Annotated in this window: 55 protein-coding genes (1 of these 55 running past the window's edge); 24 read left to right on the plus strand and 31 right to left on the minus strand. The window is 73.2% G+C overall.

Features of this window, described 5'->3' with window-relative positions; genetic code table 11:
* The 7 genes from IE096_RS12830 to IE096_RS12860 form a co-directional block, all read left to right on the plus strand.
* Positions 1-2,073 carry the 3' portion of a lysylphosphatidylglycerol synthase transmembrane domain-containing protein gene (locus IE096_RS12830; RefSeq protein WP_189451549.1) on the plus strand. Its footprint begins 630 nt before the window's first position, so 2,073 of the gene's 2,703 nt are visible here — the last part of the coding sequence; the start codon falls outside the window, past its left edge; its stop codon occupies positions 2,071-2,073.
* Positions 2,074-2,237: 164 nt separating this feature from the next.
* Positions 2,238-2,633, plus strand: coding sequence for a TOBE domain-containing protein (locus IE096_RS12835; RefSeq protein ID WP_189451550.1), 396 nt, complete (start codon positions 2,238-2,240; stop codon positions 2,631-2,633).
* Positions 2,634-2,645: 12 nt separating this feature from the next.
* Positions 2,646-3,410, plus strand: coding sequence for a molybdate ABC transporter substrate-binding protein (modA, locus tag IE096_RS12840; protein WP_189451551.1), 765 nt, complete (start codon positions 2,646-2,648; stop codon positions 3,408-3,410).
* Positions 3,407-5,389, plus strand: a complete 1,983-nt coding sequence (locus tag IE096_RS12845; protein ID WP_189451552.1) for an ABC transporter permease — start codon at positions 3,407-3,409, stop codon at positions 5,387-5,389. Before modA ends, IE096_RS12845 begins: the two co-directional genes overlap by 4 nt.
* A gap of 55 nt (positions 5,390-5,444) precedes the next feature.
* Positions 5,445-7,013, plus strand: a complete 1,569-nt coding sequence (locus IE096_RS12850) for an alpha/beta hydrolase (RefSeq protein WP_189451553.1) — start codon at positions 5,445-5,447, stop codon at positions 7,011-7,013.
* Positions 7,014-7,136: 123 nt separating this feature from the next.
* Positions 7,137-8,207: a hypothetical protein gene (locus IE096_RS12855; protein ID WP_189451554.1), complete on the plus strand. Its 1,071-nt coding sequence runs from the start codon at positions 7,137-7,139 to the stop codon at positions 8,205-8,207.
* A 64-nt stretch (positions 8,208-8,271) separates the two neighbouring features.
* The gene (locus IE096_RS12860) at positions 8,272-9,861 is read left to right on the plus strand and encodes an alpha/beta hydrolase (RefSeq protein ID WP_189451555.1); all 1,590 of its coding nucleotides are present in this window, start codon (positions 8,272-8,274) and stop codon (positions 9,859-9,861) included.
* Positions 9,862-9,944: 83 nt separating this feature from the next.
* Here IE096_RS12860 and moeZ read toward each other — a convergent pair whose 3' ends face one another.
* The 12 genes from moeZ to IE096_RS12915 all read right to left on the minus strand — a co-directional run bounded on the left by moeZ (position 9,945) and on the right by IE096_RS12915 (position 23,787).
* Entirely contained in the window at positions 9,945-11,123 is a 1,179-nt protein-coding gene (gene moeZ / locus IE096_RS12865) for an adenylyltransferase/sulfurtransferase MoeZ (protein ID WP_189451556.1), read from the minus strand.
* An 84-nt stretch (positions 11,124-11,207) separates the two neighbouring features.
* On the minus strand, positions 11,208-11,993 hold the full coding sequence (locus IE096_RS12870) for a spherulation-specific family 4 protein (RefSeq protein ID WP_229820162.1): 786 nt from the start codon (positions 11,991-11,993) through the stop codon (positions 11,208-11,210).
* Complete coding sequence (locus IE096_RS12875) at positions 11,990-12,904, minus strand: NAD-dependent epimerase/dehydratase family protein (protein ID WP_126915910.1); 915 nt, start codon at positions 12,902-12,904, stop codon at positions 11,990-11,992. Before IE096_RS12875 ends, IE096_RS12870 begins: the two co-directional genes overlap by 4 nt.
* Positions 12,905-13,000: 96 nt before the next feature.
* The gene (locus IE096_RS12880) at positions 13,001-13,915 is read right to left on the minus strand and encodes a hypothetical protein (protein WP_229820134.1); all 915 of its coding nucleotides are present in this window, start codon (positions 13,913-13,915) and stop codon (positions 13,001-13,003) included.
* A gap of 146 nt (positions 13,916-14,061) precedes the next feature.
* Positions 14,062-15,594 (minus strand): DUF3492 domain-containing protein, encoded by a 1,533-nt coding sequence (locus tag IE096_RS12885; RefSeq protein WP_373298097.1) that lies wholly within the window; start codon positions 15,592-15,594, stop codon positions 14,062-14,064.
* 161 nt (positions 15,595-15,755) lie between these two features.
* Positions 15,756-17,387, minus strand: coding sequence for an ABC transporter ATP-binding protein (locus IE096_RS12890; protein WP_189451559.1), 1,632 nt, complete (start codon positions 17,385-17,387; stop codon positions 15,756-15,758).
* The gene (locus tag IE096_RS12895; protein WP_189451560.1) at positions 17,384-18,373 is read right to left on the minus strand and encodes an ABC transporter permease; all 990 of its coding nucleotides are present in this window, start codon (positions 18,371-18,373) and stop codon (positions 17,384-17,386) included. Before IE096_RS12895 ends, IE096_RS12890 begins: the two co-directional genes overlap by 4 nt.
* Entirely contained in the window at positions 18,370-19,395 is a 1,026-nt protein-coding gene (locus IE096_RS12900) for an ABC transporter permease (protein ID WP_189451561.1), read from the minus strand. The genes IE096_RS12895 and IE096_RS12900 overlap by 4 nt, the downstream gene beginning before the upstream one ends.
* A complete protein-coding gene (locus tag IE096_RS12905; protein ID WP_189451562.1) occupies positions 19,392-21,116 on the minus strand; it encodes an ABC transporter substrate-binding protein in 1,725 nt (574 codons plus the stop codon). Before IE096_RS12905 ends, IE096_RS12900 begins: the two co-directional genes overlap by 4 nt.
* A 163-nt stretch (positions 21,117-21,279) precedes the next feature.
* The gene (locus IE096_RS32155; RefSeq protein ID WP_346429068.1) at positions 21,280-21,372 is read right to left on the minus strand and encodes an Ms4533A family Cys-rich leader peptide; all 93 of its coding nucleotides are present in this window, start codon (positions 21,370-21,372) and stop codon (positions 21,280-21,282) included.
* A 65-nt stretch (positions 21,373-21,437) separates the two neighbouring features.
* Complete coding sequence (locus IE096_RS12910; RefSeq protein WP_229820135.1) at positions 21,438-22,802, minus strand: DUF3152 domain-containing protein; 1,365 nt, start codon at positions 22,800-22,802, stop codon at positions 21,438-21,440.
* Positions 22,795-23,787 (minus strand): alpha/beta fold hydrolase, encoded by a 993-nt coding sequence (locus tag IE096_RS12915; protein ID WP_189451563.1) that lies wholly within the window; start codon positions 23,785-23,787, stop codon positions 22,795-22,797. The genes IE096_RS12910 and IE096_RS12915 overlap by 8 nt, the downstream gene beginning before the upstream one ends.
* 153 nt (positions 23,788-23,940) lie before the next feature.
* Between IE096_RS12915 and IE096_RS12920 the strand changes: the two genes are divergently transcribed.
* From IE096_RS12920 to IE096_RS12935, 4 genes are all read left to right on the plus strand, one after another.
* Positions 23,941-24,168, plus strand: coding sequence for an Rv3202a family protein (locus IE096_RS12920; RefSeq protein ID WP_126915904.1), 228 nt, complete (start codon positions 23,941-23,943; stop codon positions 24,166-24,168).
* A gap of 182 nt (positions 24,169-24,350) precedes the next feature.
* On the plus strand, positions 24,351-24,983 hold the full coding sequence (locus IE096_RS12925; RefSeq protein WP_189451564.1) for a TetR/AcrR family transcriptional regulator: 633 nt from the start codon (positions 24,351-24,353) through the stop codon (positions 24,981-24,983).
* A 192-nt stretch (positions 24,984-25,175) separates the two neighbouring features.
* Complete coding sequence (locus tag IE096_RS12930) at positions 25,176-25,403, plus strand: DUF3107 domain-containing protein (protein WP_126915902.1); 228 nt, start codon at positions 25,176-25,178, stop codon at positions 25,401-25,403.
* A 215-nt stretch (positions 25,404-25,618) separates the two neighbouring features.
* Entirely contained in the window at positions 25,619-25,897 is a 279-nt protein-coding gene (locus IE096_RS12935) for a hypothetical protein (RefSeq protein WP_189451565.1), read from the plus strand.
* Between the two features lie 64 nt (positions 25,898-25,961).
* Here IE096_RS12935 and IE096_RS12940 read toward each other — a convergent pair whose 3' ends face one another.
* Complete coding sequence (locus IE096_RS12940; RefSeq protein ID WP_126915901.1) at positions 25,962-26,696, minus strand: ferritin-like fold-containing protein; 735 nt, start codon at positions 26,694-26,696, stop codon at positions 25,962-25,964.
* Between the two features lie 517 nt (positions 26,697-27,213).
* Here IE096_RS12940 and IE096_RS12945 point away from each other — a divergent pair.
* On the plus strand, positions 27,214-29,898 hold the full coding sequence (locus IE096_RS12945) for a DEAD/DEAH box helicase (RefSeq protein WP_189451781.1): 2,685 nt from the start codon (positions 27,214-27,216) through the stop codon (positions 29,896-29,898).
* A gap of 166 nt (positions 29,899-30,064) precedes the next feature.
* Entirely contained in the window at positions 30,065-30,940 is an 876-nt protein-coding gene (locus IE096_RS12950) for an alpha/beta fold hydrolase (RefSeq protein ID WP_189451566.1), read from the plus strand.
* On the opposite strand, the gene IE096_RS12955 is transcribed toward IE096_RS12950, so the two are convergent.
* Positions 30,937-31,716, minus strand: coding sequence for a VOC family protein (locus IE096_RS12955; RefSeq protein ID WP_189451567.1), 780 nt, complete (start codon positions 31,714-31,716; stop codon positions 30,937-30,939). The two genes, IE096_RS12950 and IE096_RS12955, sit on opposite strands and share 4 nt — an antisense overlap.
* Before the next feature lie 234 nt (positions 31,717-31,950).
* On the opposite strand from IE096_RS12955, the gene IE096_RS12960 reads away from it, so the two are divergent.
* Entirely contained in the window at positions 31,951-32,103 is a 153-nt protein-coding gene (locus IE096_RS12960; RefSeq protein ID WP_164737832.1) for a DUF8834 family protein, read from the plus strand.
* A 77-nt stretch (positions 32,104-32,180) separates the two neighbouring features.
* Here IE096_RS12960 and IE096_RS12965 read toward each other — a convergent pair whose 3' ends face one another.
* The 4 genes from IE096_RS12965 to IE096_RS12980 form a co-directional block, all read right to left on the minus strand.
* Positions 32,181-32,786 (minus strand): MarC family protein, encoded by a 606-nt coding sequence (locus IE096_RS12965; RefSeq protein ID WP_189451568.1) that lies wholly within the window; start codon positions 32,784-32,786, stop codon positions 32,181-32,183.
* A gap of 205 nt (positions 32,787-32,991) precedes the next feature.
* Positions 32,992-33,855 (minus strand): PHP domain-containing protein, encoded by an 864-nt coding sequence (locus IE096_RS12970; protein ID WP_189451569.1) that lies wholly within the window; start codon positions 33,853-33,855, stop codon positions 32,992-32,994.
* Between the two features lie 81 nt (positions 33,856-33,936).
* Positions 33,937-34,578 carry a DUF6758 family protein gene (locus IE096_RS12975; protein ID WP_126915895.1) on the minus strand — a complete coding sequence of 214 codons (642 nt, stop codon included), beginning with the start codon at positions 34,576-34,578 and terminating at the stop codon, positions 33,937-33,939.
* Positions 34,579-34,686: 108 nt separating this feature from the next.
* Entirely contained in the window at positions 34,687-35,286 is a 600-nt protein-coding gene (locus IE096_RS12980; protein WP_126915894.1) for a suppressor of fused domain protein, read from the minus strand.
* A gap of 497 nt (positions 35,287-35,783) precedes the next feature.
* Between IE096_RS12980 and IE096_RS12985 the strand changes: the two genes are divergently transcribed.
* Positions 35,784-36,899 (plus strand): magnesium and cobalt transport protein CorA, encoded by a 1,116-nt coding sequence (locus IE096_RS12985; RefSeq protein ID WP_189451570.1) that lies wholly within the window; start codon positions 35,784-35,786, stop codon positions 36,897-36,899.
* Positions 36,900-36,902: 3 nt separating this feature from the next.
* On the opposite strand, the gene IE096_RS12990 is transcribed toward IE096_RS12985, so the two are convergent.
* Positions 36,903-37,889 carry a DMT family transporter gene (locus IE096_RS12990; RefSeq protein WP_229820136.1) on the minus strand — a complete coding sequence of 329 codons (987 nt, stop codon included), beginning with the start codon at positions 37,887-37,889 and terminating at the stop codon, positions 36,903-36,905.
* Between the two features lie 35 nt (positions 37,890-37,924).
* Between IE096_RS12990 and IE096_RS12995 the strand changes: the two genes are divergently transcribed.
* Complete coding sequence (locus IE096_RS12995; protein ID WP_189451571.1) at positions 37,925-38,425, plus strand: hypothetical protein; 501 nt, start codon at positions 37,925-37,927, stop codon at positions 38,423-38,425.
* Positions 38,426-38,447: 22 nt separating this feature from the next.
* On the opposite strand, the gene IE096_RS13000 is transcribed toward IE096_RS12995, so the two are convergent.
* Positions 38,448-39,272, minus strand: coding sequence for a hypothetical protein (locus IE096_RS13000; RefSeq protein ID WP_189451572.1), 825 nt, complete (start codon positions 39,270-39,272; stop codon positions 38,448-38,450).
* Between the two features lie 185 nt (positions 39,273-39,457).
* Between IE096_RS13000 and IE096_RS13005 the strand changes: the two genes are divergently transcribed.
* From IE096_RS13005 to IE096_RS13015, 3 genes are all read left to right on the plus strand, one after another.
* Positions 39,458-40,744 (plus strand): magnesium transporter MgtE N-terminal domain-containing protein, encoded by a 1,287-nt coding sequence (locus IE096_RS13005; RefSeq protein WP_189451573.1) that lies wholly within the window; start codon positions 39,458-39,460, stop codon positions 40,742-40,744.
* Between the two features lie 89 nt (positions 40,745-40,833).
* Positions 40,834-41,355, plus strand: a complete 522-nt coding sequence (locus IE096_RS13010; protein WP_229820163.1) for a DUF1003 domain-containing protein — start codon at positions 40,834-40,836, stop codon at positions 41,353-41,355.
* 43 nt (positions 41,356-41,398) lie between these two features.
* Positions 41,399-42,559: an Mrp/NBP35 family ATP-binding protein gene (locus IE096_RS13015; RefSeq protein ID WP_189451574.1), complete on the plus strand. Its 1,161-nt coding sequence runs from the start codon at positions 41,399-41,401 to the stop codon at positions 42,557-42,559.
* A 63-nt stretch (positions 42,560-42,622) separates the two neighbouring features.
* Here the strand turns inward: IE096_RS13015 and IE096_RS13020 are convergent, their stop codons facing one another.
* The 6 genes from IE096_RS13020 to sigE all read right to left on the minus strand — a co-directional run bounded on the left by IE096_RS13020 (position 42,623) and on the right by sigE (position 47,820).
* Positions 42,623-42,814: a YegP family protein gene (locus IE096_RS13020; protein ID WP_189451575.1), complete on the minus strand. Its 192-nt coding sequence runs from the start codon at positions 42,812-42,814 to the stop codon at positions 42,623-42,625.
* Between the two features lie 103 nt (positions 42,815-42,917).
* Positions 42,918-43,610 carry a hypothetical protein gene (locus tag IE096_RS13025; protein WP_189451576.1) on the minus strand — a complete coding sequence of 231 codons (693 nt, stop codon included), beginning with the start codon at positions 43,608-43,610 and terminating at the stop codon, positions 42,918-42,920.
* A 118-nt stretch (positions 43,611-43,728) separates the two neighbouring features.
* Positions 43,729-44,175 carry a sec-independent translocase gene (locus IE096_RS13030; RefSeq protein WP_189451577.1) on the minus strand — a complete coding sequence of 149 codons (447 nt, stop codon included), beginning with the start codon at positions 44,173-44,175 and terminating at the stop codon, positions 43,729-43,731.
* 190 nt (positions 44,176-44,365) lie between these two features.
* Positions 44,366-46,126 (minus strand): S1C family serine protease, encoded by a 1,761-nt coding sequence (locus IE096_RS13035; RefSeq protein ID WP_189451578.1) that lies wholly within the window; start codon positions 46,124-46,126, stop codon positions 44,366-44,368.
* Between the two features lie 132 nt (positions 46,127-46,258).
* Positions 46,259-47,044, minus strand: a complete 786-nt coding sequence (locus tag IE096_RS13040; protein ID WP_189451579.1) for a zf-HC2 domain-containing protein — start codon at positions 47,042-47,044, stop codon at positions 46,259-46,261.
* Positions 47,041-47,820: an RNA polymerase sigma factor SigE gene (gene sigE / locus IE096_RS13045; RefSeq protein ID WP_189451580.1), complete on the minus strand. Its 780-nt coding sequence runs from the start codon at positions 47,818-47,820 to the stop codon at positions 47,041-47,043. The genes IE096_RS13040 and sigE overlap by 4 nt, the downstream gene beginning before the upstream one ends.
* A 188-nt stretch (positions 47,821-48,008) precedes the next feature.
* On the opposite strand from sigE, the gene IE096_RS13050 reads away from it, so the two are divergent.
* A complete protein-coding gene (locus tag IE096_RS13050; RefSeq protein WP_189451581.1) occupies positions 48,009-48,680 on the plus strand; it encodes an O-methyltransferase in 672 nt (223 codons plus the stop codon).
* Positions 48,681-48,882: 202 nt separating this feature from the next.
* On the opposite strand, the gene IE096_RS13055 is transcribed toward IE096_RS13050, so the two are convergent.
* The gene (locus IE096_RS13055) at positions 48,883-49,050 is read right to left on the minus strand and encodes a DUF3117 domain-containing protein (protein WP_126915881.1); all 168 of its coding nucleotides are present in this window, start codon (positions 49,048-49,050) and stop codon (positions 48,883-48,885) included.
* A 314-nt stretch (positions 49,051-49,364) separates the two neighbouring features.
* Here IE096_RS13055 and chcB point away from each other — a divergent pair, with 314 nt between their 5' ends.
* On the plus strand, positions 49,365-50,165 hold the full coding sequence (gene chcB, locus IE096_RS13060; protein ID WP_189451582.1) for a 2-cyclohexenylcarbonyl CoA isomerase: 801 nt from the start codon (positions 49,365-49,367) through the stop codon (positions 50,163-50,165).
* Positions 50,166-50,174: 9 nt separating this feature from the next.
* Here the strand turns inward: chcB and IE096_RS13065 are convergent, their stop codons facing one another.
* Complete coding sequence (locus IE096_RS13065; protein WP_189451583.1) at positions 50,175-50,771, minus strand: DNA-3-methyladenine glycosylase I; 597 nt, start codon at positions 50,769-50,771, stop codon at positions 50,175-50,177.
* Positions 50,768-51,202, minus strand: a complete 435-nt coding sequence (locus IE096_RS13070) for a DivIVA domain-containing protein (RefSeq protein ID WP_189451584.1) — start codon at positions 51,200-51,202, stop codon at positions 50,768-50,770. Before IE096_RS13070 ends, IE096_RS13065 begins: the two co-directional genes overlap by 4 nt.
* A 116-nt stretch (positions 51,203-51,318) precedes the next feature.
* Here IE096_RS13070 and folP point away from each other — a divergent pair, with 116 nt between their 5' ends.
* Positions 51,319-52,179 (plus strand): dihydropteroate synthase, encoded by an 861-nt coding sequence (gene folP / locus IE096_RS13075; protein WP_189451585.1) that lies wholly within the window; start codon positions 51,319-51,321, stop codon positions 52,177-52,179.
* Between the two features lie 10 nt (positions 52,180-52,189).
* Here folP and IE096_RS13080 read toward each other — a convergent pair whose 3' ends face one another.
* Together IE096_RS13080 and dapE are read right to left on the minus strand one after the other, a co-directional pair.
* Positions 52,190-52,939 carry an LOG family protein gene (locus IE096_RS13080; protein ID WP_126915877.1) on the minus strand — a complete coding sequence of 250 codons (750 nt, stop codon included), beginning with the start codon at positions 52,937-52,939 and terminating at the stop codon, positions 52,190-52,192.
* A gap of 102 nt (positions 52,940-53,041) precedes the next feature.
* Positions 53,042-54,145, minus strand: coding sequence for a succinyl-diaminopimelate desuccinylase (gene dapE / locus IE096_RS13085; protein ID WP_189451586.1), 1,104 nt, complete (start codon positions 54,143-54,145; stop codon positions 53,042-53,044).
* A gap of 73 nt (positions 54,146-54,218) precedes the next feature.
* Between dapE and IE096_RS13090 the strand changes: the two genes are divergently transcribed.
* Both IE096_RS13090 and IE096_RS13095 read left to right on the plus strand, forming a co-directional pair.
* The gene (locus tag IE096_RS13090) at positions 54,219-55,130 is read left to right on the plus strand and encodes a VldE C-terminal domain-containing protein (protein ID WP_189451587.1); all 912 of its coding nucleotides are present in this window, start codon (positions 54,219-54,221) and stop codon (positions 55,128-55,130) included.
* Between the two features lie 289 nt (positions 55,131-55,419).
* The gene (locus IE096_RS13095) at positions 55,420-55,818 is read left to right on the plus strand and encodes an ATP-binding protein (protein WP_189451588.1); all 399 of its coding nucleotides are present in this window, start codon (positions 55,420-55,422) and stop codon (positions 55,816-55,818) included.
* Positions 55,819-55,921: the final 103 nt, after the last annotated feature.

Below are 55,921 nucleotides of genomic sequence, written 5' to 3' on the forward strand. Positions count from 1 at the left end.
TGGGCCGTCCTCCTCCTGGACGCCTTCGCGGTGCTGGTCAACGGCTACACCACGCCGTTCTCCATCGCCATCACCGTCCTGATCGGCTGGACCGTCGCCTACGCCACCCTCTACGCCGTCGGCTCCCCCAACGTCCGCCCCACCGGCCAGCACCTCCTCGCGGGCCTGCGGCGCGTCGGCTTCCGCCCGGAGACCGCGCTGCGCGCCGAGGACAACGAGACCGCCGAGCAGCACCCCGACCGGGGCCGCCGCTACATCGTCACCCTGGAGGAGGGCCCGCCCCTCGACGTCACCGTCGTCGACCGCGAACAGCAGGCCCAGGGCTTCTTCTACCGCGTCTGGCAGCGCCTGGCCCTGCGCGGGATCATCCAGCGCCGCAGCCTGCTGTCGCTGCGCCAGGCCCTCGAACAGGAGGCGCTGCTCGCCTACGCGGCCATCGCCGCCGGGGCGAACGCGCCCAAGCTCATCGCCACCTCCGAGCTGGGCCCGGACGCCGTCATGCTCGTCTACGAGCACATCGGCGGCCGCCCGCTGGTCTCCGTCCCCACCGAGGAGATCACCGACGAGCTGATGCGGGGCGCCTGGCACCAGCTCAAGGCCCTCCAGTCGCGCCGCATCGCCCACCGCAGGCTCGACGGCGACGCCCTGCTGGTGGATCGTTCCGGCAATGTGGTCCTCACGGACCTGCGCGGCGGCGAGATCGCGGCCGGCGACCTGGTGCTCCGCATGGACGTCGCCCAGCTCCTCGTCACCCTCGGCCTGCGGGTCGGCGCCGAACGGGCCGTGGCCACCGCCGTCGAGGTCCTCGGCCCCGACGCCGTGGCCGACAGCCTCCCCCTCCTCCAGCCCCTCGCCCTCACCCGCGTCAGCCGCGCGACCCTGCGCCAGCTCGCCCGCGAGCGGTCGGAGCGCGAGCGCGAACGGGTGCTGGAGAACGCCCGCCTGGCCAAGGAGGCCCGCGAGGCCGAACGCGCCGCCGAGGCGGAGCCCGTCGAGGCCGGCCGCAAGGCCCTCAAGGCCGAGCGGCAGGCGGAGAAGAAGGCACTCGGCGAGGCCCTCGAAGAGGCCCGCGAGGAGGACCTCCTCGCCCAGATCCGCCGCCAGGTCCTGCTCATCCGGCCGCAGGCGCCCATAGAGCCGGTGCGCCTGGAGCGGATCAAGCCCCGCACGCTGATCAGCTTCGTCGCGGGCGCGATCGCCGCGTACTTCCTGCTGTCCCAGCTCACCCACATCAAGTTCGGCGATCTCGTCGACAAGGCCAACTGGGCGTGGGTCGCGCTGGCGGCGGCCTTCCAGGCGCTGACCTACGCGGCCGCCGCGATGGGTCTGCTCGGCTTCGTCCCCGAGAAGGTGGCCTTCGGCCGGACGGTCCTGGCGCAGGTCGCGGGCTCGTTCGTGAAGATCGTCGCCCCCGCCGCGGTGGGCGGCGTGGCCCTGAACACCCGTTTCCTCCAGCGGGCGGGCATCCGCCCGGGCCTGGCCGTGGCGAGCGTCGGCGCGTCCCAGCTCTTCGGCCTGGCCTGCCACATCATGCTGCTGCTGTCCTTCGGCTATGTGACGGGCACGGAACGCAGCTCGTCCCTGGGCCCCTCCCGGACGGTGATCGGCGGCCTGCTGACGGCCGCGGTCCTGGTGCTGGTGGTCGCCGCGATCCCGGTGCTGCGGAAGTTCGTCTCGACCCGGGTGCGGTCGCTGTTCGCGGGCGTCGTGCCGCGCATGCTGGACGTGCTGCAGCGGCCGCAGAAGCTCTTCTTCGGCATCGGCGGGATGCTGCTGCTGACGGCGGCGAACGTCATGTGCCTGGACGCGTCGATCCGGGCGTTCGGGGGCGACCTCAGCTACGCGAGCATCGCGGTCGTCTTCCTCACCGCCAACGCGCTGGGGTCGGCGGCGCCGACGCCGGGCGGGGTGGGGGCGGTGGAGTTCGCGCTGACGGGTGCGCTGACGTTCGCGGGGCTGCCCGCGGAGCAGGCGGCTCCCGCCGTGCTGCTGTTCCGGTTGATGACACTGTGGCTGCCGGTGCTGCCGGGGTGGGCATCGTTCACGCATCTGACGCGGAAGGGTGCGATCTAGGGGGCCCTGCGGGGCTGGCCCCAGTCCCGCCCTTTCACCGTTTCCCGGGGGGCTCCGCCCCCCCGGACCCCCCGCTCCTCAAACGCCGGAGGGGCTGGATTTGCCTGGCAGGGCCCGCAAGGCAGCCTTGCAGATGCGAGCTGAATCGACATAACGTGCCGCACATGCGGTCGTACACCATCGGGCAGGCAGCCCGCCTGCTCAGCGTCAGCCCCGACACCGTCCGCCGCTGGGCCGACGCGGGCCGGATACCCACCCGACGCGACGAGGCGGGCAAGCGGCTGATCGAAGGGCCCGATCTGGCGGCCTTCTCCGTGAGCCTCGCCGCCGAGGCGAACGAGAGCGACGACGAGCCGCACACCAGCGCCCGCAACGCCTTCCCGGGGATCATCACCGCCGTGAAGCTCGGCGACGTGGCCGCGCAGGTGGAGATCCAGGCCGGGCCGCACCGCCTCGTCTCCCTCCTCACCCGCGAGGCCGTGGAGGAGCTGGGGCTGGCCGTGGGCATGGAGGCCGTGGCCCGGGTGAAGGCCACCAACGTGCACATCGACCGCGCCTGACCAGGAGAGAGAATGCCCCGCACCCTCGCACGCACGGCCCTGGCGGCAGCGCTCCTCCTGCCCCTCGCCACGGCCTGCGGCAGCGGCGACACGAGCGACGACCCCAAGCAGCGGACCACCCTCACGGTCCTCGCCGCCGCCTCCCTCACGGACGTCTTCAAGCAAGCGGGGGCCCTCTACGAGAAGGACCACCCCGGCACCAAGGTGAACTTCTCCTTCGCGGGCTCCCAGGAGCTGGCCGCCCAGGTGCGCCAGGGCGCGCCCGCCGACGCCCTCGTGACGGCCGACACCAAGACGATGGACGGGCTCGCCCAGCAGACGAACGCCCCCACCACCATCGCGAAGAACCGCCTGACGATCGCCACGGCCCCCGGCAACCCCAAGAAGATCCAGGGACTCTCCGACCTCTCCAACCCCACCCTCAAGGTGGTCCTGGCGGCACCCGAAGTACCCGCGGGCCGCTACAGCAAGAAGGTCCTCGACCAGCAGCACGTCGACGTCAAGCCGGTCTCGCAGGAGCCCAGCGTCCGCGCCGTGCTGAGCAAGGTCACCCTCGGCGAGGCGGACGCGGGCATCGTGTACGTCACCGACGCCACGTCGGCCAAGGACAAGGTCGCGACGGTCACGATCCCCGACGACCGGAACGCGGTGGCGGCCTACCCCGCCGCGACGCTCAAGAGCTCCAAGCACACCAAGGAGTCGGCCGACTTCGTCACGTGGCTGAGCTCGGCCGAGGCCCAGAAGCTCCTGCGCGGGGCGGGCTTCCAGCAGCCGTGAGGGCCCGCAAAGGGACGCCCCTGCCCCTGGCGATCCCCTCCGTCCTCGCCATCGGCTTCCTGTTCCTCCCCCTGGCGGGCGTCCTCACCCGCACGCCGTGGGGCACCCTCCCGTCCCGTCTGACCTCCCACGAGGTCACCCAGGCCCTCACCCTGAGCCTGACCGTCTCGGCGTACTCCCTGGTGCTCTCCCTCGTCCTGGGGGTCCCGCTCGCCTGGCTGCTGGCCCGGGTGGACTTCCCGGGCAAGGCGCTCGTCCGCTCCCTCGTGATGCTCCCGATGGTCCTCCCGCCCACCGTCGCGGGCGTGGCCCTCCTCCAGGGCTACGGCCGCCGGGGCGTCCTGGGCCCCTGGCTCGACGAGTGGTTCGGCCTCACGATCCCCTTCACCACCACAGCGGCAGTCACAGCCTCGACCTTCGTGGCCATGCCCTTCCTGGTCATCAGCCTCGAAGGAGCACTCAACGGACTCCACCCCCGCTATGAGGAGACGGCAACCTCCCTGGGAGCGACCCCACTCCGCACCTTCCGCACGATCACCCTGCCCATGATCGCGCCGGGCCTCTTCGCGGGAGCGGCCCTCTGCTGGGCCCGCGCGCTGGGCGAGTTCGGGGCGACGATCACGTTCGCGGGCAACCTGCCGGGCGTCACGCAGACGCTCCCCCTCCAGGTCTACCTGCTCCTGCAGGACGACCCGGAAGGAGCAACGGCGGTGTCGTTGCTCCTCCTGGCCATGGCGACAGCAGTGCTGCTCACCCTCCGGGGCCACTGGCCGCAGACGCCGACGGCGGGAGGTCGGGGCCGGGGCGGGGCGGGCCCCGGCAGGGACGTAAAGGACTCTTCGTGGCGCGTGCCGGGTACGACGTCACGTGATGCCCGAGGCCACGAAGAGTTCAGTCCCAGAGGGGTCCGCCCCGCACCGGCCCCGACCGCACCCACCCCGCACCCCCTGCGCACCACGGTCACCGGCGCCGTAGAAGCAACGCTCACCGCCCCCGCCGGCACCACCATCGCCGTAGTGGGCCCCAACGGCGCGGGCAAGACGACCCTCCTCCGCGCCCTCCTGGGCCTGACCCACCGCGCCACGGCGGAAACGCTGACACTCGGCGGCCAAGACGTATCGACAGCCCCACCCCACCGCCGCCGAATCGCCTGGGTCCCCCAGGACGGCGCCCTCTTCCCCCACCTCACGGCCCTGGCCAACACCGCCTACGGACCGCGCGCCCAGGGCACCCCGAAGGCCGAGGCCCACGCCACCGCCCAGCAGTGGCTCGACCACCTGGGCATCGGCCACCTGGCCCACCGCAGGCCCGGCCTGCTCAGCGGCGGCCAGGCCCAGCGCGTGGCCCTGGCCAGGGCCCTCGCCGCCGGCCCGAGCCTGCTCCTCCTCGACGAACCCCTCGCCGCCCTGGACCAGTCGACCCGCGCCCAGGTGCGCCACACCCTGCGCACCCACCTCGCCGACTTCCCCGGCGTGTGCCTGATCGTCACCCACGACCCCGTGGAAGCCGTCTCGCTGGCCGACGAGGTGCTCGTCCTGGAGGACAGCCGTACGACCCAGTACGCACCCCCGGCCGAGCTGGCCCGGCACCCCCGTTCCCCCTGGGTGGCCCGCATGCTGGGCCTCAACGCGTGGCCGACGGAGGCGACATCCGACGGCCTCCAGCTGCCCAACGGCGCGACCCTAGTCACGGCGGACCCACCCGCCACCCCCGGCCCGGGCCTCGCCGTGATCGCCCCCGAAGCGGTGTCCCTCCACACCGCCCACCCCACGGCCACCACCAGCAGCCCCCGCAACGTCTGGCAGGGCAAGATCCGCGAGCTCACCGCACAAGGCAGCAGAATCCGCGTCCTCGTGGACGCCGACGTCGAGATCGTCGCTGAGATCACCCCCGCCGCCGCGACGGAGCTCAAGCTCACGGAGGGCACGCCCGTCTGGGCCAGCGCGAAGGCGACGGAGGTCAGGTTCGTCCCGCTGTAACCCATACGGCCCGCCCTGCGCGCGCCCCGCCCCACCCCGCCCAACAGTGGGAGGCGTGTCCACATCCCCACGCACGGCGAGAGCGCGAGCCCTGCTCGCGGCCGTGCTGCTGACGCTCACGGCCACGAGCTGTAGCGGCACGGGCGACGCGCAGGAGAAACAGCCCCCACCCCCGAAGAGCCCGGAAACCGGCACACCGGCCGCGGCCCCCCTCCAGAACCAGAAACTGGACTGGAAACCCTGCCCACCCCCCAGCCGCAGCGAGGACGCGGGCGCCGCCGGCCGGCCCCCCGGCCCGGACTGGGAGTGCGCGACCCTGCGCGCGCCGCTCGACTACGCCCACGCGGACGGCGAGAAGATCGGCATCGCCATGATCCGGGCGAAGGCCACCGACCAGTCGCACCGCATCGGCTCGCTCCTCTTCAACTTCGGCGGCCCCGGCGGGTCGGGAGTAACGACGCTGCCGGCGTTCGCCGACGACTACCGCACCCTGCGCACCCGCTACGACCTGGTCAGCTTCGACCCGCGCGGGGTCGGCCGCAGCAACGGGGTGACGTGTCTGCCGGACAAGGAACTGGACGCGTACTACGCGGCGGACGCCACCCCGGCCACCCCCGCCGAGCAGAACGCCCTCGTGGACCGGGTGAAGAAGTACGCGGAGGGCTGCCAGAAGCGCTCGGGCAAGTTCCTCCCCCACATCGGCACCACGAACGCCGCCCGCGACATGGACCTCATGCGTCAGGTGCTGGGCGACGACAAGCTCCACTACTTCGGCGTCTCGTACGGCACCGAACTGGGCGGCGTCTACGCCCACTTGTTCCCCAAGAACGTCGGCCGGGCGCTGATGGACGGCGTGGTGGACCCGTCGAGCGATCCGCTGCAGAGCGCCCTCGCCCAGGCCGCCGGGTTCCAGCTCGCCCTCGGCGACTACATGGCGGCCTGCACGAAGACCTCGGACAACTGCCCCACGGAGCAGCAGATCAACTCGCTCCTCGAGCGGCTGGAGAAGAAGCCGGTGCCGGGCGGCGGGGGCCGCGACCTCACGCAGTCGCTCGCGACCAGCGGCATCGCGCAGTCGCTCTACTCGAAGGAGTTCTGGGACTACCTCACCGAGGGCGTCGAGGACGCCGAGAACGGCGACGGGAAGATCCTCCTCATGCTGGGCGACTCCATGAACGGCCGTGGCCAGGACGGCACTTACAGCTCCCTCCAGGCGTCGCTCAACGCCATCACGTGCGCCGACTTCTCCCAGCGCTACACGGCGGCGGACATCGAGCGGAGGGCGGCGGAGTTCCACAAGGCGTCACCGGTCTTCGGGGACTTCATGGCGTGGAGCCTGCTGCAGTGCACCGGATGGCCCGTAAAGGGCGAATGGCAGACGCCCGACGTCAGCGCGAAGGGCTCCGCGCCCATCCTCGTCGTCGGCAACACCGGTGATCCGGCGACTCCTTACGAGGGAGCGCGCAAGATGGCCCAGGAGCTCGGCAAGGGCGTCGGAGTCGAGATGACGTACCGGGGAGAGGGCCACGGCGCGTACGACAGCGGCAACGCGTGCGTGAAGAGCGCGGTTGACGCATACCTGCTGGAAGGTACTGTTCCGGCACCCGGGAAGGTGTGCTCATAGCACCCATAGCACATCACACCGGTACTACGAACTCCTGCGGCTCGAATGTCAGTGGCCCGCACTACCATCGCCCGCACAGAGTTTCACTGGGATCGGCAGCACGGGCGACGGAGGGGGACAGAGGTGTTACGCACGGCCGAACACCCGGGCCGCAGGGCCAGACTGCTCACCGGCGCCCTGGCCATAGCGGCGCTACTGGCGGCCCTGATGGCGCTGTGGCAGACGCAGTTCAGGCCGCTGGCCAGGCAGGACTACTGCTGGGGCACCTGGTCGGAGGAGAGCGGCCCGTTCCGCGGGGAGGCCGGGGGCGTACGGCAGCGGGTGTCCCGGGAGAGCGCGCCGGGCCCGGGCCGTCCCCACGGCCAGTGCACACTGAGCTGGCGCGGGAGCGACCCCGGCAACGACCACGACGGCAGAAGCAATGGCAACAGCAACGGCAAAAGCAACAGCAACGGCAACAGCGACAAACGCTGGGCCGAGCGCCGTCTGGAGGTCAGCTACGGCACGGGCCCCGAGGCGGCGGACGAGCGCCGGGCCTGGCTGACGGGCCTGTTCGCCGGGGGCGACTCGCCGCTCCCGGACGCCCTCCCGGGCTTCGTCACGGCCTCGTCGGGCACGCTGGTGCTGCCGGAGTCGTGCGATGTGCGCGGCCGGCCGTCGGTGGTCACGCTGACCGGATCGTTCCCGGACGCCTCCCCGGCGCGCACGGGCAGGCTCCTGCTGGACGTGGCCAACCGGGCCGCGAAGGTGACGGGGTGCGCCCAGGAGGCCCGGCCGCTGGCCTCGCCCCGCGCGCCCGGGGCCTGCGCGATACCGGGCATAGCCGGGCCGGGCGCGGCGAGCCCGGCCGGAACGGGCAGTTCCGAACCCGACTTCGAGACGTGCGCGCTGACGGCCACGGACGCGTTCCGCTGGGCGGCCCGGTTCGCGATGACCGCCCGGCCCAGGATCGTCGCCCTGTTCGACGGGCTCACGGGAGACACCCCACCCGCGCCGGGCTGGCGTGCCCACGGGCGGATCGAGGCGACGGGCGCCCTCATACGGGCCGACTGCGCCGGCCGCCCCACGGTGTTCACCATGCGCACGGGCCCCGGCCGCACCGGCACCCGGGCCGACGATCCGCGCCGGGCCTTCCCCGCGTTCGTCGACGCCGTCGCGGGCCGGATCGGCTGTGCGCCCCTGCGCTCCGCCTGACAACGCCCGTACGCCGGGTCGTCAGGGGGTCGGGAAAGGGCGATTCATCCGTAGAGTCGGTGGAATGAGTCCCACACGGCCCCGGGTCACGGCCCTCGCCTCCCTCGCCGCCACCGCCCTCGTGATCGCCCTCGCCGTCACCGGATGCGGTGACAACGGAGGCGACAGAACGAACGGCCGGAACAGTGGCAGCGGTGCCGACGGCAGCGGAGACACCAACGGGGGCAAGAACGGTTCCCCCGTGGTCAAGCTCAATTGGAAGACGTGCGACGCGCCCACCGCCGCGCAGGGCACGGGCAAGGCCCCCGGCAGGGCCTGGCAGTGCGCGAAGCTCCCGGTGCCGCTCGACCACTCCAAGCCGGACGGCGAGAAGATCGACCTCGCGCTGATCCGCAGCAAGGCCACGGACCCGTCCCACCGCATCGGTTCGCTCGTCTTCAACTTCGGCGGCCCCGGCGCCTCGGGCGTCTCCGCGCTGCCCGCCCTCGCCGACGGCTACGCCACCCTCCACGCCCGCTACGACCTGGTGAGCTTCGACCCGCGCGGCGTCGGCGAGAGCGCCGGCGTGCGCTGCCAGAGCGACAAGGAGCTCGACGCGGCCTATCAGGTGGACGGCACCCCGGACGACGACGCCGAGCTCAAGCAGACCCTCGCGGTCAACAAGGCGTACATCGACGCCTGCGCCAAGAACTCCGGCAAGGTCCTGCCGTACGTGGACACCGTCAGCGCCGCCCGTGACCTCGACCGGATCCGGGCCGCGCTGGGCGAGTCCAAGCTCCACTACTTCGGCATCTCGTACGGCACGGAACTGGGCGGCGTCTACGCCCATCTGTTCCCGAAGAACGTCGGACGCACCGTTCTCGACGCCGTGGTGGACCCGACGCAGGACACCGTGCAGGGCGACCTCGGCCAGACCAAGGGCTTCCAGCTCGCGCTGGACGACTACCTCAAGGACTGCGCCTCGGCGGGTGCCGCCGGCACCGGCGGCCGCTGCCCGACCCTGGACGAGATCACCACGCTCCTCAAGAACCTCGACGCGAAGCCCCTGCCGACGAGCCAGGGGCGCGAGCTCACCCAGGACGAGGCCACCAACGGCATCGCGACGGCGCTGTACTCCAAGGACACCTGGAAGTACCTGACCGCCGGGCTCCAGGAGGCGAGGGTCAAGGGCACGGGCAACACCCTGCTCCTGCTCTTCGACTCCATGGCGGGCCGTGCGCCCGACGGCCGCTACAACAACCTCCAGGCCGCCAACCGGGCCATTTCCTGCGCCGATTCACAGGACCGCTACAGCGTGGACGACGTCCGGCGGATGCTGCCGGAGTTCAAGGCGGCCTCGCCGGTCTTCGGGGAGTCCGCGGCGTGGTCGTTGCTGTCGTGCACGGGCTGGCCGGTGCGGGGCAAGTGGAAGACGCCCGAGGTGAGCGCCGCGGGGGCCGCGCCGATCCTGGTCGTCGGCAACGCGGGCGACCCGGCGACGCCGGTGGCCGGCGCGGCGAACATGGCGGAGCGGCTCGGCAAGGGCGTCGGGGTCCGGCTGACCGTCAAGGGCGAGGGCCACGGCACGTACGGCGTCGACGCGTGCGCCACGAAGACCATGGACGCCGCGTTCCTCGACGGCAGGCTCCCGGCGGACGGCACGACCTGTTCCTGACGGGAACGCTGTGCCTGGCACACGAAGCCGGCCCCGCCCGCCTCTCGGCGAGCGGGGCCGGTCCACACCGGAAGACGACGGGGTCAGTACACCGGCTTCTGCGGCTCCACCTGGTGGACCCAGCCGATCACGCCGCCGCCCACGTGCACCGCGTCCGCGAAGCCCGCGGCCTTCAGGACGGCCAGCACCTCCGCGGAGCGGACACCCGTCTTGCAATGCAGGACGATCTTCTTGTCCTGCGGCAGCCCCTGGAGCGCGCTGCCCATCAGGAACTCGTTCTTGGGGATCAGCCGGGCGCCGGGGATGGAGACGATCTCGTACTCGTTGGGCTCGCGGACATCGATGATGTCGATGTTCTGGCCCTCGTCGATCCACTCCTTCAGCTGGAGCGGGGTGATCGTCGAGCCGGCGGCGGCCTGCTGCGCCTCCTCGGAGACGACGCCGCAGAATGCCTCGTAGTCGATGAGCTCGGTGACCGTCGGGTTCTTGCCGCAGACCGCGCAGTCGGGGTCCTTGCGGACCTTGACCTGCCGGTAGGTCATCTCCAGGGCGTCGTAGATCATCAGCCGGCCGACCAGCGGGTCGCCGATGCCCGCCAGCAGCTTGATGGCCTCGTTGACCTGTATCGAGCCGATCGAGGCGCAGAGCACGCCCAGCACCCCGCCCTCCGCGCAGGAGGGGACCATGCCCGGCGGCGGGGGCTCGGGGTAGAGGCAGCGGTAGCAGGGGCCGTGCTCGCTCCAGAAGACGGACGCCTGGCCGTCGAAGCGGTAGATGGAGCCCCACACGTACGGCTTGCCCAGCAGCACGCACGCGTCGTTGACGAGGTAGCGGGTGGCGAAGTTGTCCGTGCCGTCGACGATCAGGTCGTACTGGGAGAAGATCTCCATCACGTTGTCGGCTTCGAGCCGGGTCTCGTGCAGGACGACGTTCACATAGGGGTTGATCCCCAGCACGGAGTCCCGCGCGGACTCGGCCTTGGAGCGGCCGATGTCGCCCTGGCTGTGGATGATCTGGCGCTGGAGGTTCGACTCGTCGACCTCGTCGAACTCCACGATGCCCAGGGTGCCGACGCCCGCCGCGGCCAGGTACATCAGGGCGGGCGAGCCGAGGCCGCCGGCCCCCACGCAGAGCACCTTGGCGTTCTTCAGGCGCTTCTGTCCGTCCATCCCGACGTCCGGGATGATCAGGTGGCGGGAGTACCGACGGACCTCGTCGACGGTGAGCTCGGATGCCGGCTCGACCAGGGGTGGCAGCGACACGGGGACTCCAGGATCATCCCCACGGCGGTGGGGAAGGTAGAGGCAACAGTGTGTTCTTCCCCCGTAACACTGCCACGCCCTGTCTCATTCCGAGACACCAGGTCCGATGCGCGAGACGAAATCGTCCCAGTAGCCGGGCAGGGACTCCCAGGGGTCCAGGGCGTCGCGGTCGGTGCGGTCCGTGAAGTAGACGGTGCCCGCGCCCTGCCAGCGGGCGACGCGCAGCGCCTCGTCCAGATGCGTGCGCGGCACGCCGTGCACCAGGTGGCAGAAGCGCTCGGGCGGATGGTCGGCCGTCCACTCGGCGGCCCGGGACCAGCGGTAGCCGGACCAGGGGCCCGCGTACGTCACCAACTGGTCGCCCACGTCAGCGTATCCGGGGCTGGGGTGGGTGCCGTGGGACAGCACGAGGTACGCCCCGTCGAGGAGGGTCCGCAGCGCGCCGGCCATCCGCCGGATGCCGGAGAGCCCGGCCTCGTCGTCAGGGCAGCGGGCCAGCGTGAAGCCGTCCACCCGGTACCAGTTGAGGTAGCGCTGCGCGTCGGAGAGCAGCTCGCCGAAGGACCGGGCGCCGTACCGGGCGTCCAGGTGGCCCAGCACCCGGACGCCGGACGTGCGCAGCGGGACGACGGCGGACAGCCAGTACGGGTCCTGCCGGGAGCCGGGGCCGCCGCTCGTGCCGTCGGGCTCCCCCGCCGTGCGCTCCCCCGGTGTCCCGCCGCCGATCACCACCCAGTCCAGCGGGAGGCCCGCCCGCTGGAGGCCGCCCCACTCGGCGGGGGCCACCAGCGGATGCGCGAAGCCCGGCACGGCGAGCCGCAGCGGGGCCTTCCGGGCGGCGAGGGCGCGGCGGTACCCCGGGGAGATCAGATACGACACGCCGCCTCCATCCAGATGTCGGCCAGCGACTCCTCCAGGGCGATGCGCGGCCGCCAGCCCAGGCGGTCCCGGGCGGTGCGCACGTCGGCCTGCTGCCAACCGCCGCAGCCGTCCGGATAGGGGTACGCGGGCGGGCTGCCCAGGTGGGGGTCGTCCAGCTCGTGGAGGGCGCCCCCGAAGCCCGCGACCCGGGCGAGCAGCGTCGCGGCGTCGCGGAGCCGCACGGCACGGCCGGTGCCGATGTTGACGGCGCCCTGGGCGGCGGAGAGGGAGGCGGCGTGGACGGCCCGGGCGATGTCGCGGACGTCGACGAAGTCGCGCTGCACCCCGAGGCCGGTGAGCTTCAGCTCGTTGTCGCCGCTCTGCATCGCCCGTCGCATGGCCTCCGCGAGCCGGCCCAGCGGCGAGCCGGCGGGGGTGCCGGGCCCCACCGGGGAGAAGACCCGCAGCACGATCGCGTCGAGCCCGGAGCCGAGCACCAGCTCGGTGGCGGCGAGCTTGCTCACCCCGTACGGGCCGCCCGGGCGCGGCACCGCGTCCTCGGCGGTGGACGAGCCGGGTTGCGAGGGCCCGTATTCGGAGGAGCACCCCACCTGCACCAGCCGGGCGCCGCAGCCGCTGCGGCGCAGCGACTCGCAGACGGTGGCGACGGCGACGGTGTTGTGCCGGGTGAGCTCGCGCGCCCCGCCCCGGGTGGCGCCCGCGCAGTTGATGACGACGCCGGGGTGGACGGCGTTGAGGAAGCGGGTGAGGGCGCCGGGGCTGCCGGAGGCCAGGTCGAAGCGGACGTCCGCGTCGTCGCCCCGGCCCAGGGCGGTGAGCTGGACGGCGGGGTCGGCGAGCAGCCGGTCGGCCACGAAGCGGCCGAGGTAGCCGTTGGCGCCGAGGAGGAGGACTCTCATCGGTCGGGCCCTCGCTCTCGCCCGGTGGTGCGCGGAGGGGAAACGGTCATCGTGCTTGCTCTCTCTCCTGACGACGGGGTGGGGCGGGTGGTGACGTCACCGGTGTCCGTGGACCGAGGCCCGGGACAGCGCGGAGACGGCGTGGGCCAGCAGGGCGAGGGCCGGCGGGACACACGCGGCGAGCGACAGGGCGGTGGGGCCGAAGGCCCCGGCCGCCCAGCCGACGGGCCAGCGCAGGGCTTCGCAGCCCGGTAGCCGGGCGGCGAGCAGGGTGAGCGGGGGCAGGGCCTCGGCCGCGGCGGCGGCCAGGGTGGCGGCGACGGCCGCCCGGGGCAGCCCGTGGGCGGTGAGCAGCCCGGCGAGGAAGAGGAGCAGGCCGAGCGCCGCCGCGGCCAGGTAGTGGAGGACGGGATGCGGGCCGGCCGGGACGGCCGAGCGGGCCGGCCACAGGAACGCGAGCAGGGCGCCCAGGAAGAGCGTCACCGCCACCAGCAGGGCGGGCCGTGTCCGCCTGCCGAACTCGGCGAGGTCCCGGCTGGCCGGGAGCACCCGGCGCGCCCTGGCCGCGAACCAGTGGGCGCACCAGGCCGCGGGGGCGGCGGCGCAGGCCAGGGCGAGGGCGGTGGGCGCCGCCCCGGCCAGGGCGGCCGGGAGCGGGCCCGTCCGGCCGGCCGGGGTCCGGTGGCCGTGGAGCAGCGCGGTGAGCAGCGGGTCGCCCACGAGGGCGTAGGCGGTCAGCCAGAGGCAGGCCAGGGCGCCGGCGGGGCCCCATCCTGTGCGCAGGGCGGCGCACGGGCCTTGGCGGTGGCCCTTGCCTTCGCCGGGTGTGGCGTGGAGCGCCACGTCGCTCTCCGTGCGTTCCGCTCTCGCGTGGAGTTCCTCCGCCAGGGAGAAGACGTCGCGGTGGCGGTAGTCCGTGGACGCGACGCGGTCGCAGATGCCGCGGGCCTCCAGGCCGGCGGCGATCTCCAGTGGGTCCACCGCTCTGGCGCACAGCCTGTGGTGGCGCACCAGCAGTACCTTCACCGGGTCCGCTTGCCCGTGCGGGTCCGTGGGTGGGTTGTGCCCACCCTCCCCCATAGCCTGAACGGCATGGGAGGTACCCCCATCGCCCTGCGGAACGCCTGCCCACAACTGGTCTTCAGTTATCGACGTCGTCATCGGCGGCCCGCCCAGGTCGGTGAGGCCGTGCGGGAGGTCGCGGAGAGGGGGGCCGCCGCGTGGGAGAAGGGGACGGACGGGTCGGGGTTGCCGAGGTGGACGGGGGCGCGGGAGAGGACCTCCAGGTAGATCGCCCCGAACCCGGCGACGTTCTGCTCGACGGTGAAGAGCTCCAGCGCGCGGGCGCGGGCGGCGGCGCCCAGCCGGGCGCGGCGCTCGGGGTCGCCCAGCAGCGCCAGGCACGCGGCGGCGAGGGCGGCCGGGTCGCGCGGGGGGACGACCAGGCCCGTGCCGCCGATGACTTCGCGGACGGCGCCGACGTCCGGGGAGACCGTGGCGCGGGCGCAGAACATCGCCTCGGCCAGGGCGGTGGGGAAACCGTCGACGGCTCCGGAGAGGAGGACGACGCTGCCCGCCGCGTAGTCCTCGGGGCCGCAGGCGGGCCCGAAGGAGACGCCTTCCGGGGTGGTGTCGGTATCCGGTGGCACCCCGACCACTCTGAGCCGCAGCTCCGGTTCGGAGGCGCGGAGGGTGGCGAGGGCCTCCCACAGGTGGGGTTCGGTCCCGCCGCCGACCCACACCAGCGTGGGCGGGCCGCCGGTGCGGAGCGCGGCGCTCTCGTCGCCCTCGCCGACGGCCTCGTAGAGGCTGGCGTCCATGCCGGGGTGGACGGTGCGCAGCCGGGAGCGGTCGGCGCCGCAGCGCTCCTGCCAGCGGCGGCCCTGGCCGTCTCCGGCGGTGATCACGGCGGCCTCGGAGTAGATCAGCGCGGTGAGGCGGCGGTGGAAGGCGGAGAGGAGGGTGCGGACGGACGGGGAGAGGTCGGCGGGGGCGGAGGCCAGGTAGTACTCGCGCAGTCCGATCTCGTACTCGGTGACGAGCAGGGGGGTACCGAAGAAGCGTTTGGCCAGGAGGCCCGGGAGGGCGGCGGAGCCGGCGGAGGTGGCGTGGCACAGGTCGACGGCGGCCAGGCCGCGGTCGCCGTCGGCGGTGCCGTACCAGTCGAGGGAGAGCGGGCGCAGGGCGCGCTCGATCAGTCCGGAGACGACGAGGAGGTCGGTGACGCGGGTGCCGTAGGCGGCGGGGTGGGCGCCGGGTGCGCGGCAGGCGGTCTCCAGGGCGCGCAGGGCCAGTTCGGAGCGGAGGGCCGCCGCGAGGCCGCCTTCCTCGCGGGCGAGGTCGGCGAGGCCGCCCAGGCCGTCGGCGAAACGGTACGCCTGATCTCCCGGGAGGGTGATGGCCGCCGCGAGGTCCCCGAAGTGCGCGGTGAACCGCCGTCGCTGGTCGCGCCCGTACGCGCCGTAGGCCCGGCCGCCGGCTCCGGGGGCGGGTCCGCCCCACAGGGGGGCCGCTCTCACCCGGCGGACGTTGCCGGGCAGCGCGTACCAGCCGCTGTCCTCCTGACGGGCCGTCCGGCTCAGCGCGTAGAGCTCGAAGTCGTGCTGGCCGAGCCCGCGCACCAAGCGGTCGCACCACTCTCCGCCCTCGCCGGCGGCGTATGGGTAACCGCCTTCGGAAAGCAGTCCCACGCGCACGAACACACCCCCGTTCTCCCTTGTCGGCAACCGCCGTTACGGCAGCGGGGAGCACGCTATGCGCGCTTCCCGGTGGCGCGGCGGACGGTTGTCCGTCGCGCCACCGGAAGGGGTGAACGCAAGTGACTTTCGGCCAGATGCGGCGTTGATCCGCGCTATGCGGTGGCTTCCGCCGGTTCGAGCCGGGGCACCGCCGCGAGCAGGCCCTGGGTGTAGGCGTGCCGGGGCCGCTCGTAGACGGTGTCGGCGGGGCCCTCCTCGACGATCCGGCCGCCGCGCATGACGACGAGCCGGTCGCTGACCTGACGGACGACGGCGAGGTCGTGGGCGATGAAGACCACGGCCAGTCCGAGCTCGCGCTGCAACTCGCCCAGCAGCCGCACGACCTGCGCCTGCGTGGTGACGTCGAGCGCGGAGACGGGCTCGTCGCACACGATCAGCTTCGGCTCGGGGGCCAGCGCCCGGGCGATGCCCACGCGCTGTCGCTGGCCGCCGCTGAACTCGTGGGGGTAGCGGTGGTAGGCGTCGGGGTCGAGGCCCACGCGCTCCAGGAGTTCCCTCACGCGGGCGACGATCGCGGCGTCGTCCAGCCGTCCGGCGGCCCGCAGCGGGTCGGCGATGGACTCGCCGATGCTGCGGCGCGGGTTGAGCGAGGAGACGGGGTCCTGGAAGACCATCTGGAGCTCGCTGCGGAAGGAGCGCAGCTCACGGTCTTTCAGGCCGCCGATCTCGCGGCCCTCGTAGCGCAGCTCGCCGCCGGTGGGTTCCAGCAGACGGACCAGCATCCGGCCGAGAGTGGTCTTGCCACTGCCGGATTCGCCGACGATGCCGACGGTCTCCCCGGCCCGGATGGTGAGCGAGACGTCGTCGACGGCGGTGACGGTCTTCCTGCCGCGCCCGAACTCCCGCCGGAGGCCGGTGGCTTCGAGCAGGACGGAGTCGTCGCCCTTCGGGGTGCGGACGGTCTCGCGGCGGACGTTTACGCGCGGAACGGCGGCCAACAGCTCACGGGTGTAGTCCTCCCGGGGGCGGGCGAGGATCTCGCGCGCCGGGCCGTGCTCGACGGCCCGGCCGTCCTTCATCACCAGCAGCTCGTCGACGCTGGAGGCGGCGACGCCCAGGTCGTGGGTGACGAGGATGAGGCCCATGCCCGTCTCCTCGCGCAGTTCGCGCAGGAGGCCGAGGATCTGGGCCTGGACGGTGACGTCCAGGGCCGTGGTGGGTTCGTCGGCGACGAGGAGCCGGGGGTCGCAGGCGAGGGCCATGGCGATGAGGGCTCGCTGGCGCATGCCGCCGCTGAACTCGTGCGGGCGGGAGCGGGCGCGCCGGGCGGCGTCGGGGATGCCGACGCGGTCGAGGACCTCCACGGCGCGGGCGCGGGAGGCGCGGCGGCCGGCGCCCGGGTGGTGGAGCCGGTGGACCTCGGCGATCTGGTCGCCGATGGCCTGGTACGGGTCGAGCGAGGACAGCGGGTCCTGGAAGACCATGGCCGCGGTGCCGCCGCGCAGCTTCCGCAGGGCGGCGTCGTCGGCGGCCTGGACGTCCTGCCCGGCGACGCGCACGGTGCCGGTGACCTCGGCGCCGGTGCCCCGGTGGAGGCCGAGGAGGGCGTAGGCGGCGGTGGACTTGCCGGAGCCGGACTCGCCGACGACGGCGAGGGCGCCGCCGGGGGCGAGCGTGAAGGAGAGCCCGGAGACGGCCCGGACGACGCCGTCGCCCGTGCCGGTGGGGAAGCGGACGGACAGATCGTCCACGACGACGAGGGGCGTGTCGGTAACGGTCGTCATCGCAGCACCACCCTTCGGTCGGCGGCGGCGTAGAGGAGGTCCGCCACGATGTTGGCGATCACGACGGCGGTGCCGGTGACCATCACGACGGCGACGACGACCGGCAGGTCGATGGTGCGGGTGGCGTTCACCAGGAGCTGTCCGATGCCGGGCAGGCCGAACATCATCTCGGTGAGCATGGCGTTGCCGAACATCGACCCGAAGTCGGCGGCGGTGAGCGCGACGACGGGGGCGACGGCGCCGCGCAGGGCGTGCCGGGCGATCAGGGAGCGCTCGGTGGCCCCGTAGGCGCGGAAGGTGCGGATGTGGTCCTCCGCCAGCGTCTCCAGCATGGAACTGCGGGTCAGCCGGGCGTATTTCGCCGACTCGAGGAGGCCGAGGGCGAGCCAGGGCAGCAGCATGTTCCAGGCCCACTGCTCGGGGTCGTCCCCGAGCGGCACGTACGTCGGGAAGGGCAGCCACTCCAGGTAGGCGCAGAACAGCATCAGCAGGCCGAGGCCGCTGATGAAGACGGGGGTGGCGGTGCCGGCGAGCGTGAGCCAGGTGAGCACGCGCTCGGTGAGGCCGCCGCGGCGGAGCGCGGACAGCAGTCCGGTGCCGGTGCCGAGCAGCAGCCAGACGACCATGGCGCCGGTCGCCAGGGAGGCGGTGGCGGGCAGCCGCTGGACGATCAGGTCGGTGACCTGCTGGTCGTTCTGGTACGACAATCCGAAGCACGGTGCCTGGCAGTGGAGGACGCCGGTGCCGGTGGAGTAGTCGTGCCCGCTGACGATGCCCTGGAGGAAGTGCCAGTACTGGACGTACACCGGGTCGTTCAGGGAGAGCTGCTCGCGGACCTGGCGGATCTGTTCGGGGTTGCAGCGGGGGCCGCAGGCCAGGCGGGCGGGGTCGCCGGGGGCGATGTAGAAGGTCGCGTAGACGACGGCGGAGAGGACGAGGACGACGGCGAGCGCGCCGAGGGCGCGTCGCAGGAAGTAGCCGGTCATGCGGTGCCTCCCGCGCCGCTCGTGCGGGTCCGCGCGCCGCTCGTGCGGGTCGTGCGCCGCTTGCGGCCGACGCCGAGCCGGGACGCCTGGCGCGGGTCGAGCGCCGTGCGCAGCCCGTCGCCGAGGACGGTGAAGGCGAGGGTGGTGACGAAGAGCATGAGGGCGGGAAGCAGGACGTACATGGGGTCGGCGCGGAACCAGGTGGTGGCCGTGGAGAGCATCTGTCCCCAGGAGGGGGTGGGCGGCTTCACGCCGACGCCGAGGAAGGACATGCTCGCCTCGATGACGATGTTGGCCGGCAGCAGCACGGCCGCGTAGGTGATCACGGGGGCGGCGAGGGAGGGCAGCAGTTCCCGGCGGGCGACGCGGCGCCGGGAGGCGCCGGTGAGCCGGGCGGCCGAGACGAAGTCGAGCTTGGTCAGGCCCAGGGCCTGGGCGCGGACGAGCCGGGCCATGCCGCCCCAGTTGAGCAGCCCGATGGCGACGACGAGCAGCACGGGCCGGGGGAAGTCGGCCGGGACGACGGCCATCAGGGCGATGGCGAAGACCAGCAGGGGCATGGCCACCATGACGTCGGTGAGGTGGCCGAGCGCGCTCTCGACGGCGCGGCCGCCGAGCGCGGCCGCGAGGCCCACGGCGAGGCCGAGGAGCACCTGGACGAGCGTGGCGCCGACGCCGACGAGCAGCGAGACGCGGGCGCCGAACAGGAGGCGGACGAACAGGTCGCGGCCGGTGCCGGGTTCGACGCCCAGCCAGTGCTCGGCACCGATGCCGCCGAAGGACCCGAGCGGGACGCCGCCGCGGGCGGAGTCGACGAGGGTGTCGTGGTAGCTGTTGGCGTCCTGGCCCTCCAGGGCGGCCAGCAGGGGCGCGCCGAGGGCGAGGAGGACGAGCAGGCCCAGCACGGCGGCGGCCGCGAGCGCGGACTTGCGCGCGCGCAGCCGCCGCCACACCTGCCGGGCGCCGGAGGCGGGAGCGGCTCCCGCCTCCGGCTCCTGGGTGGTGATCAGTTCCGTGGTCACTTGACGGCGACCTGGGAGACGTCGAGGACACCGGTCCAGTCGCTGATGACGACGTTCTTGACGTCCTTGCCGACGAGGCGCTTGTAGACCGGGTGGAAGAGCGGCACGGTCAGGGCCTGGGCGCCGATCCTCTGGTCCAGGGCGCCCCAGCGCTTGGCGGCGGCGTCATGGTCGGTGATCTTGTTGATCTCGTCGATCTCGTTGTTGACCGCGGAGTCGTCGAGGCGGGAGGCGTTGAAGTTGGCGCCGTCCTTGACGATCTGCCGGCCGTCGAAGATCGGGGCGAGGAAGGGGCCGCCGGAGGGCCAGTCGGCACCCCAGTGGGCGAGGAAGAGATCGGGCTGCTTGTCGACGCTGTGGGTCTTCTCGTCGTAGTCGTTCTCCTCCAGGCCCTCCAGCTTGACCCGGATGCCGGCCTCCTTGAGGGCGGCCTGGAGCGCGGTGGCGATCTCCGGGCTGGTCTCGAAGTTCTGGGCGGTGGAGTGGGTCAGCGTGATGTCCAGGCCGTCCGGGTGACCGGCCTCCTTCAGCAGCTCCTTGGCCTTCGCGGCGTTGCCGGTGGCGCCGGCCGGGAAGGGGTCGTAGGGGGTGAAGCCGAAGGACTTCTGGTTGGGCAGGAAGGTGGTCGCGGGCTCGGCCAGCGCGGAGCCGCCGGCGGCGTTGACGACGCTGGTGCGGTTGACGGCGTAGGCGATGGCCTCGCGCACCTTCGGGTCGTCGAAGGGCTTGGCCTTGGGGTTGAAGGCCAGGTAGTTGGTGTAGCCGAAGTGGCCGGTGCCGACGCGGGCGGCCAGCTTCTTGTCGCCGGTGACCTGGGCGAGCTCGGCGGGGCCGAGGTTGGTGTCGGTGGTCACGGCGGCCGCGTCGGCGCCCTGGCCGGCGGAGAGCCGCTGGTTGATGACCGCCGGGGCGAGGCCGGACTTGACCTCGATGCGGTCGGGGTAGGCGTGGCGCTCCTTGTCGGTCTCCTCGGACCAGTTGGGGTTGCGCTCCAGGACCATCTGCTCGCCGTCGTTGGTGTTCTTCACGACCTTGTACGGGCCGGAGGAGACGGGGTGCTCGGCGTACTTGGCGCCGGTGTCCTTGGCCTTGGGCACGGGGGCGAACTGGGTGGAGGTCGCGAAGTAGGGGAAGTCGCCCTCGGACTTCTTCAGCTTGAAGACGATGGTCTTCGCGTCGGGGGTCTCGATGGAGTCGAGGCCCTTGTTCTCTTTGTACGGGCCCTGGTAGGTGTCGCCGCCGATGAGCCAGTCGCGCAAGTAGGGGGCGCCGCCGGAGAGTTCGGGGGCGAAGGAGCGCTCGACGCCGTACTTGACGTCGGCGGAGGTGATGGGCGTGCCGTCCTCGTACTTCAGCCCGTCCTTGAGCTTGTACGTCCACGTCTTCGCGTCGTCGCTCGCGGTGCCGGTGTCGGTGGCGAGGTCGGGGACGACCTTGGTGCCCTCGGCGCCGTTCTCACGGTTGCGGGTGGTGAGGGTGCGGTAGACGAGCGAGGGGATGTTGCCGCCGCCGGAGGTGTAGAGGCGGGCGGGGTCGAACTGCTTCTGCGGCGCTCTGTTGAGGACCGTGAGCGTGCCGCCCTTCTTGGGCGCGCCGTCGGCGCCGCCGCCGGCGGAGTCACCGCCGCTCTCCTTGGGGCCGCACGCCGCCGCGCCGCCGATCAGGACCACGCTGACGGCGGCCGCGGCCACGCGGCGGGATATGACGGACAGTTGACGCATGACTGGTCAGGCCTTTCGCGGGAATGCGAGGGGAGGAGAGCGCGGAACGCGTTCGGCGGAAGGCGGTGGTGAGAGGAGCGCGCGGAAGCGCCCGTACCGCCCCCGGCGGACGCGACGCGTGAAGGCGCGCGGAAGTACGCGGGGAGATGCCGGAACGGGTCGTTCAGCGACAGTGAATGTCGGCGACGGAGTGCGCGGCCACGCCGATCAGCGCCAGCTCGAAGGCGGCGTTCTCGAAGGCGGGGCGGGACGACATGCCGAGAAGACTGAACGAATTTTCGCCCCGCCGCAAAGGTGTCTCAGGTCGCGAGACCGGATGTCTCAGGAATCGGACCCGGGGAAGGGCCAGGCGTTGGGGCGGCAGGTCTTCCCGTCGGTCGTGAGGAACTTGGTCTGCTGCATCATCACGGGCGCGAGCGCGCCCTCCTTGGGGCAGGTCTCGTGGTCGTGGCCGAGGCGGTGGCCGACCTCGTGGTTGATCAGCATCTGCCGGTACTCGTGCATCCGGTCGCCGAAGGTCTGCGAGCCCTGCGCCCAGCGATAGGCGTTGATCATCACCCGGTCGGTCGCGGCCGAGTCGCAGGAGACGTTGTCCTCCGTGGTGTCCAGGCCGGACTTGGCGCACCAGGCGGCCGTCGTCTTCGGGCTGGCGAGGGTGACGACGAAGTCGGCGTCGCCGGAGGAGACGCGTTCGAAGGTGCGCTTGCCGCCGTGGCCCCAGCTGCGGTCGTCGTTGAGGGTGCGGTGGACGGCGGTGGCGAAGAGCGAGCCGTCGAACGGCAGCCCCTTCTCCACGTCAACGCGGTACCGGAGAACATCACCCTTACCGGGGGCCTTGTCATGGCCCGCCACGGTCACGAATTCACCCGAGGCCCCGGCGTCGGCCTCCAGCGGGTACTTCTTCGCCATCTTCTGCTCGTACGTGGCGGGCACCTCGGCACCGCCCTTGGGCGTGGGCCTGCTGTCGGAGCGCGAGGCCGCCTCGGGGTCCACGCGCTTGCCGACGTCCGCGGCGCGCGCCCGTGCCGCGTCGTCCCCGCCGTCGCGCAGCTGGGTGGTCACCGTCACCGCGAGGACGGCTGTCACCACGGCCGCCGCGACGCCGATCACCGTCCGCCCGCGTCCGCCGCGGGCCCCGGCGCCGCGGGCCGCCGCGCGCCCGCCCTCACGGCGGGGCCGGGGCGGGACGGGCGTCACGGGCGGAGCGGCATCGGCCGACGGTGCGGAGGCGGGGGCCGGGACCGTGCGGAGCGGGTCACCGTGGAGGGCGTCGTCGGTCGCGTATCCCGTGGTGTAGCGGGTGAACCCGGCCGGCGGGGCGGCGGGCCCGGCCGCGCCGGGGGCCGCCTGGGCGCGCTGGGCGCCGATGACGCCCCAGCCCAGCACCGGCTCGCGCGGCTCGGCCGCCGCCTGCGGGGTGAAGCCCGAGCTGTAGCCCGCGTGGTAGCCGGCGTCGTACTCGCGGTCGAAGCCCGCGTCGAAATCGGCGGCGAGCTCCGCGGCCTCCCTGCCGGAGGCGGTACCGCGCCGGCGCCCCGGGCCGGGGCCGGGCACGGGCTGCCCGGCGTCGGGCAGCGAGGCCGCGGGGCCGGGCCCGCCCTCGGTACGGCGGCGGCCCGAGCCGGGGGCCGCGCCCGCGGCGCCCCCGTAGGGGGGCCGGTCGGCGCGTGCGCTGTGTTTACCCACGGGGCGGGGCGCTCCGTTCCGGTGTCGGTGTCGTGGCGGTGTCCGCGAGCAGTTCCCGGAAGGCGCGAGCCACCGTGTCCGGGTCCTCCATCATCGCGACATGCCCCGCCTCGAGAAGCGTCAGCAGCCGCGAGTCGCGGAAAGCCTTGCTCGCGCGGCGGGCCATGCGGATGGACACGAGCTGATCGCGCACTCCGTACACGAGCAGAGTAGGGGCAAGGACCTTCTCCGCCTGACGCCACAGCGAATGCTGTCCGCCGAGCGTGTACGCGTCGACGATGCCGCGCGCCGAACGGGCCATGACGTCCCAGAAGTAGGGGAGCTCCAGGCGCCGCTCGTACTCGGCGACGGCCAGGGCGAAGCCCTCGGGCGTCACCCTGGCCGGGTCGCCGTAGCAGAGGGCGAGCACCTCGCGGGTGCGGCGCTCGGGCGTCCACTCCTTCGTCATCCGGGCGAAGAGGGAGACGACACCGGGCACGGCGAGCAGCCCGGTGGGCACCGCCGTGCGCTGGGGGCGCAGCTCGGGCAGGGCGGGCGAGACGAGGGTGAGCGTGCGGACGAGGTCGGGCCGGACGGCTGCGACGCGGGTGGCGACGGCGCCGCCCATCGAATTGCCGAACAGGTGGACGGGGCCGCGACCGCCGGCGTCGAGGTGGCGGATGACCGCGCGGGCGTACCCCGTGATGGAGTAGTCGCCGTCCTCCGGCGGGGGCGCGTCACCGAAGCCCGGCAGGTCGAGGGCCTCGCCGTCGACGGTGTCGGCGAGCCGGTCCATCAGCTCGGACCAGTTCTGCGAGGAGCCGCCGAGCCCGTGGACGAAGAGCGCGGGGGCCAGGCCGGCGCGGACGGGCGGGCGGGCGCGGACGGTCAGCGTGACCCCGGGCAGGGCCACCGTGCGCAGCACCTCCCCCGGGCTGACCCGCGAGGACCGCGTGGGCGGCACGACGGGGACGGCACCGGTGTCCGGCGACTCGGTCGATGACATGCGGGCAATGTTACGAGACGATCACGCCGGGGCCCTTGTGGCGGGGGTCACAGATCGCCTGGCGGTGCGGGGCACTCTCTCCTAGGCTGCCCAACAGGGAGTATCAAGGAGTAAGAGGGGCGCTCACACCGGATACCGGAAGGGATCCCGCTCATGCCTGTCGACCCGACCGACCCGGACACCTTCGAAGAAGCAGACGAAGAGGAGGTCGCCATGGAGTTCGACGCGGAGACCCCGGAGGCGGACGCCGCCGAGCAGCACGCGGACCTGTCCCCGCACGAGGACGACCCGCTGACGCACGTCGACCCGGCCGCGGCGAACGAGGCGGACCGCGCGGAACAGGCCCGGGTGGTGGAGCTGGACGAGGACGACTACCGCTGACCCGCGGGGCACCTGTGCCGATAATCGGCGATTTGTCGATTTCCCACAGCGTCCGGTCCATGAAATTCTCCGCTCCGACCGCGCACGCTCCGGTTACCCAAAAGTACGATGGCGGGCGCGTGCACACCGGGCACCTCCCGGCTGCCGCCGGGGGGAGCACAGAAAACGACATGGGAGGCGGCGTGACAGCCATCGAGCAGACCGAGGCGCGCCCGCGGGGCACACGCCTGCCGCGCCGAGCCCGACGCAATCAGCTCCTGGGCGCGGCCCAGGAGGTCTTCGTGGCCCAGGGGTACCACGCCGCCGCGATGGACGACATCGCCGAGCGCGCGGGCGTGAGCAAGCCGGTCCTCTACCAGCACTTCCCGGGCAAGCTGGACCTCTACCTGGCCCTGCTGGACCAGCACTGCGAGAACCTGCTCCAGGCGGTCCGCACGGCGCTCGCCTCCACCAACGAGAACAAGCTGCGCGTGGCGGCCACCATGGACGCCTACTTCGCCTACGTCGAGGACGAGGGCGGCGCCTTCCGGCTGGTCTTCGAATCCGACCTCACCAACGAGCCGGCCGTGCGCGAGCGCGTCGAGCGGGTCTCGCTGGAGTGCGCGGAGGCGATCAGCGAGGTCGTCGCCGAGGACACCGGCCTGTCGAAGGACGAGGCCATGCTGCTGGCCGTGGGTCTCGGCGGCGTCTCCCAGGTCGTCGCCCGCTACTGGCTCTCCAGCGAGAGCGCCGTGCCGCGCGAGACGGCCGTCCAGCTGCTGACGTCGCTGGCCTGGCGCGGCATCGCGGGCTTCCCCAAGGTCGCGCCCGAGTAGCCCCGGCCGGCGTCCGGCCACCGCGCCGCACCCCGCGGCCGGGCGTGTCCCATGTGTTCGCTGCGAGCGTGCGAACGGGGCCCGGCGGACCGCCCGTACCGGGCTAATGTTTGCAACGTACGGCGCGGCTGGTCCGCGCACCCCTCCCCTGGGCTCAGCCATGGGGGACCCCAACCTTCGGAGGGACAGACCGTGGAGGTCAAGATCGGCGTGCAGCACGCGCCCCGCGAGATCGTTCTGGAGAGCGGGCTGGCTGCCGAAGAAGTCGAGCGCATGGTGGCCGAGGCGCTCGCCGGCAAGTCCGCGCTGCTGAGCCTGACGGACGACCGTGGCCGCAAGGTCCTGGTGCCGGCCGACCGCCTGGCGTACGTGGAGATCGGCGAGCCGACGACCCGTAAGGTCGGCTTCGGCGCGATGTGACCCGCTGCCCGGCGGAATGCGAACGGCGGGGCCCCGGTGTGGAATTCACCGGGGCCCCGCCGTTGTTCGTATCAGGTACGGGGCCGGGCTGTTGTTCGTATCCGGGGGGCGTACCGGGGCCGTCGCCGAGGGTTGCCCGGGGCGGACCCGGGGTAAGACCGCTACGACCGATTTGCACCCCGCTTCTCGGCCACCTCACTGGGAGGGTATTGAGCATGATCCTCTGGGAAGCGCTCGGCTCGGTCCTCATCGGCCTCGCCGTCTCCTACGCGGCCCTGCGCTGGCTTCCCGCGCGCTTCGGGCAGATCCGTTCCCGGGGCCTGGCCCTGTCCACCGGGCCGGGCGCGGCCCTCTTCGGCGCCCTGCTGGGCCATTCCGTGCTGGGCCCGGGCCACACCCTCGCCACGCTGGGCGTCTCCCTGGGCGTCTGCGTCGCGCTGCTCTCGCTGCTGCTGCGCCCCACCGGCCGGCCCCGCCGCTCGGCCACGGCCTGACGACCGCGGCACCGCGACGGGATACCGGTGGTGAGCGTTGACCGTCCCGCTGCTCCGGCGCCTGTTATGCCGCCAGGCCCAGCGCGGCCATGCGCTTGGTGTGCGCCTCGGTGATCCGGGAGAACATCTTCCCGACCTCGGCCAGATCGAAGCCGTCGGCCACCCCGCCCACGAGCATCGTCGACAGGGCGTCACGGTCGGCGACCACGCGCTGCGCCTGCGAGAGCGCCTCGCCCATCAGCCGGCGCGCCCAGAGCGCGAGCCGCCCGCCCACGCGGGGGTCGGCCTCGATGGCCGCCCGCACCTTCTCGACCGCGAACGAGGCGTGGCCCGTGTCGTCGAGCACGGCCAGCACCAGCGCCCGGGTGTCGGAGTCCAGCCGCGCCGCCACCTCGCGGTAGAAGTCACTGGCGATGGAATCGCCCACATACGCCTTGACCAGGCCCTCCAGCCAGTCCGAGGGCGCGGTCAGCCGGTGGAACTCGTCCACGCCGGCGGCGAAGGGCTCCATCGCGGGGGTCGGCGGCGCGTCGATCGCCTCCAGGCGGTCCCGCAGCCGCTGGAAGTGCTGGAACTCGGCCGCGGCCATCTTGGCCAGCGCGGCCTTGTCGTCCAGGCTGGGCGCGAGCGCGGCGTCCTCCGCCAGCCGCTCGAAGGCGGCCAGCTCACCGTAGGCGAGGGCGCCGAGCAGATCCACGACGGCCGCCCGGTACCGCGGGTCGGCGGAGGCCGTGGCCCAGTCCTGGGCGGCGATTCCGGTGGGCTCGGTGGCGTTCTCGGGTGTGTCGGGCGTCTCCATGCAGCGAACGATAGCCCGCCATGCGACACGGCGAACCCCCTGGTCAGACAGTTCATCCCGATCCGGACACGGGATTGTCCGGACACACATGCGCCTTTCCGGGGTACAGTGCTAATAGGCCAGCCGAGTATTCGGCCGGCCCACCTCATGCTGTGTCTTCTGGAGGCGACTCTCCAGGACTCCAGCGGATGCCCGGTCGGTGGCCCGATCGGCTTCCACACAACCGACCGCCCTCCGCGGGGTGCGCACGAGTCGTGCGTACCTGGAGGGATCCGCTCGCGGCACGTGTGCTCGAGCGAAGGCAGTGGTCCCGCGCCGCGCCCGGCCCCATCCGGTGGCCGGCTCAGTACCCCGGCGCGGTCCGTACGTCCCTCACGTACGACCCCCTTCGCCGCCTCGCGCCGCGTCTCACAGAAGAGGCAAGACTCTGTCCACTTTCCGCGATCTTGGGATTCTGTCCGAAACCGCCGAGGCCCTCGAGGCCGTCGGCATCGTGAATCCGTTCCCCATCCAGGAGATGACGCTTCCGGTCGCCCTCTCCGGCTCCGACGTCATCGGCCAGGCCAAGACCGGCACCGGCAAGACCCTGGGCTTCGGCCTTCCCCTGCTGGAGCGCGTCGTCGTCCCCGCCGACGTGGAGGCCGGCCGGGCGAAGCCCGAGCAGCTGACCGACGCCCCGCAGGCGCTCATCGTGGTCCCCACCCGTGAGCTGTGCCAGCAGGTCACCAACGACCTCCTCACCGCCGGCAAGGTCCGCAACGTCCGCGTCCAGGCGATCTACGGCGGCCGCGCCTACGAGCCCCAGGTCGAGGCCCTCAAGAAGGGCGTCGACGTCATCGTCGGCACCCCCGGCCGACTGCTCGACCTCGCCGGCCAGAAGAAGCTGAACCTCGCCCACGTCAAGGCGCTCGTCCTCGACGAGGCCGACGAGATGCTGGACCTGGGCTTCCTGCCCGACGTCGAGCGCATCATCACGATGCTCCCGGCCAAGCGCCAGACGATGCTCTTCTCCGCGACCATGCCCGGCGCGGTCATCTCGCTCGCGCGCCGCTACATGTCGCAGCCCACGCACATCCGCGCCACCTCGCCGGACGACGAGGGCCAGACGCACGCCAACATCGCGCAGCACATCTTCCGCGCCCACAACATGGACAAGCCGGAGATGGTCGCCCGCATCCTGCAGGCGGAGGGCCGCAACCGCGCGATGATCTTCTGCCGTACGAAGCGGACGGCCGCCGACATCTCCGAGCAGCTCACCCGGCGCGGTTTCGCCGCCGGCGCCGTCCACGGCGACCTCGGCCAGGGCGCCCGCGAGCAGGCGCTGCGCGCCTTCCGCAACGGCAAGGTCGACGTCCTGGTCTGCACCGACGTCGCCGCGCGCGGCATCGACGTCGACGACGTCACGCACGTGATCAACTACCAGACCCCCGAGGACGAGAAGACCTACCTCCACCGCATCGGCCGCACCGGCCGCGCGGGCAAGTCGGGTACGGCCGTCACGCTGGTCGACTGGGACGACATCCCGCGCTGGAAGCTGATCAACAAGGCGCTGGAGCTGTCGTTCGACGAGCCGGAGGAGACGTACTCCACGTCCCCGCACCTGTACGAGGCGCTGGGCATCCCCGCCGGCACCAAGGGCATCCTGCCCCGCTCCGAGCGCACCCTCGCCGGCCTCGCGGCCGAGGAGATCGAGGACCTCGGCGAGGTGGGCGGCGGCCGTGGCCGCGGGCGTGACGGCGGCCGTCGTGGCCGTGACGGCGGCCGCGACGGTGGCCGTGACCGCGATCGCGTGGAGGAGGAGCGTCCGGCCCGTACGCGTACGCCGCGCCAGCGGCGCCGCACGCGGGGCGGAGCGACGCTCGGCGCGGACGCTCCGGCGGCCGTGACGCCCGTCGCGCCCGTGGCTCCGGCGGAGCCGGCCGCGGCGACCGAGGCCGTGTCGGGTGCGTCCACCGCTGTTTCCGGTGCCCCGGAGACCCCGGCGCGTCCGCGTCGCCGTCGCCGCACGCGTGGCAGTGCGGGTGGCGGTGCGGGTACGCCCGTCGCCGCGGCGCCCGCCGCCGTGACCGCCGCGCCGGCCCCGGCCGCCGCGCCGGCTGCCGCCCCGGCGGAGCCCAAGGCTCCGGCCCGTCCGCGTCGCCGCGTGCGGCCGGTCGTCGCCCCGGTGAACGACGGCCTCGACTTCCAGACCGTGGAGAGCGCCGCGGCGGCCCTGGCCGTCCCGGCCGCCCGCGTGGCGGAGGCCGTGGAGACGGTGGCGCCGGTGGACACCACCGAGGCCAAGCCGAAGCGCGCCCGTACCCGTACGCGCATGGCCAAGAAGGCCGTCGCCGCGGTCGAGACCGCCGAGGTCGTCGAGACCGTCGAGGCCGTCCGGACGGCAGAAGTGGTGGCCGAGCCCAAGCCGGCGCGCAAGCGTGCGACGGCGAAGAAGGCCGCCGAGGCCGCCGTGGACGCCGTCGAGGCGGTGGAGACCGCGCCGAAGCGCGCCGCCGAGGTCGCGGAGACCAAGCCCAAGCGCACCCGCGCGACGGCGAAGAAGGCCGAGGCGACCGTCGAGGCCGCCGAGGTCGTCGCGGACGCCGTCGAGGCGACCGAGACGAAGCCCCGACGCACCCGCGCCACGGCCAAGAAGGCCGTCGCCGAGGCCGCCCCCGAGGCAGCGGAAACCGCCCCCAAGCGGACCCGCACGACCGCGAAGAAGGCTGCCGAAGCCGCTGTCGACACCGCCGAAGCGGTGGAGGCCAAGCCGAAGCGCACCCGCGCCACGGCGGCGAAGGCTGCCGAAGCCGTCGTCGACACCGCCGAGGCCGCCGAGGCGAAGCCGAAGCGCACGCGCGCCACGGCGGCCAAGGCCCCCGCCGACGCGGCCGAGGCCAAGCCGAAGCGCACCCGCGCGACCGCCAAGAAGGCCGTCGCCGTCGCCGAGGCCGTCGACACGGCCGAGGTCGCGGCGACCAAGCCGGCGCGCAAGCGTGCGGCGGCGAAGACGGCCGCCGAGGCCGTCGTGGACGCGACGGAGGCCAAGCCCAAGCGCACCCGCGCCGCGGCCAAGAAGGTCGCCGACACTGCCGAGGCAGCGGAAACCGCCCCCAAGCGGACCCGCGCCACCGCGAAGAAGGCTGCCGAAGCGACGGCCGACGTCGCCGAGGCCAAGCCCAAGCGCACCCGGAAGGCAGCGGCCCCGAAGGCCGACGCCTGATAGCAGGTCCGCGCTGACGCGCGTCGCCCCCGAGCGCCGGGGCGGGCTGATCCCAGCCCGCCCCGGCGCTCGTGTTTCGGCACGAAGGGGCCCGGGGGCGAAGCCCCCGCAAACAGCCCCGGCACCCGGAAAGGGCCCCGCCCACCCCCCGCGCTAGCCTCGTGCCATGAGCCGGCCCCCCTTCCTCGCCCTCCCGCCGTGCGCCGAGGCTTACCTCCTCACCACCGCCCGCGGGGAGTTCGCCGTGCACGACGCCCGCCCGGCCCCCGCGACCCGCGCCCGTGGCACCGCCCTCCTCGTGCCCGGGTTCACCGGCAGCAAGGAGGACTTCATCGCGCTGCTCGAACCGCTCGCCGCGGCCGGGTTCCGGGCCGTCGCCGTGGACGGGCGGGGACAGCACGAGAGCCCGGGCCCGCGCGACCAGGCCGCGTACACGCAGGACGAGTTGGCCCGCGACGTCCTCGCGCAGGCGGCCGCGCTCGGCGGCGACGTGCATCTGCTCGGGCACTCGCTCGGCGGCCTGATCACCCGCGCCGCCGTCCTCGCGGACGCGTCGCCCTTCCGCTCGCTGACCGTCATGAGCAGCGGCCCCGGGGCGATCTCCGCCTCGCAGCAGGCCCGTACGCGGCTGCTCGTCCAGGCCCTCGGCCTGCTGGACATGGAGAGCGTCTGGCGGGAGATGCAGCGCGAGGGGGCGGAGGCCGCGGCGGCCCTCGACACCCCCGCCGAGCTGACGGATTTCCTCCACCAGCGCTGGCTGCTCACGGTTCCCGAGCAACTGATGGCCACCGGCGTGCAGTTGACGGTCGAGCCGGACCGTACCGCCGAGCTGGCGCGGGTGCCGCTGGCCAAGCACGTGGTGTCCGGGGAGCTGGACTACGCCTGGCCGGTGCCGGAGATCGACGCGATGGCCGAGAAGCTGTCGGCGGTCCGTACGGTGATCCGGGGCGCGGGCCACTCCCCCAACGCCGAGCGGCCCGCCGCCACGGCGGACGCGCTCGTCCGCTTCTGGAACGACGCGGCCCCGAACGACGCCGCTTAGCCCGCCTTCTGCGTGACCGTGAAGAGGCCCCCTTCGGGGTCCCGCAGCGTCGCCTCGCGGCCCACCCGTGAGCGGGACGGCTCGGCGACGACCGCGCCGCCCTCGGCGAGGGCGGCCTCCACGGCCTTCTCGACGTCGTCCACGCAGAAGTACACGTGCCAGCGGGGGCGGATGCGCGGGTCGGGGTCGGCCTCGACGGCCCCGCCGCGCAGGGAGGCCACGGTGCGGCCGCCCGCGCGGACGGTCACGGCGTCGTCCTCGTAGCGGACCTCGCAGCGGCCGGGGCGGTCCATCGCCCAGTCGAAGATCTCGCCGTAGAACATGGCGGCCGCGAAGGCGTCGCGGGTGCGGAGCTCCAGCCAGGCGGGCGCGGAGCCGGAGCCGATCCGCCAGCCGGGGAGGTTCTCGCCCTCCCAGAAGCCGAAGACGGCGCCCATCGGGTCCGCCGCCAGGACGACCCGGCCGCGGCCGACCGCGAGGGGGCCCACCGCGACCGTGCCGCCGCGCTCCCGGACCCGGGCGGCCACCATGTCGGCGTCGTCGACGGCGAAGTACGAGGTCCAGGAGACGGCCACGCCCAGGCTGCTGGCGGCGTCGCTCAGCCCGGCGACGGGCTTGCCGTCGGAGATGGCGACGGAGAAGCCCTCGCCGAACGACCCGGCCCGGAACGTCCAGCCCAGCACGGCCGCGTAGAAGTCCTGCGACGCCTTGAGGTCGGCGGTCAGCAGGCTCACCCAGCAGGGCTGTCCCAGCCCGGCACCCTCCGTGGCCGCCATCGCCGATCGCCTCGTTTCCGTGTCCGGGAGTCTCCAGGGTTCCACTCGCTCCCCCCGAACGCACTCCGGCACGCGCGGCCGACCCCACTCATTAGCCACGTTAAAAATTTCTTTAGCGTAGGGAATGTTTCGAGGGGTAAACTCGTTGGACACTCTTGGAACGCGCGCCGCAATGTCGCCGCGCGCGTCACTGTTCACCGTTCTCCGCAGGAGGATCAGACGAAGGGAGAAGCCTTGCGCTTCGAAATCATGCGCCTGGACGACGTCGACGGCACCGCCGTCGACAGCACCGTCGTGGACGCCGCCTCCGTCAACCGGATCGTGCAGCAGGCCGCTTCCATCGGCCAACGCATATACATCCGCCCGGCCGACTCCTCGGTCCGGTAGCGCCGACGCGCTCCGGAAAGCCGAACGCCCCCGTACGACGACCGTACGGGGGCGTTCCGCATGTGTGCGGAAGCACGTCAGTGGTGCTGGATCACCTGGGTGATGCCGTTGATGATCTGCTGGACGGCCAGCGCCGAGAGCATCATGCCGGCGAGCCGGGTCACCAGGACCACACCGCCGTCCTTGATCACACGGATGATGTGGAGCGAGTTCCGCATCACCACCCACAGCACGACGTGGATCGCCGCGATGGCGCACCACACCGAGACCTGCGAGGCGACCGAGTCGGCGCGCTGCACCGCGAGGATCACCGAGACGATCGCACCGGGGCCCGCCAGCAGCGGCATGCCCAGCGGCACGAGCGCGACGTTGACGTCCTTGGTCTGCTTGGGCTCCTCCGACTTGCCCGTGAGGAGGTCCAGCGCGACCAGCAGCAGGAGCAGTCCGCCCGCGATCATCAGGGCGGGGGTGGTGATGTGGAGGTAGTCGAGGATCTGCCGGCCGCAGATGCCGAAGAGGGCGATCACCCCGAAGGCGACCGTCGCCGCCTGCCAGGCCATGCGCCGCTGGACCTTGGCCGGGCGGCCCGCGGTGAGGGCGAGGAAGATCGGCGTGATCCCGGGCGGGTCCATGATCACGAACAGGGTGAGGAAGAGGGAGCCGAAGACAGCGATGTCGAACACGTGAGGCCTTGCGATTGCGGAGCGAGCAGGAGCGGTGGGGGGAGGTACGAGGGGCCCGGGGCGGGGAGGGCGTGCGCGAACGGCTCGTACGCCTCGGACGATCGCCGCGTACGCGTCGACGCGGGGCGGGGGAAGGGACGTACGGGCGCGCTCGCCCGCCCGTGGACGTCCGTGGACGGACGGCCGGGACCGGAGCGCTAAGTGGTCAGCCGCCGGCGCCCGGGACGGGGAACGCGCCCGTCGCACGGCGCGTGATCTCCCCGTAGATCTCCGGGTCGGTGGTGAACTCGCCGAGGCGGCAGCTCTTGCGGCTGCCGTGGTAGTCGCTGGAGCCGGTGGGCAGCAGGCCCAGGTCGGCGGCGAGGCCGCGGAGCCGGGCGCGGGTGGCGGCGTCGTGGTCCATGTGGTCCACCTCGATGCCGTCCAGGCCGGCGGCGGCCAGCTCGGCTATGCCCTGTTCGTCGACGCAGCGGCCGCGCTTGAGGGCGAGGGGGTGGGCGAGCACGGTGACGCCGCCGGCCGCCTTGACCAGGCGGATGGCGTCGAAGGGGTCGAGCTCGTGCTTCGCGACGAAGGCCCGGCCGTCACCGGCGAGCCACTCGGAGGTGAAGGCGTCGGAGACGCTGTCGATCACGCCGAGCTCGATCATGGCCGTGGCCACGTGCGGGCGGCCGACGGCCCCGTCGCCGGCGATGCGGGCGACGCGCTCCCAGGCGACGGGCACGCCGAGCTCATTGAGCTTGGCGACCATGGCGCGGGCGCGCGGCTCGCGGTCGTCGCGCACGAGCTCGCGCTCGCGGGCGAGCTCCGGCTCGTGGGGGTCGAAGAGGTAGGCCAGCATGTGGACGCTGAAGCCGTCGGGCCCGTCGAAGCGGCAGGAGAGCTCGGCGCCGGTGACGAGGGTGAGCCCGGCGGGGAGGGCCGCGATGGCCTCGGCGTGGCCGCCGACCCCGTCGTGGTCGGTCAGCGCGACGACGTCCAGCCCGGCGGCGGCCGCGTTGCGGACCAGCTCGGCGGGGGTGTCCGTACCGTCCGAGGCCGTGGAGTGGGTGTGCAGATCGATGCGCACGACACGACTCCCAACAGCACCGGAACACGACAGGACCGATTCAGGATAACGGTCGTGGGAGGCGTGGTGCGGAGCGCCGGTTCAGGGCGAGAGGATCCGCGGCGACAGCGCCCCGCACGGCAGGAGGTCGACCTCCGCCCCGGCGTCCCGCAGATCCGTCAGCACGAGCTCGTCGTACATCAGCAGCCCCGACCGCTCGGGCCACACGATCGCCCAGAGCCACAGCCCCCGCGCCTCGCCCGCGAAGACCGCCCGGTCGCCGGGGGCGCCCTCGACATGCCAGAGCGGCGTGGGCCGCCCCGCCGCGTGGACCTTGGCGTGCGGCGAGAGGTCGACGCGGAGGTACGGGCCGGGGTCGGGGCCGTCGACGCCGGCGTAGCGGGCGCCGAGGCCGACGCCGAGTTCCTCGGCGACGAGCAGCAGCTCGCCGGGGCCGCCCAGCGGGCTGGGCCCGGAGCAGGCGACGGCGGTCGCCCGCGCGCCGGAGCGGTCGTCGCCCGCGCAGGCCACACCGGTGAAGAGCCAGCCGACGGGCAGGGGCCAGGGCATCCAGACCGGCACCCGGGCGCGCCCCACCGCGACGCCCAGTGCCTCGACGCTGGGCGGGACGACCGGCTGCAGAGGGTGCACGGTGCCGTGCACGGCGCACTGCCACGAGTCGGCGAAGAGACCGGGCGCGCGCACCCGGCCACCGCACTTCGGGCAACTGGGTTCGCCCCTCATAGCCTCCAACGGTCCTACCAGGGCGCCCCCGCGTCAAGGACGATCACCCGTCCGGAGTCGGGGCGTTCCCACCCTTCGGGACACCGGCGTCCGGCGGGCCGGCCGCCGTCAGTCGCCGAGCGGCACCCCGGCGCGCAGCGGGTCGCGCAGATCGGTGCCGTGCCGCAGCCACCGTTCCTCCAGGGCGGCGGCGCCCTGGACGCGCTTCCACGCGGCCTCGTTGGGCGTCATCGGCAGCAGGGGGAGGAAGCGGACGGGGTCCAGCGGGGCGTCGAGCTCCAGGTCCTCGACGAGGCCACCGGACTCGGCGACGAGCACGGAGGTGAAGGGCGCCCCGGGCCAGAGCGGCTCGCCAGTGTCCAAGGAGGCGCCGGGTGCCACCACGAGCCCTTCCACCTGCGGCGACGCGGCGAGGACGGCGAGCGGGCGGAGCACCTTGTCCGTGTCGGCGCGGCCGGCGCGCACGGAGAGGACCAGCTCGGCGCGGGGGCCGCGCAGGGGGTCGGCGAGGGAGGCCGTGGGGTCGGTCATGGGGTGGGCGGACATGCCGAGGGTGGCGTAGCGGACGATGTCCCCGGCGTCGTCGGAGGCAGCGAACCGGAGGACCTCGATCCGGTCGGTGCCCAGGAAAGTGATCGCGGCGCGCGCGTCGGGTTCACCGAGGGCCGTCAGCAGCCGGGCCTCGACCAGTGCGAGAACGTCTGACATGCAGTGAGCATAGAACGCGTATCGAACAGGCAAAGCGGGGCCTTGACGTGTCGGGCGACTGCTAGCCTTGACTCGCCTCGGCCTCTGGTCCAGGCGTGACGATCGTCCCTTACGCGGGGACCGGCCGGAGGAGGTGGGGCTGCGGTGGATCCTAGTCGACCGTGCAGTACCGACAGTTCTCCCGTCTCCTCGCCCCGGACGCACGTCACCCCGTGACCCGAGGCCTTCCGTGACCGGCCCTCCTCGCCGGATCGAATCCCGGAAGCCCCTTCACGCCCGCGGCACTTGACGGAAGAGCGCCTGCCCTCGCTTTGTTCCGTGTTCTCCGCAGTCCTCTGCGAACTCTCCGCGAACTGTCGCCGGTCGCACGCACCGCGCGAAGCGCCACCTGATTTGCGGACGTGCTCCCCTGCGCCCAGGGCGCCCGGCCACGTCCTCCTTCCAGGCAGCGTTGCGCCCGCGTCGTGGCCGGCGGCCGGCCCGTGAAGGAGCCAGCCATGTCGATGATCCGTGACCTGCGTGCCGTAGTCCGCCCCGCCCTGCGCCGGGTGCCCGACAAGAGCGGCGGTGGCGGCTACGGCACCACCCGTGACGCCTCGGTCAGCAGCGCCGTCGTGGACAGCGCCGTCTATCGCGACGGCAAGCGGGTCAGCGAACTCATCAGTCCCGCCGAGGCGCTGCGCCGGGTGCGGAGCTCCGGCGGGTTCGCGTGGATCGGGCTGCACGAGCCCACGGAGGCGGAGTTCGCGGGGATAGCCCGCGAGTTCGGGCTCCACCCGCTGGCCGTGGAGGACGCGGTCCACGCCCACCAGCGGCCCAAGCTGGAGCGCTACGACGACACGCTCTTCACCGTCTTCAAGACCATCCACTACGTGGAGCACGCCGAACTCACCGCCACCAGCGAGGTGGTGGAGACCGGCGAGGTGATGTGCTTCACGGGCCCGGACTTCATCATCACCGTCCGGCACGGCGGCCAGGGCTCGCTGCGCGCCCTGCGCCACCGGCTGGAGGAGGACGACCAGCTGCTCGCCAAGGGCCCCTCGGCCGTGCTGCACGCCATCGCCGACCAGGTGGTCGACGGCTACATAGCCGTGGCCGACGCCGTGCAGGACGACATCGACGAGGTGGAGATCGACGTCTTCTCCGAGCCCAGCAAGGGCAGCCGGCGGGGCGGCGACGCGGGCCGCATCTACCAGCTCAAGCGCGAGGTGCTGGAGTTCAAGCGCGCGGTCACCCCGCTGATGCGGCCGATGCAGCTGCTCAGCGAGCGGCCGATGCGGCTGGTCGACCCGGACATCCAGAAGTACTTCCGTGACGTCGCCGACCACCTGGCGCGCGTCCACGAGCAGGTGGTCTCCTTCGACGACCTGCTGAACTCCATCCTCCAGGCCAACCTCGCGCAGGCGTCCGTGGCCCAGAACGAGGACATGCGCAAGATCACGTCCTGGGCGGCGATCTTCGCCGTGCCGACGATGATCGCGGGCGTGTACGGCATGAACTTCAAGTACATGCCGGAGCTGCAGTGGAAGTACGGCTACCCCACGGTCATGGTGGTCACCGTCGTGATCTGCTACGCCATCCACCGCGGCTTCAAGCGGAACGGCTGGCTTTAGGGCTTACGCCTGGGCCTTGTCCCTTCTGCCGCCCATGATGACCAGCGCCAGGCCCGCCATGATCACGGCCAGCGCCGGATACGCCACGACGGGCGGCTCCTGCCCCAGCCACAGCGCCGCGATCAGCGCGGCCCCCGGCGTCTCCAGCAGGATCGCCGTGGACGTGACGGACGGGCCCAGGCCCTTGACCACCCTGTTGATCAGCGAGTGGCCGAGCAGCTGGGCCGCGATCGTGAGCACCGCCAGCTTCAGCCAGGTCTCCCCGCTGTAGCCGCCGAGGGACACTCCCCCGCACAGGCACGCGCCGAGCAGCAGCACGGTCGTGGTCGTGTAGCAGATGTAGGTGTAGGCGACCGTGCCCACCGTCCGGCGCACCTCCGCGCCCAGCAGGACGTACCCGGCGGCAGCGACGCCGCCCGCGAGCGCGAGGCCGTCCCCGGCGAGGGCGCGCGGGGAGAGGGACAGGTCGACGCCCGTGAGCGTCAGCACGCCGAGGAAGGCCAGCGCGGTGCCGGCCCAGACCAGCGCGGGCGGACGGTGACCGCGCAGCCGCAGCAGCAGGGTGGTCCAGATGGGCGTGGTGGTGACCAGCGCCGTGGACGAGGCGACGGAGGTCATCTGGAGGCTGGGCAGCCAGACCCCGAAGTGGACGGCGAGCAGCGCCCCGGCGGCGACGGCCAGCAGTGCCGTCCGCCGGCCGATGCCGCGCAGCTCGGCGCGGTGGCGGGGGCGGAGCAGGACGACGGGGGTGAGCGCGCCGACGGCCATGGCGTTGCGCCAGAAGGCGATGGCCAGGGCGGGCGCGGCGGTGGCCGCGATCAGCGGCGCGGAAAGGGAGACGCCGGCGATGGCGACGGCGAGGAGGAGGAGTTCCGTACGGACGGACGCCCCCGGGGCGCCGGATACGCCGGGAGCCTCCTCCGGGCTCGCCGGTCCGGTGGTCGTCCTGGGCGTCGGTATCGCGTCTCGTCGCGCGCGGGCAGCACTCACGGACCCAGCCTAGGCGCGTGCGTAAGGTAGGGCGCATGACGATGACGCAGGCGCTGATCGAAGAGGCCACGAAGAAGTCCGGCCTCATCTGGGTGAAGGGTCCGGCCGGGCCCAGCCGGGCGCTGTGGCACGTCTGGCACGAGGGTGCCGCGCACCTGGTGGGCGGCCCGGGCGAGCAGCCCGTGGACGAGCTGGGGCTCGCCGAGGGCGCGACGGCCACGGTGACCGTGCGCAGCAAGGACAAGGGCGGTCGGCTGGTCTCCTGGACGGCGTCGGTGAGCGAGCTCCCGGCGCGCGGGGAGGAGTGGGCGGCGGCCGTCGCCGAGCTGAAGGGCAAGCGGCTCAACGCGCCCGACGCGGAGCGGCTGGAGGACCGCTGGGCGGAGGAGTGCCGGGTGCTGCGGCTGACGCCGTCCGGGGCCACCGCGGAGCTGCCGGACGGTTCCCTGGTGGCGGTTCCGCTGGCGACGCCGGCGACGACGCGCGAGCCCATGCCGGCGGCGCTGCCGCGGCTGCTGCGCCGGGGGCGCCGCTAGGCGCCGCTAGGCGCTCCGCCGGTCACTTGCTCGGGTCGGCGCCCGCCCCGGACGACGGGAGGGTGCCGCCCGAGGGGATGCGCAGCTGTTTGCCGTAGTCGACGGTCTGGTTCTTGTCGGGGACGGCGAGGGCGAAGTCCTTGCCCCAGCCGTCCAGCTCCAGCTGGCCCGCGCCGCCCGCGCGCTGTACCCGCACGGGATACGGGGTGCCGGTGAGGGAGACGTCCATCGTGCCGCCGCCGCCCTTGGCGCCCGCGACGCGGATGGTGCGGACGCCGCCGACCGTGCCGTGGTCGCCCCGGGCGAGGGTGCCGTGGAGGGCGAGCAGGCCGTCGAGGAGGACGTCCTTGTCGGTGAAGCCCCGGAACTGCTGGTAGGCGGGGTCGTCGCCCGGCACCTTGACGTACTTGTCGTCGAGCTTGCCGGCGGCGGCCGCCGCGTCCGGCTTGGCCGGGGCCGTGGCGCCGGCGGCGGGGGCCTTCGAGGGCGCGGGCGTGGCTCCCTTGGCCCAGAACCCGGCGGGCGCCTTGAGGTAGAGGTCGTCGCCCACGCGCAGCAGCTCGAAGGAGCTGGCGGCGGAGGAGGACACCCGGCCCGTGCCGCCGTTCTTCTTCAGCCGCATGTCGATGCGGTAGGTACGGCCCTGGCTGACGACGTTGCCGGACAGGTGGACGGCATCGGCGCCGCGCGCGGCGGCGCGGGCCTTGTCCTGGATGGCGGCGGGTTCGAGTTTGCCGACGCCGTTGGTCCCCGCGTCCGGGTCCTCGGCTCCGCCGCCGCAGGCCGTGAGCACGGCCGACAGGCCGACGCACAGGGCTCCCACGAGAGCCGTGTTCCGCGTTCGCACCTCTGCTCCTGTCCTCCGGTCACCGGTGGGCTACGGCGCAGCGTACCCGGGCCGCCGACGGGCGGAAGCGGGGAGTCCGTACAGGATCCGCAGCGGCTCCGTACGGCGGTCTCTCCCGCGCCCGGCGAAGCCGGTCACGCTAGCCTGAATCGGACACCACCCGGCGTGGGAGGAGGTACGCGGCCATGGCAGCAGGCGCCCCCCGGGTGTTCGTCTCGCACATCTCGGGCGTGGCCGTCTTCGACCCCAACGGGGACCAGGTGGGCCGGGTCCGCGACGTCGTGGCGATGCTGCGCGTGGGCAAGCGGCCGCCCCGGGTGCTGGGGCTGGTCGTGGAGGTGGTCAGCCGGCGGCGGATCTTCCTGCCGATGACCCGGGTGACGGGCGTGGAGTCCGGGCAGGTCATCACCACGGGCGTGGTGAACATGCGGCGGTTCGAGCAGCGGCCCACGGAGACGCTGGTCTTCGGCGAGCTCTTCGACCGCCGGGTGCGGCTCGTCGAGACGGACGAGGAGGTGACCGTCCTCGACGTGTCCATCACCCAGTTGCCCGCCCGCCGGGACTGGGAGATCGACAAGGTCTTCGTCCGCCGGGGCAAGGGCGGCGCCCTGCGCCGCAAGGGGGAGACGCTGACGGTGGAGTGGTCCGCCGTCACCGGCTTCTCGCTGGAGGAGCACGGCCAGGGCGCCGAGAACCTGCTGGCCACCTTCGAGCGGCTGCGCCCCGCCGACCTGGCCAACGTGCTCCACCACCTCTCCCCCAAGCGGCGCGCCGAGGTCGCCGCCGCCCTGGACGACGACCGGCTCGCGGACGTCCTGGAGGAGCTGCCGGAGGACGACCAGATCGAGATCCTCGGGAAGCTGAAGGAGGAGCGGGCCGCCGACGTCCTGGAGGCCATGGACCCCGACGACGCGGCCGACCTGCTCTCCGAGCTGCCGGAGGAGGAGATGGAGCGGCTGCTGACGCTGATGCGGCCGGACGAAGCCGCCGACGTGCGGCGGCTGATGTCCTACGAGGAGCTGTCGGCGGGCGGTCTGATGACCACCGAGCCGATCGTGCTGCGCCCGGACGCGACCGTCGCCGACGCCCTCGCGCGGGTGCGCAACCCCGACCTGTCCCCCGCGCTCGCCGCCCAGGTGTACGTGTGCCGGCCGCCGGACGAGACGCCGACGGGCAAGTTCCTGGGCACCGTGCACTTCCAGCGGCTGCTGCGCGACCCGCCGTTCACGCTCGTCGGCTCGATGACCGACACCGAGCTGCGGCCGCTGCCGCCGGACATGCCGCTGCGCGCGGTCACCAGCTACCTGGCGACGTACAACATGGTCGCCGTGCCCGTCGTGGACGAGAGCGGCTCGCTGCTGGGCGCGGTGACCGTGGACGACGTCCTCGACCACCTGCTGCCGGACGACTGGCGGGAGACCGAGCTCCACCACGGCGCGTTCGGCATGGACCTCCAGGGCGGTGAGCCGTGAGGCCCGGGGACCGCGACCGGGCCCGCGCCACCGCGCCCGCGCTGCGCCCCGACCGGTCCGCCGACCGGGCCAAGGCCGAGTCGGCGGCGGTGCACCCGCACCCCCACCCGCCGCAGCGCGCCCGGCTGGACCTGCCCCGGGTGAAGCGCGCCCGCTGGCTGCCGGAGTACGACCCGGAGGCCTTCGGGCGGATGTCGGAGCGGATCGCCCGTTTCCTGGGCACGGGCCGCTTCATCGTCTGGATGACGGTCGTCATCGTCCTGTGGGTCGTGTGGAACACCTCGGTCCCCGGGAACCTGCGGTTCGACCGCTATCCGTTCATCTTCCTGACCCTCGTGCTGTCCCTCCAGGCGTCGTACGCCGCCCCCCTGATCCTGCTGGCGCAGAACCGGCAGGACGACCGCGACCGGGTCAACCTGGAGCAGGACCGCAAGCAGAACGAGCGCTCCATCGCGGACACCGAGTACCTGACGCGGGAGATCGCCGGGCTGCGCATGGGCCTCGGCGAGGTCGCGACCCGGGACTGGATCCGCTCGGAATTCCAGGACCTGGTCAGGGAGCTGGAGCAGCGCCGGGTATTCCCGGCGGAGAGTGAGGAAGGCGACCGCTGAGAGGCTTTCCCGAGGCCCTGTGCCGAGCCGTACCATCGGAGCTATGGCTACCGACACGTACGACACCGCCGCGCCGAGTGAGGACGCGATCCGCGCCGCGCTCGCGACGGTCAACGACCCCGAGATCCAGCGCCCCATCACCGAGCTGGGGATGGTCAAATCGGTGGGGATCGCGGCGGACGGCACGGTCGCGGTGGCGGTCTATCTGACGGTCGCCGGCTGCCCCATGCGCGACAAGATCACCTCGATGGTGACCGAGGCCGTCTCGCGGGTCGAGGGCGTCACGGGCGTCACCGTCGAGCTGGACGTGATGAGCGACGAGCAGCGCCGTGAGCTCGCGTCGTCGCTGCGCGGCGGCCAGACCGAGCGCGAGGTGCCCTTCGCCAAGCCCGGCTCGCTGACCCGCGTCTACGCGGTCGCCTCCGGCAAGGGCGGCGTCGGCAAGTCCTCGGTGACGGTCAACCTGGCCGCCGCCATGGCGGCCGACGGCCTGAAGGTCGGTGTCGTGGACGCCGACATCTACGGCCACTCGGTGCCCCGCATGCTGGGCGCGGACGGCCGTCCCACCCAGGTCGAGAACATGATCATGCCGCCGTCGGCGAACGGTGTGAAGGTCATCTCGATCGGCATGTTCACCCCGGGCAACGCCCCGGTGGTCTGGCGCGGCCCCATGCTCCACCGCGCCCTCCAGCAGTTCCTCGCGGACGTCTTCTGGGGCGACCTGGACGTCCTCCTCCTCGACCTGCCGCCGGGCACGGGCGACATCGCCATCTCGGTGGCCCAGCTGATCCCCAACGCCGAGATCCTCGTGGTGACGACCCCTCAGCAGGCCGCCGCCGAGGTCGCCGAGCGGGCCGGCTCGATCGCCGTGCAGACCCACCAGAAGATCGTCGGCGTCGTGGAGAACATGTCCGGGCTGCCGTGCCCGCACTGCGACGAGATGGTCGACGTCTTCGGCACGGGCGGCGGCCAGAAGGTCGCCGACGGCCTCACCCGCACCACGGGCGCGACCGTCCCCGTGCTGGGCTCCATCCCGATCGACGTCCGGCTGCGCGAGGGCGGCGACGAGGGCAAGCCGGTGGTCCTGAGCGACCCCGACTCCCCGGCGGGCAGCGCGCTGCGCGCCATCGCGGGCAAGCTCGGCGGGCGGCAGCGCGGCCTGTCGGGCATGTCGCTGGGCATCACGCCGCGCAACAAGTTCTGACCCTCGCGGGTGTGCGGAGGGCGCCCGGCGGATTCCGCCGGGCGCCCTCCGCGCGTCTGCGGGCTACTTCTCCTGGTGGCCCAGGTCCTTCACGGTCGCCGTCGCGGCGTTCCGCTTCACCGACTCGATGCCCTTCTCGCACGCCGCCCGGCTGTTGTAGGCCTCGCCGACGGCGATGATCTCGCCGTTGCCCGCCTTCAGCCGGTAGCGGTAGTGGCCCGCCTTGTCCTCGTACATCTCGAACCTGCCCGGCATGGTGCGTCACCCTCTCGGAAGTCGGCCCCCTGCGGGCATTCAAGCCCGGCCCCACGGACCCCGCAGCCCGGGGCGGCCCGACGGGTGACCCGGCCGGTCCGGCTCAGTCCGCCTCGTAGGCCCTGATGTCCGGGATCACCGCGAAGCCCATGCCGTACGCGCTCATGCCGCGCCCGTACGCGCCGAGGTGGACGCCCTCCGCCGAACCGGCGAGCACCCAGCCGTACTCCGACTCCCGGTAGCGGAAGTCCGTGGGCACCCCGTCCACCGGGAGCGACAGCGTCGACCAGGCCGATTCCTCCAGATGGTCGGCGAGCTCCCAGGCGAGGGCCGTCTGCTGGTCCAGCCAGTCCTGGCGCAGGGCGCGCTCCATCTGGGAGGGCCAGGTGCACGCCAGCAGCCCCGAGCCGGCCAGCCAGGCGGCCGAGGAGACCGAGGTGGCCTCCAGCACGCCCGTGCCGTCGGCGCTGCGCCGCACCGGGCGGCTGGCGACGGTGACCACGACCGCGAAGCGCTGGGTGGCGGTGTCGTGCTCGATGCGGCCCATGCGCAGCTGTGGCTCGGCGCCGTGGCCCGTGGAGCCGTGCTCCACCGTGCCGTCGGCGGCGGCGCCGACCTGCATCAGCCAGCGCGGCCCGGTGTAGGCCTCGTCCAGGCCGTACCACGGGAACGATGCCAGGAGATAGCCGTCGACCGAGCGCCGGTTACCGGACCCGCCCTGGCCGTCCGGCGTCCCCGCGGCGGACGCGTCGGCCTCGCCGGCCCCTCGCGCCCCTACCCGACTCGTCGTCTCCATCTGCGCGGCGCCTCCTCATAGCCCCGACGTCCTGGGCGCGCCGGGCCCTCGTTCCCGGCCGCACCCCAAACAAAGGGAGGATAGCCACCCCCGTCAATGGGGCCCCGCATCGACGGGCTCAGGTGGCGTCGGCGTCGTACGGAGGACGCTCTCCCGGCTGAAGGCCGCTCTCGCGCTTCTTGAGCAGGTCCGGGGTGCCGGAGCCGCCGGCGGCGGTCGAGGACGAGGGGGCCGTCCGGCTGTGGGCCGTGTCGGTGACCTCGGCCATCTCGGCCATCTCGGACTTGAAGTCGAAGCCGTTGCGGATCTCCTTCAGGCCCAGCTCGTCCTTCTCCAGCACGTGCTTGCGCACGAACGTCTTGGGGTTGAGGTCCTCGAACTCGAAGTCCTTGAACTCGGGGCCGAGCTCGGAGCGGATGTCCTCTTTGGCGTTCTCGGAGAACTGCCGGATCTTGCGCAGCGTGCGCGACACGTCCTGGATCATCTTCGGCAGCTTGTCGGGACCGAAGATGAGCACGGCAAGGACGATGAGCGTGATCAGCTCGAGGGGTCCTATGTCGAGCACGTTGCTCAGCTCCTTGGGGGCGTAGACGGCCGGGGCGGCCGGGTATCACGGTACCTGGCCCGGTGGGGGCGAGGGGAGACACGCCGGTCAAAATCGGGCGAAGGTTCGGAGACCGGTGAGTGCGCGGTGGGCGGCCGATGGGCGGCCGGCGCCGCCGGCGGCCGCCCGTCTGCCGCAGGCCGGCCGCCGATCAGCCGCTGGTCGCGGAGCCCAGCGTCAGGCGGACGGTCTCCTCCCGGCCGTCCCGGTCAAGGGTCAGGGCGAGGCTGTCGCCCGGCCGGTGACCGCGGATCTTGACGATCAGCTCCTGGGCGGCGTGCACGGGGACGCCGTCCACCTTCCTGATGACGTCCTTGGGCCGGATGCCCGCCTTGTCGGCGGGGCCGCCGGGGGTGACGGCCGGGGTCCTGGAGCCGTCGGTGTTCACCCGTGCGCCGTCACCCGCGTACGCCATGTCGAGTGACACGCCGATCACCGGATGGGTGGCCTTCCCGGTGTTGATCAGCTCCTCGGCGACGCGGCGGGCGGAGTTGATCGGTATCGCGAAGCCGAGGCCGATGCTGCCGCCCTGGCCGCCCGCCCCGCCGGACTCGGCGTCCCCGGCGGAGCGGATGGCGCTGTTGATGCCGATGACCCGGGCCTGGGAGTCCACCAGGGGGCCGCCGGAGTTGCCGGGGTTGATCGGGGCGTCGGTCTGGAGGGCGTCGACGTAGCTGATGTCGGCGCCGTCCTGCTTGCGGCCGCCCGCGGTGATCGGGCGCTCCTTGGCGCTGATGATCCCGGTGGTGACGGTGCCCGCGAGGTCGAAGGGCGCGCCGATCGCGATGACGGAGTCGCCGACGCGCACGGAGTCGGAATTGCCGAGGGCGAGCGGGGTGAGGCCGGACACGCCGGACACCTTGATCACGGCGAGGTCGTAGCCGCCGTCGCGGCCGACGAGCTCCGCCTTGGCGGTCTGGCCGCCGTTGAACGTCACGGATATGGAGCCGCCGCCGGACGCCGCGGACTGCACGACGTGGTTGTTGGTGAGGATGTGCCCCTTCTTGTCGAGCACGAAGCCGGTGCCGGTGCTCTGGTCGCCGCCGCCGCGCACATGGATCGTGACGACGCCGGGCAGCGCCCGCGCGGCGATCCCGGCGACGCTCCCGGGCGCGCGGTCGGCGCTCCCGGCCCCGGCCTGCGGCAGCGTCACCCGCCCGGCGACGCCGCCGTCCCGCTCCAGGTACATCCCGATCCCGCCGCCGATCCCGCCGGCCACCAACGCCACGACCACGGCCCCGCCCACGATGCGGCTCCGGGCCACGGTCACCTGCTTGACGGGCTCCGGCTTCCCGTACACGGGCAGCCCACCGGCGACGGCCCAGGGGTCGTAGCCCCACGGGTTCGCCTCCGGCGCGGGGTACGAGGCCTCCGCCGGGGCAGCGGGCGGGGTCGCCTCCGGCGCGGGGTGCGCGGGCGCCTCCGGCGCGGCGTGCGTGAATGCCTGCGGCGCCGGGTGCGGCTGAGGAGCCGTCTGCTGCGGGGTCGCCGGGTACGGGAGGTGTTCGGTGGCCGGGCCGACGGGCGGCATCGGTCGCGTGGCCGGTTCCTCGGACGCGCCGCCGGGCGGTGTGGCGTCCACCGCCGCCTGCGACGGCAGTGGCTGGGTGGCCGGTTCGCCGCCCGGGGCGGTGGGCTGCGGCGCGTACGCCGCAGGGGCGGGCGGCGTCGCCCCCGGCACCAGCGCGGTGCCCTGGGGCGGGGTGAGGGTGGGGCGTTGGACCGGGGGCGCCGGGGCCCAGGGGCCGGGGCGGCCGTAGGGCGGGGTGCTGTACGGGTCGGGGGCGTGCAGCGGCGCGGCGGGGGTGTCGCCCGGGCCCGCGAGTGGCTGCGGCGGGACGCCCTCCGGCGTACGGCGGCGGTGCCACCAGTGCGGCTTGGGCGCGGACGCCCGCGCCTTCCCCTCGTCCATTCCTCTCCCCACCGTTCGTCGCGGAGGCGCGCATGCCGGAAACACGCGCGCCCCACAGACGATTACACCAGGTCCCCGGCCGGGTGCGGAGGGGGGAGGCCGCCGGGATCCCGGCGGGGATCCCGGCCGTGATCAGCGGGGCTGTACCGGCGGCCGGGCCTGCGGCTGCGCGGCGAGGGTCGCGGGCCTGCGGACCATCGGCGGCAGCAGCCGCGCGCCGGAGGGGCGCAGCAGGGAGACGCCCGCGGCCAGCGGGGCCGCGAACGTCGCCGACAGCTCCTGCGCCGCCGGCTGCGCCCGGCCCAGGTCGCGCTGGTCACGCTGATCGCGCTGGTCCAGGGGCACGCCCTGCGCCGAGCCGAGGGAGCTCGTGGCCGCGCTGGTGCCGTCGCCGCGGGCCTGCCGGGACGCCACGGGCGTCTCCAGCGGCTGCGCCCCGGCCAGGGCTATCGCCGCCAGCGAGACCGCCCCGGCCGCCGCGAAGGCGAACCGGCGGCCGCGCGAGCCGCCCTGCCCCACCGGGTGGGTGCGGAAGCCCCGGTCACGCGGCTGGGGGGCGACCGCCGGAAGCAGGGCGAAGGACTCCGCCCCGGCGCCGAAGGCGCCTCTTCCCACGGCCGGGGGGCCGCCTTCGCCCTCGTCACCGGACAGCCCGGAAGGCCCGGGCGGGCCGCCCATGCCGCCCGGCAGCCCTTGCAGCCGGGCGAGCAGCGAGTCGGAGAGCGGCGGTGGCGCGGCCTCCGCGAACACGCTTTTGAGCCGACGCTGCGCGTCGGCTTCCGCTTTGCAGGTCCAGCAGGTGGCGAGGTGCGCCAGCACCCGCTCCCGAGAATCGTGCCCCAACTCCCCGTCGACGAGGGCAGCGAGGCGGTCGCCGAGATGGTGCTCGGCGGGGGACTGACCGCCGGAGGTGGTCACGCGATCCCGACCTCCCCACCGAGAGGAACGCCGGCGGTCGGCACCGCCACCGCGCGCTGCTCGGCCCGGGCGGCGGGCGAGCGGTGCTGGAGCGCCTTGCGGAGGTGGGAACGGCCGCGGTGGATACGGCTGCGCACGGTGCCGAGCTTGACGCCGAGGGTCGCGGCGATCTCCTCGTAGGAGAGCCCCTCGATGTCGCACAGGACGACCGCGGCGCGGAACTCCGGCGCGAGGGTGTCCAGCGCCTGCTGGACGTCCGCGTCGAAGTGGGTGTCGTTGAAGTGCTGCTGGGGGGACGGCTCGCGGCTGGGGAGCCGCTCGGCGGCGTCCTCGCCCAGCGCGTCGAAGCGGATGCGCTGACGGCGCCGGACCATGTCCAGGAACAGGTTCGTGGTGATGCGGTGCAGCCAGCCCTCGAACGTCCCCGGGGTGTACGTGGACAGGGAGCGGAAGACGCGGACGAAGACCTCCTGCGTGAGGTCCTCGGCGTCGTGCTGGTTGCCGGTGAGGCGGTAGGCGAGACGGTAGACCCGGGCGCTGTGCGTGCTGACGATCTCCTCCCAACTGGGCGGAGTCCACGCCTGGGCGTCCGCGTCGGTGGCGAAGGTCGCGGTGTTCGCGGTGCGGGCGGCGGCGTTGGAACGGTCAGCGGTGTAGGTCACGGATTTCGGCTCGGGAGCGGACCTGCGGAGGCGCCTGAGCACTCCGCGACGGTCGCCGACCGCAGCCGCACCTCCCCTGTCGGCTCTGGTGGTGTCCAGTGGAGCCCCTACCATATCCACCTCGCCCGTTAGCTCCGGATAAGCAATTTTGACCCGGATTTTGGTCTTGATCCGTTGTCATCCGTGACGAACGGCCCGCGCCGGTGGTTCCCGCCGCCCCCCGCCCCCTTCCGTCGGCGTTCCGTACTCTCCAACGCCCGGTCCCATCTGCGGGTTCCCGTGGGCAGCGGATACAGTCACGGTTGCGTCGACTACGGGGACAGGAGAGGGCCATTACCGGCAACCAGCAGACGAGCTGGGCGTTCGCCGATGTGTTCGTCGCCGAGGACGAGGCACTGCGCTGGGCCCGGGACCGGGCCTACGAGGCGGGGCTGACCTCGGTGTCGAACGGCACCGGTGGGGCGCTGCGCCTGCTCGCCGCCGCTGTGGACGCCAAGGCCGTCGCCGAGATCGGCACCGGCACCGGGGTCTCCGGCATCCACCTGCTGCACGGCATGCGGCCGGACGGCGTGCTGACCACGGTGGACAGCGACCCGGAGTGCCAGCAGTTCGCCCGCCAGGCCTTCCGCGCGGCGGGCTTCGCCGGCAACCGGGCGCGCTTCATCCCCGGCCGGGCCCTGGAGGTGCTGCCCCGGCTCGCGGACGGCGGGTACGACCTGGTCTTCTGCGACGGTGACCGGATGGAGTCCCTCGACTACCTAGCCGAATCGTTGCGCCTGCTGCGCCCGGGCGGGCTGGTCTGCTTCGAGGGCGTCTTCGCGGACGGCCGGACGGTCGACTCGGCGGTGCCGCCCGCCGAGGTCCAGCGGCTGCGCGAACTGCTGCGGGCCGTCCGGGAGTCCACGGCGCTCGTACCGTCCCTGCTGCCGGTGGGCGACGGGCTGCTCTGCGCCGTCAGACGCGGCCCGGCGTAGCCGGGCCGACGGAGCCGGGAAAAGCGCCGGACGGGCGGCCGACTCGGTGCCGCGCGCTGCGACACCGCGCCGCCCGGGCCGGAGGCGCCCGCCGACAGGCCGCGTGCGGATACGCCACCGCCCCGGGGCCGGGACAGAGCCGGGCGACCGGGGCGGTGCGAGAGGATTATGGGCCGTGGCCCGTGGCCGTGGGCCAAGGGCGTCAGACGACGACCTTCTCCAGGGCCTCGCCGAGAGCCTTGGCCTCGTCGGGGGTCAGCTCGACGACGAGACGACCGCCGCCTTCGAGCGGAACCCGCATGACGATGCCCCGCCCCTCCTTGGTCACCTCGAGCGGGCCATCGCCCGTCCGCGGCTTCATGGCCGCCATGCTCGTTCCCCTTCCTGAAACCAGCTCATCGTCAGCCGACGGCCCCGGGAAGGGCACGCGTCACCGGCATCGAACACATTGCTTCCAGGCCATTATCCCGCATCGCGCGACCCAATGACCAACATCAGTCCGCATCCCTTCGGCAACGCGCTGCCGCAAAACCACTCAATTCGGGGATCGCGCGGTATTCCTGCGTCGCTCTCACGGCCGTAACGATGGCCGATTCTTTGACGCAGGTCACATATCCGGCCCCGATGATCTCCGGCATCCTGAGCACGCATCGCACCACAGCCGACCAAGGGAGGGACCGCACCATGGCGGACACCGTGCTCTACGAGGTGACCGACGGGCTCGCGACGATCACGCTGAATCGTCCCGACGCCATGAACGCGTTGAACACCGAGACGAAGATCGCCCTCCGTGACGTCCTGCGGCAGGCGGCCGACGACGCCGCCGTACGGGCCGTGCTGCTGACCGCCGCCGGGCGGGCCTTCTGCGTCGGTCAGGACCTCAAGGAGCACGTGGCCTCGCTGGCCGCCGACCGCGAGCACGGCACCCGGTCGACGATGGACACCGTCAGGGACCACTACAACCCCATCGTCACCGCGATCACCCGGATGCCCAAGCCGGTCGTGGCCGGGGTGAACGGTGTGGCGGCGGGCGCCGGCGCGGGGTTCGCCTTCGCGGCGGACTACCGCGTGGTCGCGGATTCGGCCGCCTTCAACACGTCCTTCGCCGGGGTCGCGCTCACCGCCGACTCGGGCGTCTCCTGGACCCTCCCCCGCCTCGTCGGCCACGGTCGCGCCGCCGACCTGCTGCTCTTCCCGCGCAATGTGAGCGCCCAGGAGGCGTACGAGCTGGGCATCGCGAACCGGGTCGTCCCGGCGGCCGAGCTGGCCGCCGCGGCGACGGAGGTCGCCCGGCGGCTGGCCGAGGGGCCGACGGCCGCGTACGCGGCGATCAAGGAGTCGCTCGCCCACGGGGCCGGGCACACGCTGGAGGAGACCCTGGCCAAGGAGGAGGAGCTGCAGCGCGCGGCGGCCACGGCGGAGGACCATGGCATCGCCGTGGCGGCGTTTCTGGCCAAGGAGAAGCCCCGGTTCGTGGGCCGGTAGGCCGCCGCTTCAGCCCCTGCGCGCGTGACAGCCCGCCAGGTGGTCGTTCACCAGGCCGCACGCCTGCATCAGGGCGTACGCCGTCGTGGGCCCCACGAAGCGGAAGCCCCGCTTCTTGAGGGCCTTGGCCAGCGCCGTCGACTCCGGCGTGACCGCCGGGACGTCGGCCGACGAGCGGGGCGCGGGCCGGGTGGCGGGGTCGGGGGCGTGGGACCACACCAGGGCGTCGAGCTCCCCCGGCGCCAGCTCCGCGGCGGCGCGCGCGTTGGCCAGCGTCGCCGCGATCTTCGCGCGGTTGCGGATGATGCCCGGGTCGGCCAGCAGCCGTTCGGCGTCCTCCTCCGTGAAGGCCGCCACCTTCTCGATGGAGAAGCCCGCGAACCCGGCCCGGAACCCCTCGCGGCGCCGCAGGATCGTCAGCCACGACAGGCCCGACTGGAAGGCCTCCAGCGATATCCGTTCGAACAGGGCGTCGTCGCCGTGGACCGGGCGGCCCCACTCGGTGTCGTGGTAGACGCGGTAATCCGCGAGGGTCTCCGCCTCCAGCCCCCACGGGCAACGGGCCAGGCCGTCCGCCCCGATGACGACTCCACTGGCGCCGCTCATGACGCCTTCCCCTTCCCCGGGCTGTCCTGCTGCTCCTGCGACTCCTGCGACTCCGGCCGCTCCCGCTCCTCCGTGCCGCCGCTCTCGCGCTCCAGCAGCCCCCGCACCCCTATCGCCGCCGCCTGCGCCCCGGCGAGCGCCGCCTCCAGCTCGGCGATGCGGGCGTCGCGCTCGGCGAGCTCCGCGCCGAGCCGGTCCAGCGCGTCGTCGGTCTCGGCCATGCGGTAGCCGCGCAGGGCCAGGGGCAGCCGCAGCTCCTCGACGTCCGCCCGGCCCAGCGGCCGGGCGGCGGGCAGCGGCCAGGCCATCCGGTCGTGGACGGCCTCGGGCAGGGCGGCCTCCCCGCCGGCGCCGTCACCGCCTCCGCCGGCGACGGCGAGCGTGACCGCGGCGACCACCACGACCAGCGCGATGAGCAAGAACCAGAACACGGCCGTCCCCTCGTTGCGTCCAGGTGGCCGGCGTCGGCCAAACCGTCGACTCCGATCGTGCCATGCCCCACTGACAGTTAAGGTCGCTGGCGGACCAGGGAGAGGAAGAACGGAAAATGCTGCGGCTTGGACGACGCGAGTTCGACACCCACGAACCGGTGATCATGGCGATCGTCAACCGGACCCCGGACTCCTTCTACGACCAGGGGGCCACGTTCCGCGACGAGCCCGCGCTCGCCCGGGTGGAGCAGGCCGTGGCGGAGGGCGCCGCCATCATCGACATCGGCGGGGTCAAGGCGGGCCCCGGCGCCGAGGTGACGGCCGAGGAGGAGGCCCGGCGCACGGTCGGGTTCGTGGCGGAGGTCCGGCGGCGCCACCCGGACGTGGTGATCAGCGTCGACACGTGGCGGCACGAGGTGGGCGAGGCGGTCTGCGAGGCCGGCGCGGACCTGCTGAACGACGCGTGGGGCGGCGTGGACCCCAAGCTGGCCGAGGTGGCCGCCCGTTACGGCGCGGGCCTGGTGTGCACCCACGCGGGCGGCGTGGAGCCGCGGACGCGGCCGCACCGCGTCGAGTACGACGACGTGATGGCGGACATCCTGCGGGTGACGGTGGGGCTGGCGGAGCGGGCCGTGGAGCTGGGCGTGCGGCGCGACGGCATCATGATCGACCCGGGGCACGACTTCGGGAAGAACACCCGTCACTCGCTGGAGGCCACGCGCCGGCTGGGCGAGATGACGGAGACGGGCTGGCCCGTGCTCGTCTCGCTGTCCAACAAGGACTTCGTGGGCGAGAGCCTCGACCGGCCGGTGAAGGAGCGGGTCATCGGCACCCTCGCCACGACGGCGGTCTCCGCGTGGCTCGGCGCCCAGGTCTACCGCGTGCACGAGGTCGCGGAGACGAAGCAGGTGCTGGACATGGTGGCGGCCATCGCCGGCCACCGCGCGCCCGCGGTGGCCCGGCGAGGTCTGGCGTAGAGGGGGCCCGTCAGGTCCCGGCCTCCTTCGTCACCAGTCCGATCGCCTCCTCCACGTCGTCCGTGACGTGGAAGAGCTGGAGGTCGGCGGCGCTCACCTTGCCCTGGTCGACGAGCGTGTGCTCCAGCCAGTCGAGCAGGCCCCGCCAGTAGTCGGTGCCGAAGAGGACGATGGGGAAGCGGGTGACCTTCTTCGTCTGGACGAGCGTGAGGGCCTCGAAGAGCTCGTCGAGGGTGCCCAGGCCGCCCGGCAGCACCACGAAGCCGCTCGCGTACTTCACGAACATCGTCTTCCGCACGAAGAAGTACCGGAAGTCGACGCCCAGGTTCACATACGGGTTGAGGCCCTGCTCGAAGGGCAGCTCGATGCCGAGGCCGACGGAGATCCCGCCGGCCTCCATCGCGCCCTTGTTGGCGGCCTCCATCGCGCCGGGCCCGCCGCCGGTGATGACGGCGAAGCCCGCCTCGACCAGGCCGCGCCCGATGGCCACCCCGGCCTCGTAGTCGGGCGAGCCGGGCTTCGTGCGGGCCGACCCGAACACGCTGATGGCCGGGGGAAGTTCGGCCAAGGCGCCGAACCCCTCGACGAACTCGGACTGGATGCGCAGGACCCGGAAGGGGTCCTCGTGGACCCAGTCCGCCGTTCCCCGGGTGTCCAGCAGGTGCTGGTCCGTGGTGCCCGCCTGCATCTGGCCGTGCCGGCGGACGACCGGTCCCCGGCGCTGTTCCCGTCGCCCGCGCGACGCCTCGGGATTGCCCATGCTGCTCCCTCCGCCGCGGGCCGCAGGACCCGCGGATCGTCGGTCTCGTTGCGCTTCAGGGTAGGTGGTGACCGCCGGGGCGCCGCTCCTCCGGAGAGCGGATCAAGCCGTCAGCCAGGCCCGCAGCCGCTCCTCGCACTGCGTGATCTTGGCGGTGTCCACGTGCTCGTCCCGCTTGTGGGCGTACAGGGGGTCGCCGGGGCCGTAGTTGACGGCGGGCACGCCGAGGGCGCTGAAGCGGGCCACGTCCGTCCAGCCGAACTTGGGCCGGGCCGTGCCGCCGACGGCCGCCATGAAGGCCACGGCCGCCGGGTGGTCGAGGCCGGGGCGGGCGCCGCCGGAGTGGTCGTCGACGACGAACTCGGTGACGCCGCAGTCCGCGAAGACCTCGTGGACGTGCGCGAGCGCCTCCTCGGGGGTGCGGTCGGGGGCGTAGCGGAAGTTCACCGTCACGGTGCACTCGTCGGGGATGACGTTGTTGGCGACGCCGCCCTCGATCCGCACGGCGTTGAGGCCCTCGTGGTACTCGAGTCCGTCGACGACCGGGCGGCGCGGCTCGTAGGCGGCGAGGCGGGCGAGGATGGGGGCGGCGGCGTGGACGGCGTTGGAGCCCATCCAGCTCCGCGCGGAGTGGGCGCGTTCGCCCGTGGTGCGCAGCAGGACGCGCAGGGTGCCCTGGCAGCCGCCCTCGACCTCGCCGTCGGAGGGCTCCAGGAGGATCGCGAAGTCGCCCGCCAGCCAGTCGGGGTGGGCCTCGGCCACGTGGCCGAGGCCGTTGAGGTGGGCGGCGACCTCCTCGTTGTCGTAGAAGACGAAGGTGAGGTCGCGGTTGGGCTCGGGGACGGTCGCGGCGACGCGCAGCTGTACGGCGACGCCGGACTTCATGTCGCTGGTGCCGCAGCCCCACAGGATGCCGTTCCCCGCGACGGAGCCGCTGATATCTGCTGTCAGGCGGGAGGGCACGTTGTCGGCGATGGGCACGGTGTCGATGTGCCCGGCCAGGACGACCCGCTCGGCGCGGCCCAGGTTCGTGCGGGCCACGACGTTGTTGCCGTGCCGGTCGACGGTCAGGTGCGGCAGCCTGCGCAGTTCGGCCTCGATCGCGTCGGCGAGGGCTTTCTCGTCACCGCTCTCGGAACGGAAGTCGACGAGCCGGGCGGTGAGGGCGGCGGCGTCGAGGGACAGGTCCAGTGCGGGATGATCCATGCGGCGAGCCTAACGCGACGCCCTGTGCGGTCCGGAGGGGCCGCCGGGCGGTCTCTGAAGTAACGTGGCCCGCATGTCCGGGATCACCGTCACCCGCCGTGGCCGCCTGCTGCGCACCGTGGCCGCCTGCGCCGTGCTGCTGGCGCTGGTCGGCTATCTGGTGGCGCAGCTGATCACCGGTGGGCCGGGGGCGCCGCGCTGCACGGTGCGGGCGAACGGGCAGGTGTACTCCCTCTCGCCGGAGCAGGCGGTCAACGCGGCGACGATCTCGGCCGTGGGGTCGTCGCGCGGGCTGCCGGAGCGGGCGGTGACGATCGCGCTGGCCACGGCGATGCAGGAGTCGGGACTGCGCAACATCCACCACGGTGACCGCGATTCGCTGGGGCTCTTCCAGCAGCGGCCGACCCAGGGCTGGGGCACGGCGGCGCAGATCACGGACCCGGTCTACGCGGCGGGGAAGTTCTACGACCACCTGGTGGAGGTGCCGGGCTACTCGCGGCTGCCGTTGACGGTGGCCGCGCAGAAGGTGCAGCGCAGCGGTTTCCCGCAGGCGTACGCCAAGCACGAGCCGGACGCCTCGCTGTTGTCGTCGGGGCTCACGGGCCGCGCGGCGGCCTCGTTCAGCTGTACGAAGAGCCCGAGCGACGGCAAGGCCGGCGATCCGGCGGCGGTGCGGGCGAAGCTGAGCCGCGAGTTCGGTGTGGAGGCGTCCCCCACCGTGACGGGGGACGGCCGGACCGGGGCGGCCGGCGGCCGCACGGTGACCGTGCCGGTGCGCCCGGGGCCGGACGACGAGACGCCGGGGCGGCGCGGCTGGGCGGTGGCGTCCTGGGCGGTGGCGCACGCGGCGGAACTGCGGGTGGAGCGCGTCTCCTTCGGCGGCCGGGTGTGGTCGGCGGAGAATTCGGCGGACGGCTGGCGGGAATCGGCGGAAGAGGCGGGCGTCGAGGGCACGTCGGCGGTCCGGATCACGACCGTTCAGTAGTACGACCGTCCCCCCGCCGGGGGTATGCGCGGCATACGGGAGTTGCCGGGTCGGCGGGAATCCGCACGCGTTCTCGACGCACCCCCAACTCCCTTGTGAATAACAGCTTTTCGGGCTTCCGTATCGCTTGACAACCTGCCCGGTATGGCGGGATTTCAGCGGGCCCGATAATGCGACGCATTACTCAGTCTTTACCTTCCTCCACCGCAACCTTCCCCGGGCTCACGCGGTAGTCACTGCGTCCGCACGCCGGACAGCAACCGACTTCCCACTCCGTCAAAGGAGCAACATGTCCCTCCCCCTCACGCGCCGGATCGCTCGAGTGGCCCTGCTCGTCGCCGCGGGTGCCGCTCCCGTCGTCGGCGCGGCCGGAGCCGCGAGCGCCGCGGACCTCACCAAGGCCACGGATCTGGCTCCGGTGAGCGCGCTGGACACCACGAACGCGAGCCACACCGTCGGTGCCACCTCCCAGCAGGCCGGCGCCATGGCGACGGGTGTCGGGCAGAAGGCCGTCGGAACGGCCGTGCCGATGGCGTCCCACGCGGTGCACAAGGCCGGCAACGAGACCGTCCCGGCCGCCAACAAGGCCGCGGGCAACCTCGTGGGCGGCGCGGCCTCGGCCGTCGGCGGCACGGCGCAGGGCGTGACCAAGGGCGGCGTTCCGCAGCTGCCCGGCGTCGGCGGCTGATCCGTCCGTCCGGAAGCGGCGGCTTCACGCAGCAGCACCGAGGGGCCCGGGAGTTTTCGCTCCCGGGCCCCTCGTCACGCGTGCCGCGCCCGGATGCGTAGCG

Origin of the sequence: Streptomyces abikoensis, from assembly GCF_014648775.1 — a bacterium.
GTDB classification, from domain to species: domain Bacteria; phylum Actinomycetota; class Actinomycetes; order Streptomycetales; family Streptomycetaceae; genus Streptomyces; species Streptomyces abikoensis.

What these genes read in the sequence shown, in the direction of transcription:
- IE096_RS12835 (WP_189451550.1), top strand. Translation starts at nt 2,238, where the DNA reads ATGCGGTCGTACACCATCGGGCAGGCAGCCCGCCTGCTCAGCGTCAGC.
- modA (WP_189451551.1), top strand. Translation starts at nt 2,646, where the DNA reads ATGCCCCGCACCCTCGCACGCACGGCCCTGGCGGCAGCGCTCCTCCTG.
- IE096_RS12860 (WP_189451555.1), top strand. Translation starts at nt 8,272, where the DNA reads ATGAGTCCCACACGGCCCCGGGTCACGGCCCTCGCCTCCCTCGCCGCC.
- IE096_RS12875 (WP_126915910.1), bottom strand. Translation starts at nt 12,904, where the DNA reads ATGAGAGTCCTCCTCCTCGGCGCCAACGGCTACCTCGGCCGCTTCGTG.
- IE096_RS12890 (WP_189451559.1), bottom strand. Translation starts at nt 17,387, where the DNA reads ATGACGACCGTTACCGACACGCCCCTCGTCGTCGTGGACGATCTGTCC.
- IE096_RS12895 (WP_189451560.1), bottom strand. Translation starts at nt 18,373, where the DNA reads ATGACCGGCTACTTCCTGCGACGCGCCCTCGGCGCGCTCGCCGTCGTC.
- IE096_RS12905 (WP_189451562.1), bottom strand. Translation starts at nt 21,116, where the DNA reads ATGCGTCAACTGTCCGTCATATCCCGCCGCGTGGCCGCGGCCGCCGTC.
- IE096_RS32155 (WP_346429068.1), bottom strand. Translation starts at nt 21,372, where the DNA reads ATGTCGTCCCGCCCCGCCTTCGAGAACGCCGCCTTCGAGCTGGCGCTG.
- IE096_RS12915 (WP_189451563.1), bottom strand. Translation starts at nt 23,787, where the DNA reads ATGTCATCGACCGAGTCGCCGGACACCGGTGCCGTCCCCGTCGTGCCG.
- IE096_RS12920 (WP_126915904.1), top strand. Translation starts at nt 23,941, where the DNA reads ATGCCTGTCGACCCGACCGACCCGGACACCTTCGAAGAAGCAGACGAA.
- IE096_RS12935 (WP_189451565.1), top strand. Translation starts at nt 25,619, where the DNA reads ATGATCCTCTGGGAAGCGCTCGGCTCGGTCCTCATCGGCCTCGCCGTC.
- IE096_RS12940 (WP_126915901.1), bottom strand. Translation starts at nt 26,696, where the DNA reads ATGGAGACGCCCGACACACCCGAGAACGCCACCGAGCCCACCGGAATC.
- IE096_RS12945 (WP_189451781.1), top strand. Translation starts at nt 27,214, where the DNA reads ATGACGCTTCCGGTCGCCCTCTCCGGCTCCGACGTCATCGGCCAGGCC.
- IE096_RS12950 (WP_189451566.1), top strand. Translation starts at nt 30,065, where the DNA reads ATGAGCCGGCCCCCCTTCCTCGCCCTCCCGCCGTGCGCCGAGGCTTAC.
- IE096_RS12955 (WP_189451567.1), bottom strand. Translation starts at nt 31,716, where the DNA reads ATGGCGGCCACGGAGGGTGCCGGGCTGGGACAGCCCTGCTGGGTGAGC.
- IE096_RS12975 (WP_126915895.1), bottom strand. Translation starts at nt 34,578, where the DNA reads ATGAGGGGCGAACCCAGTTGCCCGAAGTGCGGTGGCCGGGTGCGCGCG.
- IE096_RS12980 (WP_126915894.1), bottom strand. Translation starts at nt 35,286, where the DNA reads ATGTCAGACGTTCTCGCACTGGTCGAGGCCCGGCTGCTGACGGCCCTC.
- IE096_RS12985 (WP_189451570.1), top strand. Translation starts at nt 35,784, where the DNA reads ATGTCGATGATCCGTGACCTGCGTGCCGTAGTCCGCCCCGCCCTGCGC.
- IE096_RS12995 (WP_189451571.1), top strand. Translation starts at nt 37,925, where the DNA reads ATGACGATGACGCAGGCGCTGATCGAAGAGGCCACGAAGAAGTCCGGC.
- IE096_RS13005 (WP_189451573.1), top strand. Translation starts at nt 39,458, where the DNA reads ATGGCAGCAGGCGCCCCCCGGGTGTTCGTCTCGCACATCTCGGGCGTG.
- IE096_RS13015 (WP_189451574.1), top strand. Translation starts at nt 41,399, where the DNA reads ATGGCTACCGACACGTACGACACCGCCGCGCCGAGTGAGGACGCGATC.
- IE096_RS13020 (WP_189451575.1), bottom strand. Translation starts at nt 42,814, where the DNA reads ATGCCGGGCAGGTTCGAGATGTACGAGGACAAGGCGGGCCACTACCGC.
- IE096_RS13025 (WP_189451576.1), bottom strand. Translation starts at nt 43,610, where the DNA reads ATGGAGACGACGAGTCGGGTAGGGGCGCGAGGGGCCGGCGAGGCCGAC.
- IE096_RS13035 (WP_189451578.1), bottom strand. Translation starts at nt 46,126, where the DNA reads ATGGACGAGGGGAAGGCGCGGGCGTCCGCGCCCAAGCCGCACTGGTGG.
- sigE (WP_189451580.1), bottom strand. Translation starts at nt 47,820, where the DNA reads ATGGTAGGGGCTCCACTGGACACCACCAGAGCCGACAGGGGAGGTGCG.
- IE096_RS13055 (WP_126915881.1), bottom strand. Translation starts at nt 49,050, where the DNA reads ATGGCGGCCATGAAGCCGCGGACGGGCGATGGCCCGCTCGAGGTGACC.
- chcB (WP_189451582.1), top strand. Translation starts at nt 49,365, where the DNA reads ATGGCGGACACCGTGCTCTACGAGGTGACCGACGGGCTCGCGACGATC.
- IE096_RS13065 (WP_189451583.1), bottom strand. Translation starts at nt 50,771, where the DNA reads ATGAGCGGCGCCAGTGGAGTCGTCATCGGGGCGGACGGCCTGGCCCGT.
- folP (WP_189451585.1), top strand. Translation starts at nt 51,319, where the DNA reads ATGCTGCGGCTTGGACGACGCGAGTTCGACACCCACGAACCGGTGATC.
- IE096_RS13080 (WP_126915877.1), bottom strand. Translation starts at nt 52,939, where the DNA reads ATGGGCAATCCCGAGGCGTCGCGCGGGCGACGGGAACAGCGCCGGGGA.
- dapE (WP_189451586.1), bottom strand. Translation starts at nt 54,145, where the DNA reads ATGGATCATCCCGCACTGGACCTGTCCCTCGACGCCGCCGCCCTCACC.
- IE096_RS13090 (WP_189451587.1), top strand. Translation starts at nt 54,219, where the DNA reads ATGTCCGGGATCACCGTCACCCGCCGTGGCCGCCTGCTGCGCACCGTG.
- IE096_RS13095 (WP_189451588.1), top strand. Translation starts at nt 55,420, where the DNA reads ATGTCCCTCCCCCTCACGCGCCGGATCGCTCGAGTGGCCCTGCTCGTC.